The organism is Pseudoalteromonas sp. SWYJZ12 (assembly GCF_015864395.1).
Lineage (GTDB): Bacteria > Pseudomonadota > Gammaproteobacteria > Enterobacterales > Alteromonadaceae > Pseudoalteromonas > Pseudoalteromonas arctica.
In genome coordinates this window covers 115,344-173,014 of sequence record NZ_JADYXH010000005.1, presented here as the reverse complement: position 1 = coordinate 173,014, position 57,671 = coordinate 115,344, and the positions used below count along the sequence as shown (strand labels likewise).

At 39.4% G+C, this 57,671-nt stretch carries 54 protein-coding genes, 1 other RNA gene and 1 pseudogene (2 of these 56 cut by a window edge); 24 read left to right on the top strand and 32 right to left on the bottom strand.

Annotation, left to right across the window (positions count from 1 at the left end):
• Positions 1 to 240 carry the 3' portion of a TonB-dependent receptor domain-containing protein gene (locus I6F42_RS08800; RefSeq protein ID WP_169044164.1) on the top strand. 1,917 nt of this gene lie to the left of the window's left edge, so only the last 240 of its 2,157 coding nucleotides appear in the window; the start codon falls outside the window, past its left edge; the stop codon is at positions 238 to 240.
• Positions 241 to 646: 406 nt separating this feature from the next.
• Here the strand turns inward: I6F42_RS08800 and rlmB are convergent, their stop codons facing one another.
• The 5 genes from rlmB to I6F42_RS08775 form a co-directional block, all read right to left on the bottom strand.
• The gene (rlmB, locus tag I6F42_RS08795; RefSeq protein WP_007378377.1) at positions 647 to 1,390 is read right to left on the bottom strand and encodes a 23S rRNA (guanosine(2251)-2'-O)-methyltransferase RlmB; all 744 of its coding nucleotides are present in this window, start codon (positions 1,388 to 1,390) and stop codon (positions 647 to 649) included.
• A complete protein-coding gene (rnr, locus tag I6F42_RS08790; RefSeq protein WP_197151827.1) occupies positions 1,387 to 3,882 on the bottom strand; it encodes a ribonuclease R in 2,496 nt (831 codons plus the stop codon). The genes rlmB and rnr overlap by 4 nt, the downstream gene beginning before the upstream one ends.
• 199 nt (positions 3,883 to 4,081) lie before the next feature.
• Positions 4,082 to 4,816: an enoyl-CoA hydratase/isomerase family protein gene (locus I6F42_RS08785; RefSeq protein WP_197151826.1), complete on the bottom strand. Its 735-nt coding sequence runs from the start codon at positions 4,814 to 4,816 to the stop codon at positions 4,082 to 4,084.
• Positions 4,817 to 4,914: 98 nt separating this feature from the next.
• Positions 4,915 to 5,529 (bottom strand): DNA-binding response regulator, encoded by a 615-nt coding sequence (locus I6F42_RS08780; protein WP_058154167.1) that lies wholly within the window; start codon positions 5,527 to 5,529, stop codon positions 4,915 to 4,917.
• The gene (locus I6F42_RS08775) at positions 5,529 to 6,629 is read right to left on the bottom strand and encodes a sensor histidine kinase (RefSeq protein WP_197151824.1); all 1,101 of its coding nucleotides are present in this window, start codon (positions 6,627 to 6,629) and stop codon (positions 5,529 to 5,531) included. The genes I6F42_RS08780 and I6F42_RS08775 overlap by 1 nt, the downstream gene beginning before the upstream one ends.
• 327 nt (positions 6,630 to 6,956) lie before the next feature.
• On the opposite strand from I6F42_RS08775, the gene I6F42_RS08770 reads away from it, so the two are divergent.
• From I6F42_RS08770 to queG, 4 genes are all read left to right on the top strand, one after another.
• Positions 6,957 to 7,823 carry a DMT family transporter gene (locus tag I6F42_RS08770; protein ID WP_007579930.1) on the top strand — a complete coding sequence of 289 codons (867 nt, stop codon included), beginning with the start codon at positions 6,957 to 6,959 and terminating at the stop codon, positions 7,821 to 7,823.
• Positions 7,820 to 8,524: a glycerophosphodiester phosphodiesterase family protein gene (locus I6F42_RS08765; protein ID WP_101164449.1), complete on the top strand. Its 705-nt coding sequence runs from the start codon at positions 7,820 to 7,822 to the stop codon at positions 8,522 to 8,524. Before I6F42_RS08770 ends, I6F42_RS08765 begins: the two co-directional genes overlap by 4 nt.
• A 45-nt stretch (positions 8,525 to 8,569) precedes the next feature.
• Positions 8,570 to 9,790, top strand: coding sequence for a methyl-accepting chemotaxis protein (locus tag I6F42_RS08760; RefSeq protein WP_197151822.1), 1,221 nt, complete (start codon positions 8,570 to 8,572; stop codon positions 9,788 to 9,790).
• Positions 9,791 to 9,856: 66 nt separating this feature from the next.
• The gene (gene queG / locus I6F42_RS08755) at positions 9,857 to 10,990 is read left to right on the top strand and encodes a tRNA epoxyqueuosine(34) reductase QueG (protein WP_121955309.1); all 1,134 of its coding nucleotides are present in this window, start codon (positions 9,857 to 9,859) and stop codon (positions 10,988 to 10,990) included.
• Between the two features lie 46 nt (positions 10,991 to 11,036).
• On the opposite strand, the gene I6F42_RS08750 is transcribed toward queG, so the two are convergent.
• The 3 genes from I6F42_RS08750 to I6F42_RS08740 form a co-directional block, all read right to left on the bottom strand.
• Positions 11,037 to 12,164 carry a PleD family two-component system response regulator gene (locus I6F42_RS08750; protein ID WP_007579920.1) on the bottom strand — a complete coding sequence of 376 codons (1,128 nt, stop codon included), beginning with the start codon at positions 12,162 to 12,164 and terminating at the stop codon, positions 11,037 to 11,039.
• A 54-nt stretch (positions 12,165 to 12,218) separates the two neighbouring features.
• Positions 12,219 to 14,213 carry an ATP-binding protein gene (locus I6F42_RS08745; protein ID WP_197151820.1) on the bottom strand — a complete coding sequence of 665 codons (1,995 nt, stop codon included), beginning with the start codon at positions 14,211 to 14,213 and terminating at the stop codon, positions 12,219 to 12,221.
• Positions 14,214 to 14,332: 119 nt separating this feature from the next.
• Complete coding sequence (locus I6F42_RS08740; RefSeq protein WP_197151818.1) at positions 14,333 to 14,821, bottom strand: GNAT family N-acetyltransferase; 489 nt, start codon at positions 14,819 to 14,821, stop codon at positions 14,333 to 14,335.
• Between the two features lie 81 nt (positions 14,822 to 14,902).
• On the opposite strand from I6F42_RS08740, the gene I6F42_RS08735 reads away from it, so the two are divergent.
• The 6 genes from I6F42_RS08735 to I6F42_RS08710 all read left to right on the top strand — a co-directional run bounded on the left by I6F42_RS08735 (position 14,903) and on the right by I6F42_RS08710 (position 20,359).
• Positions 14,903 to 15,478: a glutathione peroxidase gene (locus tag I6F42_RS08735; protein ID WP_024609133.1), complete on the top strand. Its 576-nt coding sequence runs from the start codon at positions 14,903 to 14,905 to the stop codon at positions 15,476 to 15,478.
• Between the two features lie 86 nt (positions 15,479 to 15,564).
• The gene (locus I6F42_RS08730) at positions 15,565 to 15,846 is read left to right on the top strand and encodes a peptidylprolyl isomerase (RefSeq protein WP_002958009.1); all 282 of its coding nucleotides are present in this window, start codon (positions 15,565 to 15,567) and stop codon (positions 15,844 to 15,846) included.
• A 64-nt stretch (positions 15,847 to 15,910) separates the two neighbouring features.
• Entirely contained in the window at positions 15,911 to 16,489 is a 579-nt protein-coding gene (locus I6F42_RS08725; RefSeq protein WP_197151816.1) for a glutathione S-transferase family protein, read from the top strand.
• 17 nt (positions 16,490 to 16,506) lie between these two features.
• The gene (locus I6F42_RS08720) at positions 16,507 to 16,857 is read left to right on the top strand and encodes a DUF2750 domain-containing protein (protein ID WP_007579911.1); all 351 of its coding nucleotides are present in this window, start codon (positions 16,507 to 16,509) and stop codon (positions 16,855 to 16,857) included.
• 99 nt (positions 16,858 to 16,956) lie between these two features.
• The gene (locus I6F42_RS08715; protein WP_024590219.1) at positions 16,957 to 17,637 is read left to right on the top strand and encodes a hypothetical protein; all 681 of its coding nucleotides are present in this window, start codon (positions 16,957 to 16,959) and stop codon (positions 17,635 to 17,637) included.
• Positions 17,638 to 17,785: 148 nt separating this feature from the next.
• Positions 17,786 to 20,359: a M1 family metallopeptidase gene (locus I6F42_RS08710; protein ID WP_197151813.1), complete on the top strand. Its 2,574-nt coding sequence runs from the start codon at positions 17,786 to 17,788 to the stop codon at positions 20,357 to 20,359.
• A 94-nt stretch (positions 20,360 to 20,453) separates the two neighbouring features.
• On the opposite strand, the gene I6F42_RS08705 is transcribed toward I6F42_RS08710, so the two are convergent.
• Positions 20,454 to 20,819: a hypothetical protein gene (locus I6F42_RS08705; protein WP_010554306.1), complete on the bottom strand. Its 366-nt coding sequence runs from the start codon at positions 20,817 to 20,819 to the stop codon at positions 20,454 to 20,456.
• Between the two features lie 75 nt (positions 20,820 to 20,894).
• Positions 20,895 to 21,770: pseudogene (locus I6F42_RS08700) on the bottom strand (hypothetical protein).
• A gap of 157 nt (positions 21,771 to 21,927) precedes the next feature.
• Between I6F42_RS08700 and I6F42_RS08695 the strand changes: the two are divergent.
• The 3 genes from I6F42_RS08695 to yjjG all read left to right on the top strand — a co-directional run bounded on the left by I6F42_RS08695 (position 21,928) and on the right by yjjG (position 24,127).
• Positions 21,928 to 22,827, top strand: a complete 900-nt coding sequence (locus I6F42_RS08695) for a phosphoribulokinase (protein ID WP_197151810.1) — start codon at positions 21,928 to 21,930, stop codon at positions 22,825 to 22,827.
• 66 nt (positions 22,828 to 22,893) lie between these two features.
• Entirely contained in the window at positions 22,894 to 23,439 is a 546-nt protein-coding gene (gene yjjX / locus I6F42_RS08690) for an inosine/xanthosine triphosphatase (RefSeq protein WP_197151807.1), read from the top strand.
• Between the two features lie 13 nt (positions 23,440 to 23,452).
• The gene (yjjG, locus tag I6F42_RS08685) at positions 23,453 to 24,127 is read left to right on the top strand and encodes a pyrimidine 5'-nucleotidase (protein WP_010554302.1); all 675 of its coding nucleotides are present in this window, start codon (positions 23,453 to 23,455) and stop codon (positions 24,125 to 24,127) included.
• A gap of 92 nt (positions 24,128 to 24,219) precedes the next feature.
• Here yjjG and lpxC read toward each other — a convergent pair whose 3' ends face one another.
• The 16 genes from lpxC to mraZ all read right to left on the bottom strand — a co-directional run bounded on the left by lpxC (position 24,220) and on the right by mraZ (position 41,960).
• Positions 24,220 to 25,131 (bottom strand): UDP-3-O-acyl-N-acetylglucosamine deacetylase, encoded by a 912-nt coding sequence (gene lpxC / locus I6F42_RS08680; RefSeq protein ID WP_007582940.1) that lies wholly within the window; start codon positions 25,129 to 25,131, stop codon positions 24,220 to 24,222.
• A gap of 106 nt (positions 25,132 to 25,237) precedes the next feature.
• Positions 25,238 to 26,485, bottom strand: a complete 1,248-nt coding sequence (gene ftsZ, locus I6F42_RS08675; RefSeq protein ID WP_007582938.1) for a cell division protein FtsZ — start codon at positions 26,483 to 26,485, stop codon at positions 25,238 to 25,240.
• Between the two features lie 21 nt (positions 26,486 to 26,506).
• The gene (gene ftsA, locus I6F42_RS08670) at positions 26,507 to 27,739 is read right to left on the bottom strand and encodes a cell division protein FtsA (RefSeq protein WP_007582937.1); all 1,233 of its coding nucleotides are present in this window, start codon (positions 27,737 to 27,739) and stop codon (positions 26,507 to 26,509) included.
• Complete coding sequence (locus I6F42_RS08665) at positions 27,736 to 28,515, bottom strand: cell division protein FtsQ/DivIB (protein ID WP_007582934.1); 780 nt, start codon at positions 28,513 to 28,515, stop codon at positions 27,736 to 27,738. Before I6F42_RS08665 ends, ftsA begins: the two co-directional genes overlap by 4 nt.
• A 1-nt stretch (position 28,516) precedes the next feature.
• Positions 28,517 to 29,437 carry a D-alanine--D-alanine ligase gene (locus tag I6F42_RS08660; protein ID WP_010554298.1) on the bottom strand — a complete coding sequence of 307 codons (921 nt, stop codon included), beginning with the start codon at positions 29,435 to 29,437 and terminating at the stop codon, positions 28,517 to 28,519.
• On the bottom strand, positions 29,434 to 30,885 hold the full coding sequence (gene murC, locus I6F42_RS08655) for a UDP-N-acetylmuramate--L-alanine ligase (protein ID WP_002957994.1): 1,452 nt from the start codon (positions 30,883 to 30,885) through the stop codon (positions 29,434 to 29,436). The genes I6F42_RS08660 and murC overlap by 4 nt, the downstream gene beginning before the upstream one ends.
• Positions 30,886 to 31,962 carry an undecaprenyldiphospho-muramoylpentapeptide beta-N-acetylglucosaminyltransferase gene (gene murG / locus I6F42_RS08650; RefSeq protein ID WP_007582929.1) on the bottom strand — a complete coding sequence of 359 codons (1,077 nt, stop codon included), beginning with the start codon at positions 31,960 to 31,962 and terminating at the stop codon, positions 30,886 to 30,888.
• Positions 31,959 to 33,134, bottom strand: coding sequence for a cell division protein FtsW (ftsW, locus tag I6F42_RS08645; RefSeq protein WP_165724738.1), 1,176 nt, complete (start codon positions 33,132 to 33,134; stop codon positions 31,959 to 31,961). Before ftsW ends, murG begins: the two co-directional genes overlap by 4 nt.
• Positions 33,131 to 34,465, bottom strand: a complete 1,335-nt coding sequence (murD, locus tag I6F42_RS08640) for a UDP-N-acetylmuramoyl-L-alanine--D-glutamate ligase (RefSeq protein WP_197151805.1) — start codon at positions 34,463 to 34,465, stop codon at positions 33,131 to 33,133. The genes ftsW and murD overlap by 4 nt, the downstream gene beginning before the upstream one ends.
• Complete coding sequence (mraY, locus tag I6F42_RS08635) at positions 34,466 to 35,548, bottom strand: phospho-N-acetylmuramoyl-pentapeptide-transferase (RefSeq protein ID WP_007582922.1); 1,083 nt, start codon at positions 35,546 to 35,548, stop codon at positions 34,466 to 34,468. It lies immediately after the preceding gene.
• A complete protein-coding gene (murF, locus tag I6F42_RS08630; protein ID WP_197151803.1) occupies positions 35,548 to 36,930 on the bottom strand; it encodes a UDP-N-acetylmuramoyl-tripeptide--D-alanyl-D-alanine ligase in 1,383 nt (460 codons plus the stop codon). The genes mraY and murF overlap by 1 nt, the downstream gene beginning before the upstream one ends.
• Positions 36,927 to 38,405 carry a UDP-N-acetylmuramoyl-L-alanyl-D-glutamate--2,6-diaminopimelate ligase gene (gene murE, locus I6F42_RS08625; RefSeq protein ID WP_010554294.1) on the bottom strand — a complete coding sequence of 493 codons (1,479 nt, stop codon included), beginning with the start codon at positions 38,403 to 38,405 and terminating at the stop codon, positions 36,927 to 36,929. The genes murF and murE overlap by 4 nt, the downstream gene beginning before the upstream one ends.
• Positions 38,398 to 40,215 (bottom strand): peptidoglycan glycosyltransferase FtsI, encoded by a 1,818-nt coding sequence (locus I6F42_RS08620; protein WP_010554293.1) that lies wholly within the window; start codon positions 40,213 to 40,215, stop codon positions 38,398 to 38,400. The genes murE and I6F42_RS08620 overlap by 8 nt, the downstream gene beginning before the upstream one ends.
• Positions 40,212 to 40,538, bottom strand: a complete 327-nt coding sequence (ftsL, locus tag I6F42_RS08615) for a cell division protein FtsL (RefSeq protein ID WP_007582915.1) — start codon at positions 40,536 to 40,538, stop codon at positions 40,212 to 40,214. The genes I6F42_RS08620 and ftsL overlap by 4 nt, the downstream gene beginning before the upstream one ends.
• On the bottom strand, positions 40,535 to 41,473 hold the full coding sequence (gene rsmH, locus I6F42_RS08610) for a 16S rRNA (cytosine(1402)-N(4))-methyltransferase RsmH (RefSeq protein WP_008167099.1): 939 nt from the start codon (positions 41,471 to 41,473) through the stop codon (positions 40,535 to 40,537). Before rsmH ends, ftsL begins: the two co-directional genes overlap by 4 nt.
• A 28-nt stretch (positions 41,474 to 41,501) precedes the next feature.
• Positions 41,502 to 41,960 (bottom strand): division/cell wall cluster transcriptional repressor MraZ, encoded by a 459-nt coding sequence (gene mraZ / locus I6F42_RS08605; protein WP_007582904.1) that lies wholly within the window; start codon positions 41,958 to 41,960, stop codon positions 41,502 to 41,504.
• Positions 41,961 to 42,456: 496 nt separating this feature from the next.
• On the opposite strand from mraZ, the gene I6F42_RS08600 reads away from it, so the two are divergent.
• Genes I6F42_RS08600 through I6F42_RS08590 form a run of 3 tightly spaced genes read left to right on the top strand, consistent with a single transcriptional unit; the run spans position 42,457 to position 43,501 of the window.
• Positions 42,457 to 42,795: a hypothetical protein gene (locus I6F42_RS08600; RefSeq protein ID WP_010554292.1), complete on the top strand. Its 339-nt coding sequence runs from the start codon at positions 42,457 to 42,459 to the stop codon at positions 42,793 to 42,795.
• 6 nt (positions 42,796 to 42,801) lie between these two features.
• Complete coding sequence (locus I6F42_RS08595) at positions 42,802 to 43,248, top strand: hypothetical protein (protein ID WP_197151801.1); 447 nt, start codon at positions 42,802 to 42,804, stop codon at positions 43,246 to 43,248.
• Positions 43,249 to 43,258: 10 nt separating this feature from the next.
• Positions 43,259 to 43,501, top strand: a complete 243-nt coding sequence (locus I6F42_RS08590; protein WP_007582895.1) for a hypothetical protein — start codon at positions 43,259 to 43,261, stop codon at positions 43,499 to 43,501.
• A gap of 3 nt (positions 43,502 to 43,504) precedes the next feature.
• Here I6F42_RS08590 and I6F42_RS08585 read toward each other — a convergent pair whose 3' ends face one another.
• Positions 43,505 to 44,479 (bottom strand): glutathione S-transferase family protein, encoded by a 975-nt coding sequence (locus I6F42_RS08585; RefSeq protein WP_007582889.1) that lies wholly within the window; start codon positions 44,477 to 44,479, stop codon positions 43,505 to 43,507.
• A gap of 21 nt (positions 44,480 to 44,500) precedes the next feature.
• Positions 44,501 to 45,343: a pirin family protein gene (locus I6F42_RS08580; protein WP_197151799.1), complete on the bottom strand. Its 843-nt coding sequence runs from the start codon at positions 45,341 to 45,343 to the stop codon at positions 44,501 to 44,503.
• A gap of 201 nt (positions 45,344 to 45,544) precedes the next feature.
• On the opposite strand from I6F42_RS08580, the gene I6F42_RS08575 reads away from it, so the two are divergent.
• Positions 45,545 to 48,649, top strand: a complete 3,105-nt coding sequence (locus I6F42_RS08575; RefSeq protein ID WP_010554287.1) for an EAL domain-containing protein — start codon at positions 45,545 to 45,547, stop codon at positions 48,647 to 48,649.
• Positions 48,650 to 48,738: 89 nt separating this feature from the next.
• The gene (locus I6F42_RS08570) at positions 48,739 to 49,626 is read left to right on the top strand and encodes a LysR family transcriptional regulator (RefSeq protein ID WP_010554286.1); all 888 of its coding nucleotides are present in this window, start codon (positions 48,739 to 48,741) and stop codon (positions 49,624 to 49,626) included.
• Between the two features lie 3 nt (positions 49,627 to 49,629).
• Here I6F42_RS08570 and I6F42_RS08565 read toward each other — a convergent pair whose 3' ends face one another.
• Positions 49,630 to 50,583 (bottom strand): YihY/virulence factor BrkB family protein, encoded by a 954-nt coding sequence (locus I6F42_RS08565; protein WP_007582878.1) that lies wholly within the window; start codon positions 50,581 to 50,583, stop codon positions 49,630 to 49,632.
• Between the two features lie 117 nt (positions 50,584 to 50,700).
• Between I6F42_RS08565 and I6F42_RS08560 the strand changes: the two genes are divergently transcribed.
• Positions 50,701 to 51,780, top strand: a complete 1,080-nt coding sequence (locus tag I6F42_RS08560) for a mechanosensitive ion channel family protein (RefSeq protein ID WP_010554284.1) — start codon at positions 50,701 to 50,703, stop codon at positions 51,778 to 51,780.
• A 518-nt stretch (positions 51,781 to 52,298) separates the two neighbouring features.
• Here the strand turns inward: I6F42_RS08560 and I6F42_RS08555 are convergent.
• Entirely contained in the window at positions 52,299 to 53,318 is a 1,020-nt protein-coding gene (locus I6F42_RS08555) for a YafY family protein (RefSeq protein WP_010554283.1), read from the bottom strand.
• Between the two features lie 253 nt (positions 53,319 to 53,571).
• Between I6F42_RS08555 and I6F42_RS08550 the strand changes: the two genes are divergently transcribed.
• The 3 genes from I6F42_RS08550 to I6F42_RS08540 all read left to right on the top strand — a co-directional run bounded on the left by I6F42_RS08550 (position 53,572) and on the right by I6F42_RS08540 (position 55,706).
• Entirely contained in the window at positions 53,572 to 54,438 is an 867-nt protein-coding gene (locus tag I6F42_RS08550) for a hypothetical protein (protein WP_010554282.1), read from the top strand.
• 267 nt (positions 54,439 to 54,705) lie between these two features.
• Positions 54,706 to 55,032 (top strand): hypothetical protein, encoded by a 327-nt coding sequence (locus tag I6F42_RS08545; protein WP_197151796.1) that lies wholly within the window; start codon positions 54,706 to 54,708, stop codon positions 55,030 to 55,032.
• Between the two features lie 155 nt (positions 55,033 to 55,187).
• Positions 55,188 to 55,706: an HD domain-containing protein gene (locus I6F42_RS08540; protein ID WP_010554280.1), complete on the top strand. Its 519-nt coding sequence runs from the start codon at positions 55,188 to 55,190 to the stop codon at positions 55,704 to 55,706.
• A gap of 324 nt (positions 55,707 to 56,030) precedes the next feature.
• Here I6F42_RS08540 and rnpB read toward each other — a convergent pair.
• Positions 56,031 to 56,395: RNase P RNA component class A (gene rnpB, locus I6F42_RS08535), an RNA gene on the bottom strand.
• 42 nt (positions 56,396 to 56,437) lie between these two features.
• On the bottom strand, positions 56,438 to 57,295 hold the full coding sequence (rsmI, locus tag I6F42_RS08530; protein ID WP_010554279.1) for a 16S rRNA (cytidine(1402)-2'-O)-methyltransferase: 858 nt from the start codon (positions 57,293 to 57,295) through the stop codon (positions 56,438 to 56,440).
• A 61-nt stretch (positions 57,296 to 57,356) separates the two neighbouring features.
• Between rsmI and I6F42_RS08525 the strand changes: the two genes are divergently transcribed.
• A protein-coding gene (locus tag I6F42_RS08525) for a penicillin-binding protein activator (protein ID WP_007582872.1) crosses the window boundary here: on the top strand, positions 57,357 to 57,671 show its beginning. 1,563 nt of this gene lie beyond the right edge of the window; the window shows 315 of its 1,878 coding nt (coding positions 1-315); the start codon lies at positions 57,357 to 57,359; its stop codon lies off the right edge, out of view.

Sequence of the window (57,671 nt, the reverse complement as noted above, 5' to 3'; positions counted from 1 at the left end):
AACAGCCAAATACGTTACGTATCTGATGCGCATGCTAACTTAACGCAGTCGGGCTTAAACGCAATTGATAGCCGCGTAGTATGGGATTTAGCTGCTAAATACTTAATCGATGAGAATCAAAAAGTATACCTAAGCGTTGATAACTTGTTTGATAAAACATACGTTGCTAACCGTTCAAACGGTGGCATTCAACCTGGTAAGCCGCGTACTGTACAGATGGGCTACACATACTCATTCTAAATTGAAAGCTGGTTAAACGGTTCACTAACAGCGTTAATAATTTTTTATGTAAGACCACTACACATCTAAATTATTGCCTTGTTATTAAACCGTTTACCTGCGCTTTGTATGAGATAAACGGTTCACTAACAGCGTTGATAATTTTTTATGTAAGAACACTACACATCTAAATTATTGCCTTGTTATTAAACCGTTTACCTGCGCTTTGTATAGGAGAAATGGTTCACTAACAGCGTTAATAATTTTTTATGTAAAAGCACTACACATCTAAATTATTGCCTTGTTATTAAACCGTTTACCAAAGCTTACAAAGTTAAAGCGTAAGTTACAGATACAAAAAAGCCGAGATTGAATTTCAATCTCGGCTTTTTTAATACATAAAACTTATCGTTTTATATATTAGGTATTAGTTATTTGCGTTACGTTGGCGTAATACTTCAAACAAACAAATACCGGTGGCTACCGATACGTTTAAGCTTGAAACAGTACCCGCCATTGGGATTTTAACAAGCATATCGCAATGCTCACGCGTTAAGCGTCGCATGCCCTCGCCTTCTGCGCCCATAACAATAGCCATTGGGCCCGTTAAGCTTGCATCAAATACGTGGTTATCAGTTTCACCAGCAGTGCCTACAACCCATACGCCTGCATCTTTAATTTCGCGAAGCGTACGTGCAAGGTTAGTCACTTGAATTAGCGGTACTGTTTCGGCTGCGCCACAAGCTACTTTACGTGCTGTGCCGTTAAGCTTGGCAGAGCGATCTTTAGGTACAATTATAGCGTGAACACCAGCAGCGTCTGCACTACGTAGACATGCGCCTAAGTTATGCGGATCGGTAATACCATCAAGCACAAGTAAAAACGGTGTGTCTTCACGCGCGATTATCGCATCAAGATCTTTTTCGTTAAACGTTGGCGCTGCTTTTACGTTGGCAATAATACCTTGATGCTGCTCACCCTTTGATTTGCTATCAAGGGCTTTACGCTGCATAAACTGTACTGAAATACCAAATTTACGTGCTTCATCAATAATCGGAGTTGAGCGTTTGTCGTCACGACCTTTAAGGGCGTAAATTTCTACAAAGCGCTCTGGCTCGCTTTCTAAAATTGCTTCAACAGAGTGAAAGCCAAAAATTAATTCATTACTCACGTATTATCTGCTCCTGGGCTAGTACTTTTACGGGCATTTTTGCCAGCTCTTTTAGGCTTTTTAACTGCCTTCTTCTTCGGCTTTTTCTTTACGGCAGTGTCTGCTGCTTTTTTATCTGCGGGTTTAGTTGCAGACTTATTTGCAGGCTTGCCTTTATCTTTATTTGCTGGCTTTTTTTTACCTTTTGGTTTGTCATCGCTGTGTGACTTTTTACCCGGTACTTTGCCTGCTTTTAATTGCGAACGCACACTTGCTGGCGCATGCTCAGATTTACCTGAACCTTTTTTTGGCGCACGACGACGTGAGTATCTGTCTTGTGCAACATCGCCTTTAAGCGTTAAGTTGATACGGCGATCGTCTAAACTAACCGACGCAACTTTTACTGTTACTTTATCGCCAAGGCGATAAACTTTGTGAGAGTGCTCACCTATTAGGGTGTGTTTTGCAGCGTCATGTGCAAAAAATTCGTCGCCTAAATTAGTAACATGAATAAGCCCATCAATTTGTAAATCGTCTAAACGAATAAACAAACCAAAGTTAGTGACCGATGAAATAACACCGTCAAACTCGTCACCTACATGATCTTGCATAAACTCACATTTAAGCCAGTCGGCTACTTCGCGAGTTGCATCATCGGCGCGGCGCTCTGTGGTAGAACACTGCTCACCAAGTTGATCAACTTCGTCGTCGGTATAAGCGTATTCGCCAGACGTTTGCTGACCTTGTGCTTTTATAACTGCTTTAATAGCACGATGTACTACTAAATCTGGGTAACGACGTATTGGCGATGTAAAGTGCGCGTAAGCCGATAACGCTAAACCAAAGTGACCAATGTTATCTGGCTGATATACAGCTTGTTTCATTGAACGCAGTAGCATAGTTTGAATAAGCTCGGCTTCTGGGCGGTCACCTAGTCGCGCTAATACTTGGGTTATTTCTTTTGGTGTTGGCTCGTCGCTTAATGTGCTTTGAATACCTAACTCGCCTAAAAACTTAGTAAAGTTACCTAGTTTTTCGCTGTCTGGTTCGTCATGCACACGATAAAGCGCGCTTGCTTCGTGCTTTTCAAGAATTTTAGCCGCCGATACGTTGGCTAAAATCATACATTCTTCAATCAGTTTGTGCGCATCGTTACGAATAACAGGCACTATTGATTCTATTTTACGCTGAGCGTTAAATACAAAACGTGTTTCTAGGGTTTCAAACTCAATGGCACCACGCTCTTGGCGTGCAGCTTTAAGTGCCATATACATTTGCTGTAAGTCAGTTAAATGTGGCACTACGGCTGAGTATTCTTCGCGTAGTTTTTCGTCGTTTTGTAAAATGGCATTTACTTTGGTGTAAGTTAAACGTGCATGCGAGTTCATTATCGCTTCGTAAAACTTATAGCCCGAAAGTTTACCCGCGCTCGATACGGTCATTTCGGCAACCATACATAAGCGATCTACTTTTGGATTAAGCGAACATAATCCGTTAGAAAGCACTTTTGGTAGCATCGGAATTACTTGCTCAGGGAAATACACTGAGTTACCACGCAAAATTGCTTCTTTGTTAAGCGGCGTGTTCATTCCTACGTAATGCGATACATCGGCAATGGCAACCCATAAGCGCCAGCCACCCGATTTTTTAGGTTCACAGTATACGGCGTCATCAAAGTCGCGAGCGTCTTCGCCATCAATAGTTACAAGTGGTAAGTCACGTAAATCTACGCGGCCTTTTTTGTCAGCGTCTTCAACAAACTCACCTAGGTGAGCAACCTGTGCTTCAACTTCTTCAGGCCATACATGTGGAATATCGTGATTGCGCAGTGCGACTTCAATTTCCATACCTGGGGCTAAATGCTCACCAAGTACATCAATAATTTTACCTACCGCGTTCATGTTGCGGCTTGGATTTTGAGTGATTTTAACCTGTACCATTTGGTTATGGCGGGCACCGTTTTCGTTGCCTGGTAAAATCATTATATCTTGCGTTATGCGCGGGTCTTCAGCTACCACAACGGCAACACCATGCTCTACAAAGTAACGGCCAACAATTGGCGCGCGCTCGTTAGTAAGCACTTTTATAATACGTGCATCGCATTTTGAGCCAGAGCCACGTTTAGTGCCTTTAGCTAGTACAATGTCGCCATGTAACACCATATTCATTTGGTGCTTAGCAATAAACCAATCTTTACTCTCGCCTTCAACTTCTAAAAAGCCAAAACCGTCTCTGTGGCCTATTACTTTGCCTTTGGTTAAACCGGCTTCGTCAATTAGGGCATAGCATTTAAATTTATTAAAATACAGCTGTCCGTCACGCTCCATAGCGCGAAGGCGGCGTTTAAATGCTATTTGGCGTTCGTCATCGTTTACTGCTAGTTCTTCACATAATTGCGCGTAGTTAGCAGGTTTTGAACGCTCTTGAAGGTGAGTAAGTATAAACTCACGACTAGGGACTGGGTTTTCGTACTTTTCTTGTTCTCGACTGAGATTTGGATCTTGGTTTGACATTCACTATCTTGTTAGTTGGTTATGTAGGTATTTTAACCCATATAGTTATAATGAGACAGGTAAAAGCGATTAAACTTTTAAGAAAGCACTTTTACCTTGCTGTTTATCTTGCTGTATAGTTTAAAAATCTAGCGCAATGGGGCTTAACGACCCCTTAACTGCAAAGTATTTTCATCTAGTAGCAATACTAAAACTTATACTATTTTTTTTGTAGATTTTTCCACAGCAGTTTGCTTATATTATCAATAAAGCTTGGGTCTTCTTCTTTCATCGTAAGTAAAATCTGCTTATTCATTTGTGATTTATTTTGAGCGTAAATCCAGCGGTTTTTATTAAACTGCTGGGCAAACTCAAGTGCACCCGCTTGTAGTTCGTCGTTATTTGCAAACACAGCTTCAATCACTTTATTGTCTAGCAACTGCTTTGCACCAACACGCTCTCCTGACATAGCTAAACGATTAAAGAAGGTTTGCGAAATAGCTTTATTAATTATAGGAAACATCGACGGTACAAACGGCACCATTACGTCCACTTCAGGAAAACAAAAGAAGCCTTTATCTGACTTCATAAATCTAAAATCGCACGCACACGCAAGCACCGAACCATTGCCATAGGTATGCCCGTTTAACGCAGCAATAATAGGCATAGGAAAAGTAACTATGCGCTTAAACAAGTCACTTATTTGAATCATAAAGTCAGAAATAGCTGCAGGTAAAATACTTGGATTGGACATCCATTGAAGGTCGATGCCCAATGACCAGTTTTTGTCACTCGAGGACGTTAAAATAACTGATTTAATATTTTGATCTGCTTCAATGTGGTCAAGGTGTAAATTAAACTCGGCCAAAAACGCTGGATTGTGACGGTTTTCAGCGGTATTCATGGTGAGTATAGCGGTGTTATTTTTAGTTGTTAGTTCTATTAGATTTGCCATTAAACCCTCTTTTAACGCTTTTTAAGCTAACTTTAAGCGCTGTTCGTTACTTTTACATAACATAGTAATACTTTGCTTATAATTTATAAACCCACTATTTAAAGCCATCCTTTTTGTTTAGCTATACGTGCAGCATCTATACGGTTAGTGGCGTTTAGCTTAGCAATAGCGTCTGATAAATAATTACGTGTAGTACCTTCGCTTATAAATAACTGCTTGGCTATGTCGCTTGTTTTAAGGCCGTCGCTTGCAAGTTTAAGTGCTTTGCGTTCTTTATCGGTAAGTGGATCTGCGTCGTCTAATGCATTAATAGCAAGCTCTGGGTCTATCACTTTTTGCCCCTGCATTACTTTTTTAAGCGCATTTATTAGCTCTTCACTGGGTGCTTCTTTTAAAATAAAACCTTTAACACCTGCCGTAAGCGCTCGCCTAATATAACCTGCACGAGAAAATGTGGTCATAATAACCATTTTTATAGCAGGGAACTTAGCGGCTATTTTTTCGCTAAGCTCTATACCATTCATGGTCGGCATTTCTATATCAGTTAAAATTATATCGGGATGTAAATCACTATCAAGCGCTTCAATTGCATTGAGTGCATCTTGCCCGTTACTTGCTTGCCCAATAATCTCAATATTAAAATCAAGCCCTAACAATGCTGCTACTGCGTCGCGCACAAGCGCTTGATCTTCCACTAAATACACTCTGATCATTATAAATCCTTAGCTGTAATTGGCAGCACTACTGTTAAAGTAAAATTATCGCCACAGGTAAATGCTGCACTGCCATTTAGTTGCTCTGCTCGCTCTTTAATACCATTTAGGCCATTGCCCGAATTTAATGCGGAGCACGGTGCACGATCAATAACGGTAATGAGTAGATGCTGCGCTGTTTGTTCTATATTTATTTCGCAATTTTTTGTGCTGCTATGGCGTAATAAGTTAGTAACTGCCTCTTTAATTATTAACCCAGCGAACCCTTCAACCTTAGCGGGCAAAGTACTTACACTTACACTAACTTTTACACTAAAACCTTGCTCTATTAACCTTTGTTCTAATTGTGCTATTTGACTGACAAGATTAAGCTGTTTTAAATCACTTACAGCGTTTCTTACATCGCTAAGTAACTGCCTTGCCAAATCGGCCACTTGTGCAATTTCGCTATTTGCTTGAGCGTAACGCTCTCCTTGGTTTAATTTATTAGCAAGCTCAGCTTTTAAAGCAATAGATGACAGTGAGTGGCCTAAAATATCGTGCAAGTCGCGAGCTATTCGTTCTCGCTCAGCAATTGCTGCTAATTGCTCTAATTGCTTAGCGCTTTCTTGTTCGCGCTTTTTGTGTAAACGCTCTTTTTGACCTGCTATACCAAAGGCAAATAAAGCCCCACACAATATTAAAGATCCGGCTAAAAAGTACTTAACGTTATGTACATCAGCGGTATATGCAGCCCCTATAACGCTTACAATAACAGCTAGTGCTGCAAAAAGCCGCTGTTTGTAGCTGTATGATGCCCCTGCTATATAGGCAATAAATCCAAATAACGTTGAAGTGCCTGACGTATAAAATGTGGCACAAAAGCACACCAATAACATCACTATAAATAACTTGGTAACATTAGAGTTTTTGCAGTCCATCGCCTTGATGTAAAGCAGTATAAAAACAATGTAAAATGCGAACGTCATAACAATGTTATTTACGCTTAAATTGGAAATATTAAAAATGGTAGGCAGTAAATAAAAACCGGTGAAAATTAGCGGTGTATAATCCCAAAACTTTTTCCCTGACGTTTTTTCAGCTGTACTTAATGTGTCCATATTGGGGCCTCTGACTTATTCTTTTTATTTATAGCACTGTTTTTATTAATAAATATAAATAACATAAAAATGCTCATGAGTATAAAGTAATCATTTATTGAAACTGTAAAGCCCAGCCCATCAACAAATTCATTAATAGACAGGCTTATTAAAATTAAAGAGTTCATAATTATCCCCTGTTGAGTAAGGTAACTATGCCAGCGTATAAAAATAATAAGAGTGTGAAGTGTCATCAACTTTTATGACATTTGTCATGCGATAAAAAAATTCATCTTAAGAATTTTTAAGCAATGTTAATATGTTCAAAAAGTACAACAAGGAAACTAAATGCAGTCTCAGCAGCAAAGTTTAATTTATTTGCACATAGCGGTATTACTTTTTGGCGGAACCGCTCTATTTGCCAAGCTTATTGGTTTAAATGCTTTAGATATTACCGTTTACAGAACTGCAATTGCAGGAATGGCTATTTTAGCCATGCTGTATTTTCAAAAAAAACAAATTAAACTCAACAAACCTAAAGACTACCTTATTGCGTTATTTTTAGGTGTTGCGGTGGGGATTCACTGGGTTACCTATTTTGCTGGTATGCAAATGGCCGGTATAACTATTGGAATGCTGGCATTTTTTAGCTATCCCGTAATGACGGTGTTTTTAGAACCCTTATTTAATAAAAGCAGGCCAAAAGCAAAAGATATAATAAGTGCGGCGGTGGTTGTTTTAGGTATTTACCTTTTAGTACCAAGTGCAAACTTAGGCGACGATGTGACCCTAGGTGTAATAACAGGTGTTATATCGGCATTGTTTTTTTCAATCAGAAACATTACCCATAAGCGCTACTTTAGCCAATATGGTGGCCCGCAAACGATGTTTTATCAAACCTTAGTGGCAAGCATTATGCTGTGCGCATTTATAGAAGTGCCTGTATATGAGGTTAGTAATCACGACCTAATTTTAATTGCCATAGCGGGTGTTATTTTCACGGCTACACCTCATTCATTATTTGCAGCAAGTTTAAAGCATTTATCAGCGGCAACTGCGGGGTTAATTTCTTGCTTGCAGCCACTTTATGGCACCATACTGGCTATAGTAATTATTCATGAACGTCCTACTGTTATGACGTTAGTTGGTGGAGCACTCATAGTTAGTGCCGCTTGTTTTGAAACGTGGTCAATCACTAAAAAGGCTCGACAATGAAAGTATTTGCACACCGTGGTGCCAGTGGGGATTTTCCTGAAAACACCAAAAGCGCTATTTTAGAAGCGTTAAAAGTAGGTGTTGATGGTATTGAAGTAGATATTCAAAGTTCCTTAGATGATTACATGGTAATACACGACTCATGGCTCGATAGAACCACCAGCGGTAAAGGTAGGGTGAGTAACTTTACGGCACATGAACTCTCTAAACTTGATGCTGGAAATGGTGAAAAAATTCCCACTCTTCAGCAGCTGTTTGATTGGAATAATAATAAATCTTTATTAAATATTGAGCTTAAACATACGTTTGAACTAGAAAGGTTTGTGTCTCAACTAGAACAAAACATTGAAGCTAACAAAATATCGAAAGCGAATATTTTAGTATCATCGTTTGATCATCATCAACTACAGTGGCTTAAAAGCAAGCTACCATGGCTTAAAATAGGCGCCCTTACTTCTTCTATTCCAATTAACTATGCAAAGTTTGCAAGTGATTTAAACGCTTATAGCGTACATGCAGATAAAACCTTTATAAATAAGGCTTTTGCCGATGATGCAAAAAAAAGAGGCTTAAAGATTTATGCTTATACGGTCGATAGAGAACAAGATATAGCGCTAATGCTTGAGTATGGCATAGACGGAATTTTTACAAATTACCCAGCGCGAACCAAAGCTTACTTGTTATCGTTACAAAAAAGCTAACTTACACCTCCCTAACTAAAATAAGAATCGTAGGGCTTAAGCATAATGAGTAGTTTTATGAAAATTTATAACTATATAGAGCAAACATTCTTTTTTACGTTAACGCGTAAAATAGTCGGTAATTTAAGTTTTGTATTATTGTTCCAAGCAATTACGTTATTTTGGCTGCATCAGAGTTTAAGCGAACAACAGCAAAGTACAGGGCTATTTTGGCTGCTTACGCTTGTTATTATATCTGGTTTTATTTTTACTCTTTTTTATATGCGTTTTTTAATTGTTCGTCCTGTTACTGCTATGCGCGATACTTTGATAAAAATAAACCAACAAGATGCAAATTTAGCAGCAAAACTTCCTCACTTTTCGTATGACGAATTTAAAGATTTAAGTACACAATATAATATATTTACTGCCCATTTAAGTGAGTTACTCAGCACAACATATAACAGTGCTCAAGCTAGTGCACACAGTAATATACAAGTCACTGAATCGATGAAAAATACTGAGCAATCAAGCGAGCAACAAATACAGTTAAGCCACAGTATTATTAATGCCAGTATGCAAATAACCCAAAGCTTACAAAACATAGTAAATAATACAGATAGCGTGCATAACGTTAATAATGAACACCTTAACTTTGTAAAACTATCTGCATCAGAGCTCGCTGCTTTAGTAAAGCAGGTTAAACTTATTACTAATATGCTAGGTAGCTTTTCAAATACAATTGCGGGACTGAAAGAGAACAGTGAAAACATTCGTAGTATTTTAAAAATGGTTGAAGAGTTTTCTGATCAAACTAATTTGTTAGCCCTTAACGCCGCAATAGAAGCAGCTAGAGCGGGTGAAGCTGGCAGAGGGTTTGCCGTAGTTGCAGACGAAGTACGCACACTTTCAATAAAGGTAAGTGGCGCAACTAGGCAAATAAGCGACTTTATTACTCAAATGAATGAGCTAGTAAATGAAACAAATAAAGAGTCAGAGCAATTAATGATTCACTCCAATAATGCACAAAGCTCAATTAGTGCAACCTGTGAGGGTTTTACAAAAATGCTTAGTGAGTTTGAGCACAACCAACAGCAACTACAACAAATAGCCAGTGCTGTACATATGCTTGAGGGCACTCAAACTAATACTCACCAATCGGTAGAGCAAATAGTAGCTTTAGGTGAGCAAGCTAAACAGCAAATAGATACGGCATTAGCCGATAGCGAGCAATCTCAACAGTTAAGCTTACAGACCCAACAACAGTTAAAGCGCTTCGTGCGCTAAGAAGCGTTTTCGGGCTCAGAGAAATATGGTAAATTACGCAGCTATTAATTTAAGTGTGTGAAGTGTGTGAGCAACCCTACCCCAGACTATGAAAAATTAGCCCTACAAATAAAAACCTGGGGGCAAGAGCTTGGTTTTAGCGAAGTAGGTATTACTGATATTGACCTATCTAAGCACGAAGCCCAATTGCAACGCTGGCTTGATGCTGGCTACCACGGCTCGATGGATTATATGGCTGCTCACGGTATGAAACGCGCTCGCCCTGCTGAATTAGTACCTGGTACACAGCGTGTTATATCCGTAAAAATGAATTATCTTCCTCCCGATGCTGGCTTTGCAAAAACCTTAAAAAATAAAGAAAAAGCATACATAAGTCGTTATGCACTGGGTCGTGATTACCATAAATTAATGCGTAATCGTTTAAAAAAACTTGGCCAAAAAATAGAGCAAGAAATTGGCGAATATGGCTTTAGGCCCTTTGTAGATTCAGCCCCGGTACTTGAGCGTCAACTTGCCGAAAAAGCCGGTTTAGGGTGGCGTGGTAAGCATTCGTTATTAATTAATCAAGAAGCAGGATCGTGGTTTTTTTTAGGCGAGCTATTTATTGATTTACCTCTACCAATAGATGCAGAGAACACGTTTGAAGGCTGCGGAAAATGTGTTGCTTGTATTACTCTTTGCCCAACAGGTGCAATTGTAGAGCCCTACGTTGTTGATGCACGTAAATGCATATCGTACTTAACGATAGAACACCAAGGCCCCATACCCGAACAATACCGAACTTTATTAGGCAACCGTATCTATGGTTGTGATGATTGCCAGTTGGTATGCCCTTGGAATCGTTATGGACAAATAACGGATGAAAATGACTTTCATCCCCGTACTCAATTAAAAAATAAAGATTTACTTGAGCTATTTGCTTGGGATGAGCCTACATTTTTAAAAAATACCGAAGGCAGCCCTATTCGCCGCATAGGTCACGAACGTTGGTTACGTAATATAGCGGTCGGTTTAGGTAATGCAGAGTTTAGCCCGGCTATTATTCATGCCCTACAAGATAAAAGCCAAATATCCAGCGAGCTTGTTTTAGAACATATTGAATGGGCGCTTGCTCAACAAAACGATAAACAACGATTACAAATTCGTAAAACGGCTAGGTTAATCAGAATCGTAGAAAAAGGCTTACCCAGAGATGCATAATGCAGTTGGAGTAAGCCTTAAAGTAACATTATTTAATTAATTATATTTAGCTCTTTAAAAGCAATGACAGGTCTTGCTCAATTTCAGCAAAAGCTGCTTTTACCTTTTTAACAGACTCCTCTCTGGCCACTGAGTTTTGGATAGTTTCATCTACTTTTTTATAAATAAACACCTCCTGATCTTCATCTAATCCCATTGATGGGATACGTTCTTCGAGCTCTTCTTGTAACTGTTTAAACACTTTTTCGTTGTTTTGACGGTTGTCATTCAATAAGCTAATTAAGCCATGAAACTTACTGTGAACTGTACTTGCTACGGCATTAAGTTTTGCTTGTTGTGATTCAAGCATTTTCTTAGTCATGATGGCGCGTAGTTGCTGCTCGGTAACACTGACAATAAAACATACGTGGTCGCGTATACGCCCGTGTTTATCTGGATCGTGATCGGGCATATTTAAAATAAGTAAGCTAATCAATTCATAGTTAACTAAAATTCGATGCGAAAATTCATGTAAACGCCCTTTGTTTTTAAGCATTTCAAATAGCTCCACCACAATAGGTGAACACACGCCACTTAATGCAAAGTGACTAATTTCATCGTTCTCTCTAAACTCAACATTACTTTGCAAATCAAAAGATTGTAGGCAATCTATAAGCGCTTTACCTAGCTCTTGAGGGTCGTTAATAAAACCTATGTTTTCAACGTAGTTAACTATCTGCCCCATTTCACTGCTGTTAGCCATGGCATTAAATGCAGTTGATGTAGCATCTTCAACTTGCTTTTCAAGGCTTTGTTTTTCAACAAGTACTTGGTTTAAATTTTTAAGCTTTGACTTAAGTTCATCATGGCCAAAGGGTTTTACAATATAGTCTTCTGCACCAACTGAGTAGCCTTCCATGCGTTCTTCAACTGTGCCACGAGCAGACACAAACATAACAATAATGTGTGCTGTATTTGGGTTTGCTTTAAGTGCCTTACATACTTCATAGCCGTTCATTTGCGGCATACTTACGTCGAGCAATATAACCTGAGGCATATAGCCTTCAACCATGTTTAAACACTCAGGACCACTCGTTGCTACTTGTAATTCAAAATCAAGCTCCTCTAAAATTTCCTCAATAATTTCAAGGTTAAAGGGTTCGTCATCAACGGCAAGTATTTTAGTTAAGGCCATAATTTATCATCCATTCAAATTCTCAAAAAAGTTACTTGGCTTGCCAAAAAACAATTAATTACTGTGTTGTATTAATTGATCTTCAGCCAAATGATCATCTAGATTTATTTCTAATGGCACCTGTATAGATATAGTTGCACCACCATTTTCGTTGTTACGTGCAGTGATCTCACCTTGATGTAAAGACACAAACTCTCTACACAATGCAAGGCCCAATCCGGTACCACCGGCACCGCTATTTGTTTTGCTGCTTTGTACAAACTTAGTAAAAATATGTTCCAGCTCATCTTCTGGTATACCGACCCCATTATCGGTAACCTCTATAGTAGCAAGCTTATTATCTGACTCTAAATTTACCCGTATTTTACTTTTGGGTTCGCTAAATTTAAGTGCATTACCTAATACGTTTCGAAGTAACTGATTTATTTGCTCTTCATCACATTGCGCAATTACAGGTAATGGCTGCGCGGTAAATACAACCTCAATTTCTTTTTCCATTGCCGTACCAGATACATCATCAATACTTGTTTTTATAATGTTCGCTAAATTATATGGACGAGGATTAAATGGAAACTTACCCACATCTAGCTTAGATAGGTCGAGTAAATTATTTAGTAACGACAGTAAACGCTCACCACTACTCTCTATTCGCGATAGATATTTAATGAGTTTCTCTTTTGCAAAATCTCCAGTTTCTAGTTTGCTTAAACCAAAACGTGAAAAGCTTAAAATAGAGTGCATAGGTGTTCGAAGTTCATGCGACATGTTTGCTAAAAACTCTGATTTACTTAAGTTTGCAGCCTCAGCGACGTTTTTAGCGTGCTCGAGTTGTGAAGTACGCGCTCTTACTTGCTCTTCAAGGAGATCTTTTGCTTCAAGTAGTAAATCTTCTTTTTGCTTGAGGTGAGTTACATTTTTAAATATTACGGCAAGTGCTATTTCACCATGGTGATCTATTTCATTAAAAGATCCCACTAACGGTATATATCCCCCTGCAGTTTTAGATAAACGTAAGTCGCAGCTAAATTGGCGATTACTGTTTAGTGTCGAAATTTTATCTTTAATACCTAACGTTGAATCATCATCTAAAAAGCTAAATACTGATTTACCTTCAAGTTCGTTAAACGGTAAGTTAAATAGTTTTAAACAAGCATCATTAGCTTCTATCACTCTACCGCATTTCTCAAACAACATAATTGCATCGGGCGTATGCTTATAAATAACCTGAAGTAGGCTGTCTTTTTCAATCAGGGCATCAACTGTATCTTGTAGCCTTTCGACGAGTTCTGCGTTATGGCGTTTTAATAGCTCTGTTTGCCACAGTTTATGTATTGATTGTAATAATGAGCTGTCGTTCAATGGCTTAATAAGTACGTCTTCTACACCTTGACGAATAGCTTCAATCATTGAAACTTGATCGGGACGTGAGGTAAATAATAAGCAACGGCAATGTGGTTGCATTATTTTTAAGTTTGAAAAAATTTCTAAACCGGTTCCGTCATCTAAAACAAAATCACTTATCAGTATATCGATTTGCTTTTCTTTCGTAATTTCTAAAGCTTCTGCAGAGGTGGTTGCTGTATGGGTCTCGATATGAGCACCAATCAAGCTATTTTTCATTTTTTCGAGGCGTTCAGGAACATGATCGACGAGTAAAATAGTAGGTAACTGCAAAATATGATTAGAGCCTAATTCTAGTAAGCTCTCTAAAAGAGAAGTAATTTCTTTATTAGAAAAAAATGGATATATCACGGTTGCGTCAGGCGCAACATGATTTAGCTCACTAAACGCAGTTAGTTGCTCACCACTTTGTGCTTTTGGAGCAAGCAGCATAAAACGCTCTTGCGCTACTTGGCTAACAAGCGGTTTTATAGAATCAACAGGCACACCATGGGCAACAACAACTAAGTCGTAGTCGCCTATATTGGTATACATGTCTAGCATGCTGAAATGAATTAATTCGACTTCACATCCTATTAATTCTAAAAGCACTTTCACACGCATTGCGATGACACTGCTACTATCAACAATTAATATTTTTCGAATCATCAAGCTACACTTCAAATTAATAAACTTAATATGTTAATAGCGTAGACTATTTTTATTTAATTGGCATAAACCCTTCGTCTTATTTTGTAAAAAAATATTACAACATTATGAAAAATAATTTATTCCAGATGTTTTCCAAAAATAGTAAGGCTATACGCCTCATCATCCATTATGGCAACGCTTGGCAACTCACCCCATATTGCAAAATCAAAATGCTTAAACAATTTAACACTCGGTAAGTTATGACTAAAAATAAAGCCGAGTAATACTTTAATATTTAATTGCTTAGCTTGTGTTTGAGCAAATATCATTAGCTTTTTACCAAGCCCTTTACCTTGCGCTTTACTGGTAATGTAAATGCTCATTTCTACTGTGCCGTCATAAGCTGGGCGCCCATAAAACGATTTATAACTTACCCAAGCAAGTACTTGGTTATTTTCGCAGTAAACGTAAATAGGCCTTTTATCGTTGTGGCTATTAAACCAGTCACGCTTTTCGTCAACGCTCACTTCTTGCGTATCTGCAGTTACCATTCGCCCTGCAATAGTTTCGTTGTAAATGGCTACAATTTCATTAAGATCATTAATAGTTGCTAAACGGATTGTCATAGGTCATTAGAGGGTTGATCAATTTGTTCCATATTAGCGTATGATTATCCAATCAAACAATCGTAAAGTTTAGGTAATGTAATGCTTAAAATAATTATAATAGGTTTAACGGCTTTACTTATTAATGCCCCCCTTCAAGCTCAAACACCATCAACCATAAATAAAACCTCTACACAGGACTGCCAAGATTTTACCAATGTAGATATACGAAAGCTTCGCTCAAAAGAATCTATTAACTTGTGCCAATTTAAAAATAAACCTTTGTTAATAGTAAACACGGCAAGTAATTGTGGTTTTACATATCAATTTAAAGGCCTTGAAGCGCTATATCAACAATACAAAGAGCAAGGTTTAGTCGTATTAGGGTTCCCCTCTGATGACTTTTTTCAAGAAGAAGATAATGAAAAAGAAACAGCGAAAGTATGCTTTGTAAATTACGGTGTAACTTTTCCCATGTTTGCCACCAGCAAAGTTCGTGGTAGCGAAGCAAATCCAATTTTTAAATATTTGAATGAGCAAACTAGCTCTCCAAATTGGAACTTTTATAAATACTTAGTGTCTGCTGATCGTAAAACAGTTTTACGGTTTAACAGCAAAGTGGCACCTAATTCAGAGCAAATGATTACTGCAATTGAAACTGCGTTTTCTGATAAATAAGTTTATACTGGTACAATTAGTTGAAACTAACTAGAATGATATTTCAATTCGGTTAAAAAAACACCACACTATACTCGGGAGATTTTATGACAGTAGCAAGCGCACGACATATACTTGTAGACAGTGAAGCACAATGCTTAGACTTAAAAACAAAAATTGAGCAAGGCGAAGACTTTGCTGAACTAGCAAAAGCACATTCTAATTGTCCTTCAGGTCAGGATGGCGGTGCTCTTGGTGAGTTTGGCCCTGGTATGATGGTTCCAGAGTTTGATAAAGTTGTGTTTTCTGCGCCAATTAATCAAGTACAAGGCCCTGTGCAAACTCAATTTGGTTATCATTTACTTGAAGTTACTAGCCGTTCAGAATAAATTTAACTGTACTGTAAGTAACATTTGATAAAAGCCGCTTATGCGGCTTTTTTATGGAGTAATTATGCAATTAATTGGTTCTGTACCTTCACCTTACGTGCGCCGCATTAGAATTTGGGCACAACAAAACAACTGCAAACTAGAGCTTGTAAGTCTCGATATATTTTCTGAGCAAGATCGCCCTACTATGGCCAGTAAAAATCCAGCTCGAAAAATCCCAATACTGGTAGATGGCGACTTAACTCTTAGTGACTCTAATTCTATATTGCGTTATTTACTTGAAAAAACAGGTCAGCCAAAACTAACGTGGCCTCAAGAGCACTTACTTACGACTATAAATGCCTGTAACGATTCGTTAGTAGAAATGGTGTTATGTAAACGTTCTGGATTTGACACCAAAAGCGATAAATTATTTTTTAATCTGCAAAACGAACGTATTGAACAAACATTAAGCTTTTTAAATACCCATTTAAGCGATGAAGAATTTAAAAGCTGTGAATACCTCAACATCAGTTTATACTGCCTGCTTGATTGGATTTGCTTTCGCGAATTAGCTGACTTTAGTCAGCATTCAGCGCTTGTTGCTTTTCATAAGCAATATGACGAGCGCCAAGCAGCAATAGACACCAATCCTCGTCACTAATTTAAAAGGGTAAACACATGAGCGATATCGAAATTGAATCACAACTAGTTAACTTCGTAGAAAAAGTACGTGTTAGCGAAGTAATTTGGGCACTTGGTGCAGAAGATAATGGCTTTGTAGTGTGCGATTCTAACCAATTTGACGAAACTGACGTACTACTGCTTTGGGAAAGTGAAGCAGCAGCTAAAGCACAGTGTAAAGAAGAGTGGAAAGATTACAGCCCAGTAGAAATCAACCTTGATGAATTTTTAGATGCATGGGTTGAAGACTTAAATGAAGATAACGCACTTGTTGGTATCAATTGGAATGACGACCAAGTATGTGCAGAAATTGAACCTACAGGTTTAGCTCGCGCATTGAGTGAATAATACTTTATACGCTTTACTCTAAAAGCGGATAAAACCCGACTAGCATCTACTGCTAGTTGGGTATAAAATAAAACACATCATTATTTTCAAGGTATTACGTTGAAAACCCATCTTGGTCGCCGGCCCTTTTCAGCCATGGAACTGCACACTCTTTATAATGGATATATATACGGTGATTTTAAAGTTGCACGAGAGCAACCAAAACACTGGCATTTTTGGCTCCCTTTAATTGCATATTATAGTGGTGCTTATAGCGATGAGATTGGTTATTTAACGCTTGATGATCTGTCCCTTGAAAAAAACGTCTTATGCTTTAATTTTCATACCCACGGTAAAATAAAACCTCGCTTAGTTCCTGTACATCAAGCACTTATAAATGCTGGATTTAATGAATATATAACGTTCATCAAATCGCAAAACCAACACCGATTAATGTTCGACTTACCCGCTAAAACTGGCAGGTACAGTGAAAAAGTCCGCATTTGGTTTTCAGGCGAAGGTGAGCGAGCCGGTTATCTGCAAAAATGTGATATACCAAACGTAGATCAACTCGGTATGAAAACAGCAATAAGTAGTCTTCGTCTTAACTTTGAGCAACAAGTGCGTATATACGCCCTACAAGCTAACTCTAAAGACGCTTTTAATTACTTGATGGGTTTTAACGAGTATCCACACGATGTGTTTAGCGATACCCACTTATTAAATACCGTTGTCCAACAAATACGTATTATTAACTCACACCTGCATTGGCAGCGTTTTATAACGCGCGAAAGCCACTGACAAACTTTGTTACTATTTCCCCTTAAAGTCACCGTTATAATCAATTACTCTATTTAAAAAAACTGTTAGGATATCTAACCCCCTAATTATATGAGCATAAAAAAGCCTATTTAGGGTAGTTTCTAACAACAACAATCTAGGGATCACTATGTTTCTTAAAAGCCTCTTAACAGTGAGCGTTGCTTTGGCAATGGGTGCTGCAAACGCTAACGAATTCGTTATTGAAAAACTCGCAAAACCAAGTTCACAACAGGTGTCGTTAACACTCGACCCGAGCCAAGATGCATTCACAGGGATGACTGAGATTTCCCTAGAAGTACTAAAACCAACAAAATACATTGAGTTAAATGGCGTAGCTTACGCTGTTAAAATGGCGCAACTGCTTGGTGATGAAAACTGTGATTTAAACAATGAAATGCTTAAAACAGGTAAAGTAAAATTTAGCTGTGATGAGCAAATTCAACCAGGTAAATACACACTTAAAGTTGATTTTTCAGCGCCATATAACCGTCAAAGTGTTGGTTTATACAAAACATTAGACCAAGGCACTCCTTACTTATTTACTCAATTTGAAATGAGTGATGCACGCCGTGCATTTCCTGTTTTTGACGAGCCAAGTTACAAAATTCCATTTCAGTTAACGATTACTGCGCCTACATCACAAAAAGTATATTCAAATACGCCAGAGTTAAAAACAACAGTTAATGGCGATATGACCACACACTTTTTTGATAAAACACCGCCAATCCCTTCATACCTAGTAGCGATGGCTGTTGGCCCGTTTGAAGAATTAGAAATTAAAGGCATGCCAATTCCTGGTCGTGTAATTACCCCTCAAGGTAAAATTCACTTAGCCCAATACGCAAAAGAAAATATGCCAAAAGTACTGGGCGCACTTGAAGCGTATTTTGGTATCCCTTACGTTTACAAAAAATTAGACTCAGTAGCGGTACCAGAGTTTCCATTTGGCGCAATGGAAAACTCAGGCTTAGTGACCTACAGAGAAGATATTTTATTGGTTGATTTAGCTGCCGCAACACGCAGTAAAAAACAACGTAATGTATCAATTATTGCTCACGAACTTGCTCACCAATGGTACGGTAACTTAGTAACCATGAAATGGTGGAACGACTTATGGTTAAACGAAGCGTTTGCTAGCTGGATGGCTGCAAAAATTACTAAGCAGCTTAACCCTGAGTTTGAATCGCACTTAGACCTGCCACAAAACAACGTAATGGCACTTGATGCACGCCTAAGCACCAAGCCTATTCGTAAGCCAATTAAAACCGAAGCTGACATTATGGATGGTTTAGGTCTTGCTTACAGTAAAGGCAGCTCAGTACTTGCTATGGTTGAAAACTGGATTGGCGAAGATGCATTTCAAAAAGGTATTCAAAGCTACTTAAAAGAGTTTTCATATAAAAACGCAGAAGCGGCCGACTTATGGGAAGCACTTGGTAAAGCATCAAATAAAGACGTAGCGAGTGTTTTAAAATCGTTTATTGAACAGTCTTCTTTCCCACTAGTTAAAGTAACTCAACAAGACAGCAAAGTAACTATTTCACAAAGCCGCTTTGTAAATGCAGGCGTTGATGCGCCAGAGCAGTTATGGAATGTTCCGGTTGCAATTAAATATGGTGCTGGCGATAAAGTAAAAACAGCAAATGTATTACTTAATAAACAAAGCCAAACGCTAGACTTAGACTTTGAGCCAGAATGGATTTATCCTGACCAAGGTGCACTAGGCTACTACCGCTGGGTAATGGATGACGCACAATTTAGCGCACTTGTTAAAAAGGCGCCAAGCGTACTGAGTGACCGTGAACGCCTAGCGTTGTTATCGGCTACTGATGCACTACTTGACGCTGGTGTTATATCTGCTGCTAAGTTAATGCAAACACTTGAAGTGTTCGTAAGCGATAGCCACCCTCGCGTAGCAAATACCGCGCTAGGTTACTTAGTATCGCAACAACGTACTTTTAAAGACGATAGCAATAAAGACCTATGGCCTGAATTTATTCGTAATGCAGTAACGCCTGCAGCTAAAAAATATGGTTTAGAAGCTAAAGCGGGAGAAGACGGAGCTATTGCACAACTTCGTGCGGCCGTTGTATCACGCTTAGGTTTTGATGGTGAAGATCAAAACGTAATCAGTAAAGCGAAAGAACAAACACAAGTTTATTTAAATGCTCCACAAAAAGTAGACCCTTACTTAGCCGGTACGTACTTAACTCTTGCTGCTTTTCATGGTGACAAAGCGCTGCTTGATCAATTCATGACAACGTTTAAAACAACGAAAGATCCACAAGTACGCACTAACATGCTTGCTGCAATGGGCTTTTTTGGCAAACCTGAATTACAAAAAGCGGTATTAGCTTATAGCTTAACGGATGAAGTAACTGCATCTGACATGCGTACTATTTTGTCAGGTCAAAGTTATACAGATGAGCGCCAAGCGTTATTTATTGACTGGGTTTACAGTAACTACGATAAAGTAACAGCAAGCTTACCGCCTTTCTTTATTCCTAACTTACCGTACTTTACAACGGCGAGTTGTAATGCAGAAAGCTTAGCTAAAACAAAGACCTTTTTTAACGAAAAAGTAGCTGATGTAGCCGGTTACGCTCGTACATTAAGTAAGCTTGAAGAAAGCACAAACGATTGTATCGCGCTTAAAACACGTGAACTAGAATCGGTTAATAGCTTCTTAAAAAGTAAGTAACCCTTAGGTTTATTAAGCTATAAAAACACAAAAGCCGCTGAATATAAATTCAGCGGCTTTTTACGTTTATATTTACGTTTATATTTTTGCTTTATTAATTACCAATAATCATCGTTAGCTTAGCAATAAAGTCTTTTGCTGCTTGCTCAGAGTTTATTTTAAATGCCACACCGTAGTGAATAGGCTGAGCACTTTTAAAAATACGTGTAGGAAAGCGTGTCATCTCGCTGCTATGAAAGTAGCCTTGCGCACGAGTTACGCCATCAATATCACTAAAGTCATCGCTAAACACCTCAAATGCTGGGCGAATTACTATTTTACCCTTGCCGCTTTCGCTGTGGGTATAAAATGCTTCTTTAGAGTTTACTAACATGTACTCTGCAATATTTTTAATCTTAAAATTACTTCTACACTGTAATTTAATGAGCTGTTCTGCCAGCTCGTCTGCACTATAAGCCACGTGTAATCCCTATTAGTTAATTTGCGTATTAGATTAACGCATACACACAATAAAATCTGAATTTATTTGTCTGCTTTACTGCGTTATATCACATACAAAAGCGAGTTTTTCATTGTTGTAACTCATTCTTGTTATATTTGTTTCGCAGTAGGTGCTTAAATTAAGCCATTGCGATACTTCATCACTTCCATCAAGTTTACGCTGATAAACGCGGTTTTTAATAGCATAAGCGATAGTTGCATCATCTTTCAAAATAAAATCTTGAACTTGAGCAGGTAACCTTAGAAGGTCTTCAACCTGTTTATCTTGTGGATTAAAACTCGCTAAAATATGTTGCTCGTTTTTAGTGTAACTAAATAAAAATGCAGCCGTAGAGTTGTTATAAATAAGCGTTCGGCCAATATTGCTGGCAGCTATTTTCCCCTTCGCCTGTGCAACAGAAGTATATTGAAGAGTATGAGGCTTTCCTAAAATAAACATCACTAAATCATTTTGAACGCCCCAAGCATGGTACCCAACAGGTTCAATCCAATCAAAAATACGACTTGGCGCATCTTCGCTTTTGAGTGGGTATTGCCACAGTTTTTGCTTACCATCTACCTCTACAACAATCGCTGATACTGCATCACCACTTGGCATAACCGTTGGTGAATATTCGCTTACGGGAGAGTTACTGATATTAATAACTTTTTTTGATGTTAAATCATAATAAGCAATATCGGTTTGGCTTTACTCATCTGCAATCACCTCATGAGTAAAGTATAAACCTGTACTTGTTAAGTGCGGTTGGTTGTTATAACTGTTTTTATCACTCACTATACTAACTTGTACCCCGAAAGGTGTATTTAAATCAGCAAGTAATACTTGACTTTTTGGCATGCTAGCCTGCGCCATAATTGGGCTAAGCGCTGCTATAGAAAATATCCCAAGTAATGGTTTAATAAGTTTCATGCTTTCTCTCGTTTTAATTTTAAGCACCTCATGATAACGTTATTTGCTGATGACGTCACTTGAGCTAAGTCAGTCAACTCTTAAGATACCCAAACGGCTTAAAATAATGTTAAGTTTAGTCTGGTTATAAAACCTGGTCCTAAAAAAGAGAATTAACATGTCAGCTAAAAATCCTATTATTGCGATTACGGGTTCATCTGGTGCGGGTACAACCACCACAACCAATGCAATTAAACATATTTTCCGTAGCCTTAATATTCAAGCGGCTTTTGTCGAAGGAGATAGCTTTCATCGTTACACTCGCCCTGAAATGGATAAAAAAGTACGAGAAGCACAACAAGAAGGTAAACATATTAGTTACTTTGGCCGAGAGGCCAATGACTTTGGCGCTTTAAAAACACTGTTCGAAAACTATAGCGAAACAGGCCAAGGTAAGTTACGCCGATACTTACACACCTTTGATGAAGCCGTTCCGTACAATCAATTACCGGGTACATTTACTCCTTGGCAAGACCTTGATAGTAATACTGATATTTTGTTTTATGAAGGGTTACACGGTGGTGTAGTTGATCAAGATGTAGACGTAGCAAAGCATGTCGATTTATTAATAGGCATGGTTCCAATTATTAACCTTGAGTGGATTCAAAAATTAATACGCGACACATCCGAACGAGGCCATTCTCGCGAAGCGGTTATGGGCTCTATTGTGCGCAGTATGGATGACTATATAAATCATATTACCCCGCAGTTTTCTCGTACCCATATTAATTTTCAGCGGGTGCCTACTGTTGATACATCAAACCCATTTAGCGCCAAAGATATTCCATCTCTTGATGAAAGCTTTGTAGTTATTCGCTTTAGGGGTATTGATGATGTTGATTTTCCTTATTATTTACGCATGATCGAAGGCAGTTTTATGTCTCGTATTAATACGCTTGTAGTACCAGGCGGCAAAATGGGCTTGGCTATGGAGCTTGTGCTTACCCCATTAATTAAAGATATTATTTTGAAAAAGCGTGCACTGGAAAACCTAGCACCACTCGATTTACCTATTTGATTACCGACTCTTTTTTGTTAAAGCTAACTCACGTACACTGCTGATTTTGCTCAAGGTGAGATCAGCATGTCACAACAATTAAAAATTATTGTCGGTTCTAAAAATCCTGTAAAAATAAATGCCGCTAAACATATTTTTACTATGTATTTTCCAGAATGTATCATTGACTGTGAAGGTGTGAATGCTCCCTCAGGCGTGCCCGATCAGCCTATTGGCGAAGACGAAACACGTATTGGCGCGCAAAACCGTGTTAATTATTGCAAAAAGCACCACCAAGCTCATTATTACGTTGCAATGGAAGGCGGTGCTGAGCAATTTAGCTATGGTGCAGCAACCTTTGCTTACGTTGTTATTGATAATGCCTTAAATCAAGTTGTAGGGCGTAGCAGCAACCTTCCTCTACCCCAAGTACTTTATAATGCATTACTTAAAGGTGAAGAACTTGGCGATGTAATGGACAAAGCATTTAATACCACCAACGTTAAACAAAAAGGTGGCGCTATTGGTCTACTTACCAACAATCATGCCACGCGCGAAAGTACCTATACACAAGCACTCACTTTAGCTATGGCGCCTTTTTTACACCCTGAGCTATACAGCCAAACAAATTAATTTAGGAAGTTTAATGAAGTACAACTATGTATTGTTTGATGCAGACGAAACCTTATTTAGGTTTGATATTTTAGCGGGCATGACTCGCATGTTTAAAGCTTACAACGTAGATTTTAGCCAAGACGATTATATTCATTATCAAAAAACCAATAAGCAGCTGTGGGTTGATTATCAAAATGGCACTATTAGCGCAGATTACTTACAAGTGACACGCTTTAATGAGTGGGCTTCAAAACTTAATGTGCCAGCAAAAGAGCTAAACGATGCTTTTTTAGATTCTATGGCGCAAATTTGCGAGCCATTACCTGGTGCTATTGAGCTTTTAAATAAACTTAAGCCAAATGCTAGATTAGGTATTATTACTAACGGATTTGCCCGCTTACAAACCGTACGCCTTGAGCATACTGGCTTAAAAGATATGTTTGAATGGTTAGTTATATCTGAACTTGTAGGTATAGCAAAACCGAATAAAGCGATTTTCGAGCACACATTTGAGCTAATGGGTAACCCAGATAAAAGCGAGATACTTATGGTAGGTGATACTGCTGCAAGTGACATACTTGGCGGCAACAATGCAGGTATTGATACTTGCTGGTTACAACACCCTGGTGAGCAATTAGCCGACGGAATAAAGCCAACCTATACCGTAGCTAGTTTAAATCAGTTACAAGCTCTTTTAGAGTTATAATAAAGTATAGAGCTATTAAATTTCACACAAAAAAATGACGCTAATTAGCGTCATTTTTTATAACTGTTTTTCGAGCTGCTCTTTTACTGCTTTTAGGCTGGAGCTAACTCAAGACCGGGTGCAGGCATCGTCACAGGCGTTTCAAATGTTGCCCACTCCCATGCTGACTCTGTAGCCATAATTTTACGAAGTAATTTATTATTTAAATCATGACCCGATTTAAATGCAGTTACTTTACCTAAAAGATTATGGCCTGTCATAAACATGTCACCAACACAGTCTAATATCTTGTGCTTAACAAACTCGTCGCTATAACGTAAACCGTTAGGATTTAAAACTTTGAACTCATCAAGTACCACAGCACTATCCATGCTACCACCTAGCGCTAGGTTGTTTGCATGCATGTATTCAATATCTTTCATAAATCCAAAAGTACGCGCACGGCTAATTTCTTCAATAAAGCTTTGCGTTGTTATATCCAACCCAATACGTTGGCGACTTTCATTGATAGCTGGGTGGTTAAATGCAATCTCAAAGTCGATATGAAAACCATCATATGGTTCAACTTCAGCCCACTTATCACCTTCTTCAATGCGTACTTTTTCTTTAATACGGATAAAGCGTTTAGCAACGTTTTGCTCTTCAATTCCGCCTTTTTGTAACAGATATATGAATGGTAATGCACTACCATCCATAATCGGCACTTCTGAGCTATCTAATTCTACAATTAGATTATCAATTCCCATTGCAGCAACGGCTGCAATAAGATGCTCAGTAGTCGATAAGCGAACACCATCTTTGTTAATTAAACAGGTACACAACTGCGTATCACCAACGGCTTCAGGTGTTGTTTCAAAATCAACAACCGGATCAAGGTCGACACGACGAAATACAATCCCAGTATTTGCGCTCGCAGGTCGGAGAGTTATTGTGACCTTCTCACCTTTATGAAGTCCAATTCCTATGGCTTTGACTACTTCTGCAATCGTACGCTGTTTAATCATAGGTATGCTCACTTTTAAATCAGTTATAGTTATATGGCGGATTTTAACATAAATCCTTTTGCCTTTCAATATTTGTACATATTTCAAACAAAAGTATTATTAAATGTTAATCAGCCTGCTTACGTAAAAAAGCGGGGATATCAAAATAATCACCACCTTCTGATTTATCCGCTTTTTTACTATTTTGTGCTGAAGAGCTTGATGCACTGCTTGAACTAGTTGTAGGCGCTTTTTCTTTGCTTTGCGTTTGCGCTTTAGCAGTGTTTTCTTCAGTGTTTGTATCTTGGCTTGCAAAGCTTGGTACGTACATACTGCTCGTTTGGTTTGATGTGCTTGCAACATCAGAACCTGATGCTTTTTTAAAGCCGTTATCAACAATACCAAACTGTGGACGACGATCGCCGCCTAAGCCAGTTGCAACAACCGTTACACGTAGCTCATCAGTCATTTCTGGGTCGATTACCGCACCAACAACAACCGTTGCGTTTTCTGACGCAAGTGCTTTAACGTGATTACCAACAATTTCAAATTCTTCAATCGCAATGTCCATACCTGCGGTGATATTAACTAAGATACCTTTAGCACCTGTTAAATCAACGTCTTCTAGTAGTGGGCTTGAGATAGCCGCTTCTGCTGCTTCTTGTGCACGATCAGGGCCTGACGCAGACGCCGTTCCCATCATTGCAGTACCCATTGCAGACATTACAGTTCTAACATCGGCGAAATCCACGTTAATTAAACCAGAACGTGTAATTAGCTCTGCTATACCTTGTACCGCACCAAATAATACGTCATTAGCTTTAGCGAAGGCATCTAGAAGTGTAGTCCCTTTTCCTAAAACTTTAAGCAATTTATTGTTCGGAATTGTAATAAGTGAATCTACAATTTCTGACAATTCGTTAATACCTTGTTCAGCGGCTGCTGCACGTTTTTTACCTTCAAAATCAAAAGGACGTGTTACAACTGCAACGGTTAAAATACCGAGTTCTTTAGCAATTTTAGCAACTACCGGTGCTGCACCAGTACCTGTACCACCGCCCATACCGGCTGCAATAAATACCATATCGGCGCCTTCAAGGCTGGCACGAATTGTATCTGCATCTTCTTCAGCCGACTTACGGCCTACTTCAGGGTTTGCGCCCGCACCCAACCCAGAGGTTATTTGCGTGCCTAGCTGAACTGTAATATCGGCAGCAGAGTTACGTAATGCTTGCGCATCCGTATTAGCGGCTATAAAACGCACGCCTTCTATTTGTTGTTTAACCATGTGCTCAACAGCGTTACCGCCACCACCGCCCACGCCGATTACTTTTATTACAGCTTCTTCGCTGTGTTGTTCCATTATATCAAACATGTTTACTCTCCGACTTGAGTCTTAAAACTCGCCTTGGAACCATTTAGTAATGCGGTTCCACCAATTATTGTTATCCTCTGCTTTCGACTTTTGTGCATTCATCGATTGCATGGTACGCCCGTATTGTAACAAACCAACAGCGGTTGCGTACGAAGGATCATCTACATAGTCTGTCAAACCAACCATCCCGATTGGCTTGCCTATTCTTACTGGCATTTGGAAGATGTCTTCTGCCACTTCCATCGCGCCAGTCATTTTAGCAGTTCCGCCTGTAATAACGAGACCTGCCGCAATTTGGTCTTCTAAGCCTGAACGACGAATTTCTTCCATCGCAAGCTCAAATAATTCTCTAAAACGAGGCTCTACCACCTCAGATAATGTATGGCGCGACATTAACCTTGCTGGTCGTCCGCCTACACTTGGTACTTCAATTGTGTCTTCGCTACTTGCCATTTGGCTACTAGCACATGCGTATTGTACTTTGAGTGACTCGGCATGTGATATAGGTGTGCGAAATATTTTTGCAATATCACCAGTAACTTGGTTACCCGCCACTGGAATAACCGCAGAGTGACGAAGTGCGCCATTAATATAAATGGTGATATCCATAGTGCCGCCACCAATATCGAGTACTGCAACACCTAGCTCTTTTTCGTCATCTGTTAGTACAGAATAACATGACGCTAATGCAGTAAAGATAAGTTGATCGACTTCAAGACCACAGCGCTCTACGCATTTCTCGATATTTTTTGCCATATCGTTTGAGCACGTAATAATGTGTGCACGCGCTTCCATACGAACACCACTCATACCAAGTGGGTTTTTAATGCCCTCTTGCATGTCGATACTGTATTCTTGCGGCAATGCATGCAGCATTTTACGTTCTGCCGAAATAGGCACAGAACGCGCAATATGAATTACATTTTCAATGTCTTCGTCAGTGACTTCAGTGTTATTAATTGCCACCACGCCACTTTCATTTTGACACTGTATATGTTTACCAGAAATACCCAAATACACAGAGCTAATACGACAATCAGCCATTAACTCGGCTTCGTCTATTGCTCGGCGAATAGACTCAGACACTAAGTTTAAATCGTTAACGCCGCCTTTATCCATACCATGAGATACTTGGCTGCCCACACCAACAATGCTGAGCTTGTTATCTGCGGTGATTTCACCTACCGTGGCAACCACTTTCGAGGTGCCAACGTCTAACCCTATTACTAGGTTTCTTTCTGCTGACTTAGTCATGCCTTACTCTTATTTTGTAATTGTTCTTCTTGCACTGGCTTAAAGCTGACTGCAAGGCCGGTATCATACCGTAAATCTATTGTATCTACTTGTGCATCTGCACGTTGTTCCATTCGTGGATAAACGTCTATAAAACGTTGTACACGCTTGGCTTTATCTTTACGTCCTAAATTTAAACGTATTCCGTTATCTAACCATAGTTGCCACGAAAAGCGCTCCGACAATGCCAAACTTGTTAACGTTAAGCCGTTAACTTTTAGCATTTCATCAAATTGCTTAAAAGCAATCCACGCTTCTTCTTCGCTGCCTTCTGGGCCGTATAACTGCGGTAAGTCATCATCTAACTTATCGCTGCTGGCTTGAAATGCCTGACCACTTTGGTTGAGCAATAAGTCGCTATTCCAATGTGCTACTACTTCATGTTCAACAACATATACTTGTATAGTATCAGGCCATTGTTTACGCACCGAAGCGGTAGCAACCCAGGGTAAGTCTTGAACTAGCTGCTGCACATGCTTAACATCAAGTTCAAAAAAACTACTTAAATCGGCTTTTTTAATCGCTTTTATAATTGCCGTTTCATCTGTGTATTTAGGCTGCCCTTGCACTGTAAGGTGCTTAATTTGAGCATCTTTGTTTTCAACTAACCAATCCGATACACCTGTTGTAATTTGCACTAAGCCAATTACAACTATCAGAAAAAAGCTCACACCAAAAATCAGAGACCAATTAAGTTTCAGTTTGATTTCCTGAGCTTTTTCTAAAAGGGGATGCATATTAAAGCGTTTGCTCTAAAATGCGAACAACTAATTGTTCAAAAGTTGCCCCATTCGCTTTTGCCGCCATCGGCACTAACGACTTTTCAGTCATGCCTGGCACTGTATTTACTTCAAGCAGATAAAAGTTACCTTGCTCGTCTTGCATCGCATCAACACGGCCCCAACCACTTGCGCCCACTAAATCAAATGCATCTAGCGATATAGCTTGTAAGTACTTAGTATCTTGCTCTGATAAATCTGCAGGGCAATGATACTGCGTTGTATTTGATTGATACTTAGCTTGGTAATCGTAAAAACCATTTGGTGTCGTCATTTCAATGACTGGTTGTACTTCATCGCCAAGCACTGTAACTGTGAATTCACGTCCCGTGATCCACTGCTCTACAAGCACTTGATTATCAAACTTAAATGCATTAGCTAGTGCGTCTTCAAGTTCTTGTGCTGTACTTGCTTGCGCCATACCTATGCTTGAGCCTTCGTGCGATGGCTTAACCATTACCTTTTTAAACTCACCCATAATAGCTGCAGCATCAAAGCCTTTTTTAGCGTCAACTACGGCATAAGGTGCAGTGCTTAAACCCGCTGATTTAAATAAGTGCTTACAACGTACTTTATCCATAGCAAGTGCTGAACCCAGTACATTACTGCCCGTGTAAGGCAGGTTCATAAATTCAAGCGCACCTTGTACAGTTCCGTCTTCGCCACCACGACCATGCAAAGCAATAAAAACGCGCTCTACATTTAATTCTTTTAACTCCCACAAAGAACGACTTTGTGGGTCAAATGCAATTGCATCAATGCCACTATTTTGCAGCGCATTTAAAACAGCCTGACCCGATCGTAAAGACACTTCACGTTCTGCTGAGTTACCACCTAGCAGTACCGCTACTTTACCAAATTGTGTGTTTACCTGAGTCATACTTCACCTTGCTTAAGTTTTTCTATCGACATACCCGTCGCAGCTAATGTTTTAACTAACTGACCTATATTACCAGCGCCTTGGGTTAATACTAAATCATTATTTTGTAAATTTGCGGCCAAAACGCCTGCAAGCTCTGCATTTGTTGCTACATGCAGCGGCTCTTTGCCACGTTGACGAAGGCTACGGCATAAGCTTTTGCTGTCTGCGCCGACAATAGGATCTTCACCAGCGCTATACACATCAAGCAGTAGCAACTGATCTACATCAGCAAGTACTTTTACAAAATCTTCGTATAAGTCGCGTGTACGGGAAAATCTATGAGGTTGATATACCATTACTAAACGCTTATCAGGCCAACCTTCACGTACTGCTGCAATTGTTGCTGCAACTTCTGAAGGATGATGCCCGTAATCATCAACTAACATCACATTGCCACGCTCGTTTTCAAATTCACCATAGTGTTGAAAACGACGACCAATACCTTCAAACTTCTGCAGCGCTTCTAAAATTGCATGATTCGCAATGTTTTGATCTTTTGCCACAGCAATCGCAGCGGTTGCATTAAGTGCGTTGTGTCTACCTGGCATATTCAACGTGGCAGTTAAACACTCACCTTGCTTGTTAGTTACTGTAAATGTGCACGTATTAGCTGATTGGCTAAAGTCGCTCATGCGATAATCAGCATCCTTCGATTCGCCATACGTAATAACTGGGCGACCAAAGCGCGGGATAAGTTCAGCAGCAACTTCAGAATCAATACATACAACAGCTAAACCATAAAACGGCAAGTTATGAATAAAATCTACATACGTGTCTTTCATTTTTTCAAGACTGCCGCCATAAGTATCCATGTGATCTTCTTCAATATTTGTGATCACCGAGACCATTGGCTGTAAGTGTAAAAACGACGCGTCGCTTTCATCAGCTTCTGCAATTAAAAAATCACTTTTACCTACTTTTGCGTTACTACCTGCGCTATTTAGCAAGCCACCTATAATAAAGGTTGGATCAAGCCCTGCTTGTCCATAAATACTCGCAATTAAGCTTGTTGTCGTTGTTTTACCATGCGTACCCGCAATTGCTATACCGTGGCGAAAACGCATTAATTCAGCCAACATTTCTGCGCGGCGAACAACAGGAACTCTTGCGGCTTTAGCTGCAATAATTTCAGGGTTTGTTTCATCAATCGCACTTGAAACAACGACTACATTGGCATCTTTCACGTTATTTTCATGATGGCCTATAAATACTTCTGCACCGGCTTTAATTAAACGATCTGTCATAGCGCTGTGGGCAATGTCAGAACCTGTAATACGGTAGCCTTCAAAAGCGAGTACTTCAGCAATCCCGCCCATACCTGCTCCACCAATACCAATAAAGTGGATGGTTTCTATTCGGCGCATTGCGGGGCGTGTGTGTTTTTCTTGTACTGACGTTTCTTTCACTTATTTTCTCTTATTTGTTACTTGCTCACAGTGCGTTGCTACGCTTGCTGTGGCATCTAAAATGGCTTGTTTTTTTGCATTTGTAGCCATTTCAGTAATTAATGAAGGTTGGGCTAAATACGGGCTTAATAGTTCAACAATTGATTGTTTATTAAACTGCCCTTGTGGCATTAATAATGCGCCATTAGCCATCACTAAATATTGTGCGTTCGCTGTTTGATGGTCATCCACAGCATGTGGAAACGGAACAAAAACGGCCATTTTACCTGCCGCTGCAATTTCGCTAACAGTTAACGCACCAGCACGGCAAACAACAATGTCAGCCCAGCTATACGCTGCGTCCATATCATCAATAAATTCAGCTATTTTTGTATTACTGCCTGTAAAAGCATGCATTTTATAAGCGGCTTCTACGGTAGTTAAATGACCCTTACCTGTTTGATGCCATATACTTATTGGAGCTGTATTATTTAGTACTTTAAATGCTTCTGGTAATGTTTGATTAAGCACTTGCGCACCAAGCGAGCCGCCCACTACTAAAATATTAATAGGGCTTGATACATCGCGTTTGGCTATATTCATAACGCTTTGGCGAACTGGGTTACCTACTAGCTCGGCTTGACCCTGTGCAAAAGCACTTGGAAATGCAGCTAATACTCGTGTAGCCACCTTAGCTAGCAGTTTATTGCTCATACCCGCTACAGCGTTTTGCTCGTGAATAACCAGCGGGATACCTAAACTTTTTGCGGCAATTCCCGTTGGCCCCGTAACATAACCGCCCATTGCAAGTACTACATCAGGACGCTGTTCTTTCAATACCTTACGCGCCTGCAATACTGCATTAATTACCATGAATGGGGCTTTAATAAGACGCTTTAATCCGTTACCACGAACACCTTTAACGTTAATAAAATCAATATCTATATTGTGCTTAGGTACAACGCTCGCTTCCATTCGATCTGGTGTGCCGATCCAGCTAACTTGCCAGCCCTGCTGTTTTAAATAATCGGCCACTGCAATACCGGGAAAAATGTGTCCGCCAGTTCCACCAGCCACTACTACTAATTTTTTACTCATCGCTTACCTCCGCGTGAGGTGGCTTGTTTGGTTGCCATTTTGGTTTCAAAATCTACGCGTAATAAAATACCCGTGGCAATCGTCATAATTAATAAGCTTGAGCCACCATAAGAAATAAACGGCAGGGTTAAACCCTTCGTCGGTAAAATACCCGCGCTCGCACCTACATTCACCATGGTTTGAAATGCAAACCAAATACCAATGGCAAACGAAAAATAACCTTCGTACTCTTTGCCACATTTAAGTGCCTGCTGGCCTATTAATAACGCTCTAAATACTAGGGTCGCAAGTACAGCTAAAATACTTGCAACGCCTATTAAGCCAAGTTCTTCACCTATAACGGCAAAAATAAAATCGTTATGTGCTTCAGGTAAATATTGTAGCTTTTGTACACTGTTACCTAAGCCTTGGCCAAACCAACCCCCCTGGCTATATGCCATTAGCGATTGCACCAACTGATAACCCTTTCCAAAAGGATCATCCCAAGGGTCTAAAAAGCCAACAACACGTGCCATACGATAGGGTTCAACAATAATAAGTAATACAACCAGACCAACGCCCGTTAAAATAAGTACAAAAAACTGCCATAACTTAGCACCAGCTAAAAACAATAAACCAACCGTTGTTACAAACATAACAACCACTGTGCCTAAATCTGGCTGCAGCAGAATAAGCAGTGCATACACTGCAAATACAGCAATTGGCTTTGCAAAGCCTTTAATATTTTCTTGTACTTCTTCACGTTTTCTTACCAAATAACCCGCAATATAACTAAAAAAGTACAACTTAGCGGCCTCAGCCACCTGAAAACCAACAGGTCCAATAGGTATCCATCGTTTAGCGCCGTTTACTTCGCGCCCAATAATCAATACCGCTATTAATAGCACCATGCCTAGTATTAATAGATAAGGGTTTGATCGTTTCCACCACTCCATTGGCACACAAACGCTTATCCAAAAAAGCACAAACGCCATTGCCAAAAACATGCTGTGGCGAATGGTAATATGGTACGGGTCATCAAATAACCGCTCTGCGGTAGGCATTGATGCGCTGGTCACCATGATAAAACCAACACCAATTAGCATTATTACGCAGTACAATAGCGGTACATCGTATAACTGCGCCGAAGGCTTAGGTGTTAATGCGTCTCTTATATCGGCAAAAGCAATCATAACGCCCCTGCCATTACACACTGAACAAAGTCATCACCGCGTTGCATATAGTTGTTATACATATCAATACTGGCACATGCGGGTGCTAATAAAACAATATTGCCTGTACTACTAAGTACTTTGGCCAAAGTAACGGCTTCTTCCATATTGTTAGTTAAATAACTCTTATTGGTAATCGCAGCTAAGTCACTTGCATCTTTACCAAAACAAATTAATGCTTTTACATGCTGTTCTATGTAAGGTTTAAGCGCATTTAAATCAGCGCCTTTGGCATCGCCACCAGCAATAACAATCAGATTTTCACCGTCACTAGCTAAACTATCTATTGCAGCAATGGTCGCTCCAACATTAGTTGCCTTTGAATCGTTAAAATACTTTACACCGTTAAGCTCAGCTACAAATTGGCAGCGATGAGCCAACCCATTAAATTGACCTAACGCATTTTTATATTGCTCTTTGCTTACTTCAAACGGACTTAAGAGCGCCATTACTGCAAGCGTATTTAAATAATTGTGCTTACCCACTACCGCAAGTGTATCAACAGGTAAAAAGGCATCGCCTTTAACCATAAAGTGAGTTTCGCCATTGTGCTGCGCTAAATGGTAATCACCTTGTTGAGCACCAAAGCTAATTAAAGGGGTTGTACCGCGCTCAACTGGATGTGTTTGACTATCGTCTGCATTGACAACAATAAGCTCTGCAAAATTATAAATACTTAGCTTTGAGTCTATATAAGCTTGGTAACTGTCGTAGCGGTCAAGATGATCTTCAGACACATTTAATACCGTTGCACTTACTGGTTTTAAACTCGTTGTGGTATCTAACTGAAAACTCGATAACTCAAGCACATACACATCAAAATCATCATTGAGTAAATCAAGTACCGCTGTGCCAATATTCCCACCCAAAGCAACTTTATAGCCGGCTTCTTTTAACACTTCATAAGCGAGCGTAACCACGGTTGATTTACCGTTAGAGCCCGTTACTGCAACAACAGGTTTTGAATTAATACGTGCAAATAACTCAACGTCGCCAATCACTTCAACACCTGCGTTAATTGCATTTGCAACAGCTGGTATTTTTAAGCTAAGCCCAGGGCTTATAATAATCATATCGCTTGAACAAAGCTCTGCGTCATCCAAATTACCGCAGTGGGTATCTAGAGTTGGCGCGTGCTCTTTTAACCAATCAATCCCCGGCGGGGTTACTCGGCTATCAACGACCTTTGGTGTTAGGCCATGAGATAATAGAAAACGCACAATGCCCAGACCGGTTACACCGAGTCCGAGCACTGTTATTTGTTTGTTTTTTATCTCGTTTAAATACTGCATTTATCGAATCTTTAAAGTAGCTAAGCCAGCAAGCACTAGCACAACAGAAATAATCCAAAAGCGCACAATAACGCGAGGTTCTGGCCAACCTTTTAATTCATAATGATGATGAATTGGCGCCATTCTAAAAATGCGTTGTCCGCGTAATTTATACGACCCCACTTGTAATATCACCGATAGTGCTTCCATTACAAATACACCGCCCATAATAATAAGCAGTAACTCTTGGCGTACTAAAACAGCAATAATACCTAATGCGCCACCAAGTGCTAATGAGCCAACATCGCCCATAAATACTTGTGCTGGGTAAGTGTTAAACCATAAAAAGCCAAGCCCTGCGCCCACAATGGCAGTACATACAACCACAAGCTCACTCGCCAGCGGTAAATGTGGAATATGTAAGTAAGCCGAAAAGTTAATATTACCTGTTAAGTAAGCAATAATTGCCAATGCCGAAGCCACTAAAATAATTGGCACAATCGCCAAGCCATCTAAACCATCGGTCAGGTTTACCGCGTTTGATGTACCTACTATGGCAAAATACGTAAGCACGATATAAAACAAACCTAATTGCGGTAACACGTCTTTAAAAAATGGAACAACAAGTGATGTTTCAGATGCTTGTGCACTGGTAAAATACAAAGCAGTAGCTACAACTAATGCAATGACCGACTGCCAAAAGTACTTCCACTTAGCAATTAAGCCTTTTGGATCTTTACGAATAACTTTACGGTAATCATCAACAAAGCCAACAATACCTAAAGAGCCAATTACAAACAGTGTTGCCCATACGTATTTATTTGATAAATCGGCCCAAAGTAGCGTGCTGGTAAAAATGGCCGCTAAAATAAGTAAGCCACCCATAGTCGGCGTACCCGACTTAGATAAATGCGATTGCGGACCATCGTCGCGAACTGTTTGGCCTATTTGCATACGTTGCAAACCACGAATTAACTTAGGTCCTAAATAAAGAGACATAATTAGCGCAGTTAAAATACCTAAAATGGCACGTAGCGTTAAATACGAAAAAACATGAAAACCACTAAAATACTGTGTTAAATACTCTGCCAGCCAAACTAACATTATGATACTCCATTGATGGCTTGTTGCTGGCCATTAACTAAATCGGTTACTAATAATTCCATGCGAGAACTGCGCGATCCTTTCACTACTATTGTTGTTTTAGTATTCACTTTATTAATACTTTCTTGAATTTTTTGCTGCATCTGTTCGCGGCTCGAAAAGTGGCGATTAGGTAGTTCAAACACATCACTTGCGTATTTACTTAATACACCTAATGTAAATAACTCATCAATACCTTGCTCAAGTGCATACTCGCCAACTTCTTGATGGTACTTACGTGCATCTTCACCTAGCTCACCCATATCTCCGAGTGCTAAAATGCGGTGACCTTGCATATCACTTAACAAGTCAATCGCAGCCTTTACAGACTTAACATTGGCATTATAGGTATCATCAACCACGGTGAGTAAATCAGACACTTCAATTAAATTAACGCGCCCTTTTACATCAGCCATTGTGGCAAGTGCATTGGCTATTTCTTCAAGGGTTACGTTAAATTCACTGGTCAGCGCCGCAGCGATAAGTGCATTGCTAATATTGTGCTTACCCGGAAGTGCCAAAGTAACAGGTACTTGCTTGTTTTTAGTGCAAAGCGTAAAGCTTGCACGCGCATTGGCATCAAGCGTGATGTTCTCTGCCCAAATATCTAGTTTTTCAGTTGTAGAAAAACGTTTAACATTACGCCCTTCAAGTTTATCTAACCAATATTGGCTAAATTCACTATCACAGTTAACAATCGCAACGCCGTTATCTTTAAGGCCATCAAAAATCTCACCTTTAGCTTTTGCGACGCCCATTAAACTACCAAAACCTTCTAAGTGGGCTGCTGCAACATTACATACAACGGCTACATCTGGTTTTGTCATTGCAGTAGTGTAAGCAATTTCACCTAAGTGATTTGCACCTAGTTCAATAACCGCAAAACGATGTTGAGGCTCTAAGCGCAATAACGTAAGTGGGACGCCAATATCGTTATTAAAATTACCTTTAGTAGCTAATACATCACCGTGAACCGACAAAATTGCCGCACACATTTCTTTTACGGTGGTTTTGCCTACACTACCTGTAATTGCAATTGTTTTAGGCGCCACTTGGGCCATAACAGCGGTGCCAATTGCACCTAGTGCAATACGTGTATCGCTTACTATAAATTGTGGAATATCTACATCAACTTTGTGCTGAACAATAACGCCAATAGCGCCTTTTTGTTTAGCCTCAGCTATAAATTTATGCCCATCAAAATTTGGCCCTTTCAGTGCTAAAAACACTTCGCCATCGCACACTGTACGAGTATCAGTATTTATATTAAGCACGTGTTGATTATCACCTTGATAATCGGTTGTTAGCACATTAGCTAACCAATCAAAATCCATTGGGATCATTGTGTTATCCCTCTTACTGCTTTTTTTAGTTGTTCTTGTACATACCGGCGATCGCAAAAGTCGATTCGCTTATCGCCTATAATTTGATAATCTTCGTGGCCTTTACCTGCAATCAAAATAACCTCATCAGCTGTAGCGTTTTCTATAGCAAAACGAATTGCAGTTGCTCTATCAGCCTCTAAATGTGCATTTTGAGGATGGGTTAAACCGCCAGCTACATCTGCAATAATGTCATCAGGGTTTTCTGAGCGAGGGTTATCACTGGTAATAATAACTTTATTAGCGTTTTGCTCTGCAGCTTGCGCCATCAATGCACGCTTACCTTTATCTCTGTCGCCACCGCAACCAAATACACAACTTACACCACCTGGCACATGCAGCTGTAATGCTTGTAATGCAAGTGCAAGTGCATCGGGTGTATGTGCGTAATCAACAACACACGTCGGCATGCCTGCTTGGCTAAATGCTTGCATTCGCCCAGCTACTGGCTGTAACTGCGCACAACCTGAAACTAATTGCTCAAGCGGATAACCAAGCCCTAGTAATGTAGCGATCGCGGCCGTTAAGTTATATAAATTAAATTCGCCAAACAGAGGCGATTTAATCGACATATCACCCCAACTAGTCGATAACTGCGCCGAAATACCTTCACTTGAATATTCAACATCAGAAAAATAAACGTACTGAGCATTCTTAGGGGCTAAGTTTTTGCGGCCATAACAGATTAGGTTATTAAAATCATACTTTTCAAGCCATTGCTCAGCTTGAGAATCATCTTGATTAAGCACTACAACTTGCGGCTCAAAATCACGGAAAAGCATTAGTTTCGCATCACCGTAACTTGCCATATCAACATGGTAATCTAAGTGATCGCGCGAAAGATTAGTAAACACAGCCGCTTTAAACGCGCATTTAGCAACACGCTGCTGCACTAATCCATGAGATGACACTTCCATGGCTACCAGCTTTTTATGCTGCGAATTTAAATCGCTCAAAATATGCTGCAAATCAACCGTTGAAGGTGTGGTATTAATCAGTGGAATTAAGTTATCAGGATGACCATAACCCAAAGTGCCAATAATAGCCGAATCAGTACTGCAAAATTGCGCTAAGTGGGCAATCATTGCTGTGGTTGTCGATTTACCGTTTGTACCTGTCACACCAATTAAATCAAGAGCCTGACTTGGCTGGCTATAAAAGCGACTTGCTAATTCTGGAAGCTTTTTATCAAGCTCCGAAACTAAATATAGTGGCTCAAAACTTGTTTCAAATTCACATAATCTGTCAGCAATAATAGCTGTTGCGCCATTTTCAATTGCTTTATTAATAAATTGACCGCCATCAAGTGCATGGCCTTTAATAGCAACAAATACATCACCTGGCGTTACTTCACGGCTATCAAGGCGTAAATGTTTTACCAGTTGCGAGGGCGCATCTATTTCGATGTATTTTAAAATATCCTTTAAATCACGCATCGTTATCTTTACCTTGTACGTACGCAACCTCTTCCTTGTCAGGCGCTACGTTTAATATTCTTAATGCGTTAGAGATGATTTCTGCAAATGCAGGGCCAGCGGTGGCACCTCCATAGTACACATCACCACCTGGTTCATTAATCATAACTACCACGGCTAAACGAGGATTACTTGCCGGCGCTACACCTGCAAAATAACCTACATATTCATCACCATAACCACCTGCTACGGCTTTTTTAGATGTACCTGTTTTACCAGCTGCACGATACCCATCAACTTTTATGTTGCGAGCAGTACCGTCTTTTTCAAATACACTTTCCATCATGTGCACTACGGCTTCTACGTCTTTTTGTTTAAAAATACGTTCGCCTTCAGGTATATTGTCTTGCTTTAAAATAGTCAGTGGTCGATTAACTCCACCAGCGCCTAACATGGTATAAAAGCGCGCCATTTGCGCAGTACTTACCGAAATCGCATAACCAAATGATAAAGTGGCAATTTCAAAGTCAGACCAACGACGATTTGGATAAAACAAACCGCTGCTTTCACCGACCATGCCTGTTCCAGTATCACTACCAAAGCCTACTTTTTGGTATAAACCAACAAGGTAATCTTTAGGCACTAACTGAGTAACCTTCGCAACTCCCATGTTTGAGGAGTACTTTAGTATTTCGCGCAGTGTTAGTTCGCCGTGATTACGGGTATCTCTCACTAAACTACCACCTAAACGCATCCAACCTGGGTAGGTATCAATCGTGTCATCTGCCTGAATGGCGCCGTAGTCTAGCCCAGCCAAAATGGCTAGAGGCTTAACAGTTGAGCCTGGTTCAAACAAATCTGTAATTGCGCGGTTACGACGTTTATGAGGTGCAGCATCGCTTAAGTTGTTTGGATTAAATGAAGGGCTATTTACCATTGCCAGTACTTCACCGGTTTTAACATCAACTACCATAGCTGAGCCCGATGTGGCTTTATAAGTCAGTACAGCTGATTTTACGGCCTTGTACGCAATGGCTTGAATTCGTTGATCAATACTTAGTTCTATACTTTCTGGCTCTACACGTTCACGCTCGTCAAGTACTTCTACCTCACGCCCTTGTGCGTCTTTACGAATGGTACGGCGGCCTTCCTCGCCCGTTAAAGCGTTTTCGTATAGCTTTTCAATGCCTTCAATGCCCTTACCATCGATATTGGTAAAACCAATAACATGCGCGGTAACTTCACCTGCAGGGTAGTAGCGTTTAGATTCATCTAGTAAATGGATACCAGGGAGGCGTAAATCACCAATATAATTTGCTACAGCAGGAGTAACTTGGCGCTTTAAATACACAAAGCGACGCGAAGGATCGTTTAAAAGTCGAGAATTAATCTTTTTAGGATCAATACGCAGCACATCTGCAAGCTCACGCCAGCGTAAATCGTTTTTATAATAAAGTGCAGTACGCTTATCAAGCTCAACAGTGTTTTCAGTTAAAGATAAGTGATCTTCGCCGCTTTTGCGTGCTTGTTTGATTACTTTAGATACAAGCGATTTATGTAATGCTTTAGGATCAGCATATACACTTACCACAGGCACACTTACCGCTAATTCTTTACCATTACGGTCAAAAATCATTCCGCGTTGCACATGCAGTTTTTCAACACGTACCGTACGTTTATCACTTTCTGAACGTGCTTTATCAGGTTCTATCACTTGTAAATAAGCAGCGCGAGATACGAGTGTTACAAACACCATAAACACAACTGTACACACCAGCATAAAGCGCCATGTGATTAAATTAGTGACTGGTTTTTTGCCTCTATTTCTCATTGTACTATTATTACCTGCTCATCTTGACTCGTAGGTCGTTTCATTTTTAATTGTGATATAGCAACTTCTTCAATGCGTGCATGTTGCGAATAAAATTCTTCTTCAACAAGTAAGTAGCGCCACTCTAAATCGAGTTCATCACGTTCTTGTAATAATTGATCTTGCTTTATAAGTTGCCCACGAGCTAAATGTGTTGTTTGCACAACAGCTAAACTAGAAGCGAATATCACAACCAACAAGGCCGAGGTTAGCTTGTTAGCACCTAGGCCTTTTAATATTTCAAAGAATAAATTGGGTTGACGATAGCTCGCTTTTTTACTCATCCCAACCTCTGTGCAATCCTAAGTACAGAACTACGAGAACGTGGATTACGTTCTACTTCAACAGTACTTGGCTTAATAGCCTTACCCACTGCTTTTAACGTCAGGTTTTTATTTATTTGTGCATCAGTTAAAGGCAGACCTCTGGGTAACACTTCTCCCCTACTCTGTTTTCTAATAAACTGTTTTACAATACGATCCTCTAGTGAGTGAAACGAAATCACCACTAAACGTCCGCCTGGCTTTAGCACTTTAACTGCAGACTGTAGCGCTGTTTGAATCTCTTCAAGCTCGCTATTAATATAAATACGAATCGCCTGAAAAGTACGTGTTGCAGGGTGCTTAAACTTATCTTTTACCGGTACTGCTTCATCAACAAGGTCAGCAAGTTGCTTGGTTGTTGTGATTGGCGTGTGCTCACGAACTTCGAGTACTTTGTGTGCAATACGTTTACCAAACTTTTCTTCGCCCAGTTTTTTAATTACGTGGGTAATATCATCTAACTCGGCTTCTGCTAACCACTGTGCAGCACTGCGACCTGTTGTTGGGTCCATGCGCATATCAAGTGGCCCATCTTTCATGAAACTAAAACCACGCGCAGCGTCATCCAGTTGTGGCGACGAGACACCAATGTCTAATAAAATGCCATCCACTTTACCAATGAGATCGTTCTGCTCTGCTACTTCGTATAAATTTGAAAAACGAGTATGTGCAATCGCAAAACGTGGATCATCAGCAAATTTTTCGGCTGATTGTATCGCTTGTGGATCTTGGTCAATTGCTTGCAAGCGACCTTCATCACCAAGGCGTGCTAAAATTTGTCCAGAGTGGCCGCCACGTCCAAACGTACCATCCATGTATATACCGTCTGGCTTAATTGCGAGGGCATCGATGGTTTCGTCCATTAATACGGATACGTGTTCAAATTGCGCTGTCATTAGCTATTATTTGCCTTTTTTTGTGCTGTTAGAGTGTAAAATTATCTAAATCTTGGTTAGGTTCAAAATCGCCAAGCCTTTCAAGCTCAGTATCTTGCTGCATTTGCTCGTGCCAACGCGCCTCATCCCAAATTTCAAATTTATTCATCAAACCAACTAGCATGATTTTTTTGCCAAGTGATGCATGAGCCCTCAGTGACGGCGCAAGCAAAATTCGACCATTTTTATCAAGTTGATATTCTGTAGCATTCCCGAGCAACATACGCTGCATTCGACGGGCTCGTGGGTTCATATTGGAGATTTTAGCTAAACGGCTTTCTATTTCTAGCCACTCAGCCAGCGGATACAACCATAAACACGGCTCATTTAATGCGACGGTACAAATAACCGTTCCCTGATCTTCAGACAATAGAGATTCTCGGTACTTAGTCGGTACCGCAAAACGCCCCTTATCATCCAAACTCAGTGAACTCGCGCCACGAAACATAAAAAACCTACTTTAAAATTGTTTTATTCAACTTTTGTTTATTTTTATCCAGTGTGATCCACTAAAAACCACTTTTTACCACAGTGCTCCAGTTTAGGGCTTGACAAGCCATTTTGTCAAGTAAGCTGACCAGCTTTAGTAAGTCCCAAAGCTAGAAAAAATAAGGGCTCAAGCGAAGCGTTTGAATTACGTGGGAAAAAGTGGGATTGTGATGAAAAAAATATCTATTCTGTTTTTTATAACTTTCTGTTTACACGCTTTGCTTACTGAATAACCAATGAATATTTACAACTTTTTAAGCATTTTTACTCCCTTTGTAAAATTTACCTAACCGTGTAGTAATAGTTACTGTTTACTTTAAATCACCAAATATGAAAAGTTATACATAAACAATAAAAACCAATAAACTCAACAACTTAAAATAAACAACAGTTTTGGTTTAATCATTGCATCATCTAAATCACTATTTAAATTTTTAACTTATTAAGGATTGATTATGGCTACTGCAACAAATACGAAACCAAACACAACTTCAGATGTTAAGCCTGACGTTAAACTAACAAATACTGAATCACCTCTTACAGAGAAAGCAACATCAGCAGCGCACGATGCGGTAGATGCACTTTCTAGCAAAGCAGCAACAGCTGAAAGCAGTGTTCGTAAAGGCGCTTCGAGTTCAGCAGAAGCACTAAGCGAAAAACAACTTATTGCACGCGAAAAGTTAAGTGAATGTACAGCTAAAACACGTGCTTTTGCTTCTGAAAACCCATTGGCAACCGCGGGTATTGCTTTTGCTGCGGGTATGCTGATTACATCACTATTTCGTCGTAAGTAATTAGTGATGAATAACCCACAAACAAGCGCAGCCAAGGATGGTGAAGCGCAAAACCAAGCTACTGAGCAGCAGAGCCAAAAGGACGATTGGCAAGATCATATAGCAAAGCTTTTAGAGTACTCTAAGCAGCTCAAGGATGATTACCAAACTCAAGGAAAGATCACCCATCAGCTTGCTAAAGCTGAATGGCGGTTATCGCTTAGATCGCTTGCATTGATCACTATATTTTTAGGCTGTTTTGCCAGTGGTTTGGTTTTGTTGTGGGCAGGATTTCTAGGTGCTGTTGGATACGGTGTATATGATCTTTTTGGGTCAGTATGGCTGAGTATTGCAACAGCTACTTTGCTGCAAGTTGCTTGTTTAGCATGGCTTTGGAAAAATACGGTTTACCTAAGCAATAAAATTGGCTTTAGTAAAACACTTAAAAGCTTAAAACAACTGTTTAACTTATAAGGAAATTAATATGTTAGTTAACTACTTAATTAAAGCACCTAATGAAAACGTTGATGCTCTGAGTAAGCAAATGGATACACGCAGTGAGTTAAAACGCCAACATCATGCAGCGTTTCAATATAGACTAAAGCGTTTTGCCGCAACTAAAGTGGGACTAACAAGTGCCTTTTTAGCCGGCGCAGCTGTACAAGCGGGGAAAGGCGAAACCAGCTTGGTAAGAAAATACGGCTGGCTTGTTAGGCTATTTGCTTAAACGTTAAACATTTCTACCGTGATCAGATAAGTAATCAACACTTGGGCCATTTGGCACAACTTGTGTTGGATTGATCATTGTATGGCTAAAATAGTAATGACGTTTAATATGATAAAAATCAACTGTCTGTGCTACTCCCTTAACCTGATATAGCTCTCTAAGGTATCCGCTCAGTGCAGGATAGCTTTCAATTGTGCGTAAATTACATTTAAAGTGGCCAACATACACACTATCAAACCGAATGAGCGTGGTGAATAATCGCCAATCAGCCTCTGTGAGGTTATCCCCTGTTAAATACCGCTGTTTGCTCAGTATCCCCTCTACTGTATCGAGTGCTTTAAATACATCGTTAAACGCCTCTTCATACGCATCTTGAGTTGTAGCAAAGCCCGTACGATAAACACCATTATTTATATTTGGATAAATCAGTGTATTTAATTCGTCAATTTTTGGTTGCAGTGCCTCAGGATAGTAATCATCGTTATTACCTGTTAATTCATTAAACGCACTATTGAACATACGTATAATATCGGCAGACTCATTACTAACAATTTTATTCAGCTTTTTATCCCACAATACGGGAACCGTTACTCGCCCAGAATACTCAGGGTTATTTTTTGTATACACTTGATGTAAGTAATTACTATTAAATAATGCATCGCCAGTACTATGATTTTTCGTATCAAACTCCCAACCACTATTAAGCATGTCAGGGCTAACAACCGACACCGTAATTAAATCTTGCAGCCCTTTTAACGCTCTAAATATAAGCGTTCGATGCGCCCAAGGACACGCAAGTGACACATATAAATGATACCTGTTCGCTTGAGCTTTAAAACCGGCCTCGCCCGTTATTCCAGCGCTACCATCTGCAGTGATCCAGTGACGTAACTGCGCTGTTTCGCGTTCAAACTTACCGTTACTTGAATCGGTGTCGTACCATTTATCTTGCCATTGGCCGTTAACTAATAATCCCATAAAACTCTCCTAAAAATACCGTTAAATTTTGCCAAACTCGCCGTTTTGATAATCACGCACTGCTTGCTGTACTTCTGCTTGCGTCGTCATTACAAACGGCCCCATATGAGCAATCGGTTGATTAAGTGGATCGCCTGCTAAAACCAAAACACCAGCGCCGTGCTCAGAGCTAATATTAATGTCACTGCCTGGTTCCAAAATAAGTAACTTGCCCGCTGGTATTGTTTGATTGTCGCTCATTATTAGTGAGCCGCTATGAATATAAAGCATTACTTTTTGTTGGCTAAGAGGCTCTAAATAGATGTTTTTACCAGCGGGTAATGTAATATCAGCGAGCGCCGCATTAGCCGCTAAACTTTGCAGAGCGCTTGTAAGCGTTTCACTTTCGAACTGCCACGATCCCGCAAGTGCTTTTAACGTCACACCTTGCGTATCTGTAAAACTCGGAGCTGGGTTTTTAGTAGTATCTTGATAACGTGAATCACGCATTTTTTCTGCGCTTGGCATGTTGATCCAAATTTGAAAGCCATGCAGTCCATCTACAGCATCCGCGAGTGGCATTTCACTGTGCATGACGCCGCGCCCTGTACTCATCCATTGCACATCGCCTGCTTTAATTGCTTCTCTGTTACCCATTTGGTCACGATGTTCAAAGCCACCTTTTAGAATATAAGTAAACGTTTCAATACCTCGGTGCGGATGCTCAGGAAAGCCTCCCATATAATCTTTTTTGTCGTCTGACTTAAGTTCATCAATCATTAAAAAGGGATCTAAATATTTACCATCAAACCCTGGTATGCGGCTAATGCTTACGCCGTCGCCATCTTGAGTTGCATAAGCTGTAAGTATTTTTGATATTTTCATTTTTTAATTCACTCTAAAGAATAAGTTTATGGGGTTATTAAATCATTCATTAAACAAAACAACTATGTCTTTAAATCGACCTTAACATTCCAAAAAATAGAACTATAATGATTCATTGGTTACATTTTCAACCTTATAATTACTATGGTTATTTGGAGTGAATTTGGCTACAATTGTTATTGCAAAATACAAAACTAAGGAATGGTTATTTTTACTTATTCTCTCAAACATCAGCTTTATCGTTTACTTATATTGCTAAGTATTCCGGGCACCGCTGTAATTATTTTTACACTGCTGCTTGAACGCGATCACTCTATTGAGCAAAGTGAAAAAAAAGTAGAAAATATTGCTAAGCAATTAATTTTACAGCAAAAGCACTTAGTCGATGATATTGACCGTTTAGCACGTTATTTGGCTAAAGAGGAAAGTAAGAAAGAAAATCTAGCAACGACCTGCCCTAATTATTTTAATCAATTTAGATCTATTTACGCACATGTTGCCAATATCGGGATTATAGATCCAAATGGCATTGTTATATGTACAACAAGCGGGTTAGCCAAAACAATTAATATTGCCGATCGGGCGTATTTCCAAAACGCCTTAAAAAGTAACCAATTGTCGGTAGGTTATTTTCAGCACGACCGAAGCCTGCAAAAAAACACTCTTAATTTTGCGTTACCTATTATTAATAAAAAAAATGTAATTCAGGGGGTTGTAGTTATCGTTGTTGCGCTTGACTGGTGGAACAATGCTTTTAATGACATTGAACTTCCGCCAGGCTCTATTGCTGCAATTGCTGATTCTAACGGAAAAATTTTAGCGCGTTATCCACCTACAACGGCCGCGCTTGGCGATAATATTGCACAGACTTTATTAGCAACTGATTCTTCGATTGATAATGAGGCATCAACAAAAATAAAATCCATTGAAGGTGAAGCCCGAATGCTTCATCACTCTGTTATTTACAGCGATCCAAGTAATAACAGCTTAAATATACATATTGCACTTCCTGTCACACATGCTTTAAAGCAAATAAATAATAATTTTTTTATAGCGATTGGTGTGTTTATTTTATCGCTGCTGATACTGTCTTTAATTGCACGTAAACTACTTAAAACCAGCATTATTGACCCAATTAATAATCTAACAAATGCAACAAACGTATTGGCTAAGGGCGAGATGCCCGCACAAAAAATACAACCCAATAATCCAGAGCTAAATACTCTCTATCAGCGTTTTAAATCAATGGCGCAAACTCGGTTAACAGCTGAAGCTAATTTAAAAAACAAGCATGATGAGCTTACTAGCTTGCTTAATACTCTGCCCGATAGTTACGTTAGAATTAACATCCATGGCGATATTCTCAACATAACAGGACAGTTTAAGCCTCAAGTAAATCCTAACAGCACTGTAGTACCTCATTTATCATCAATACTTTCACACAGCAATGTTCAGCTTTTGTTATCGCAGTTATCTAAACTTGATGTTTCGAGCAATTTAGAATTCACACTCGAAAAATCAGATCCTAAACGCAGCTTTGAAGCACGTATTAGCGCAATGCAAAGTAAAAATGAATACGTTGTTGTGCTACGAGATATAACACAACGAAAAGTAAATGAAGAAGCACTCCACCTTGCCTCACTAGTGTATAACAACAGTAGTGAAGGCATGGCAATCACCGATCCAACGGGCATTATATTTGATGTAAATCCTGCGTTTTGTAAAACGACTTTATATAGTAAAGAAGAAGTTATTGGCCGGTCCTCTTCAATTCTTTCATCAGGAAAACATGATAAGAATTTTTACAATAAAATGTGGTCTGAATTACAGCAAACAGGCCGCTGGCAAGGCGAGGTTATTAACCGTAAAAAGAACGGGCAGCTTTACTCTGAGTGGCTCACAATCGATACTATTTATGATACAAACAACGCACCTATTCGTCGTATCGCGATATTCACAGACCTCACAGAAAAAAAACAAGCTGATGAAACCATTTGGCGACAAGCTCATTTTGATCACCTAACTGACTTACCAAATCGTTTAGAGTTAAAGGAGCGATTAAATCAACGATTTTCAAATGTTGTTACTCCAGATAATCAATTGGTTGTCATGCTTTTAGATATTGATCACTTTAAAGATATTAATGACACATTAGGCCATCACTATGGCGATAACTTATTAAAACTCGTATCTCAGCGTATAGTCCAGTCGGCAAAAAACGCTGAGTTTGTGGCACGAATTGGGGGAGATGAGTTTGTTATTGTATTTAGTCACATTAAAAGTACGCGCCATATTAATCAAATTGCGAGTAATATTTTACTTAGTCTATCGTCAGCTTTGCATCTTGAAAACGAAGAGTTATTTATTAGTGCAAGCATAGGCATTGCTTGCGCTCCTAATGATGGTGAAAATACTGAACAGCTTTTAAAGGCAGCCGATCAGGCTATGTATAAAGCAAAAAGTAATGGTCGTAACTGTTTCGAGTTTTTCTCTGCTGACATGCGCGAATATGCACACGCGCGCATGGTGCTATTAAAAGACTTACGAAGTGCCATAGAACTTGAACAGTTTGAGTTATTTTATCAGCCCATAGTTGCTTTAAATGATTTACATATTCATAAAGCTGAAGCGCTTATTCGTTGGCAACATCCCGAAAAAGGCCTAATTAGCCCTATCGCATTTATCCCACTTGCTGAAGAAACCAGGCAAATAAATGCAATTGGTCAATTTGTATTTGCCCAAGCTTTGCAAACACTTAACGATATAAAAACACTAACCGATGATACTTTTCAAATAAGTGTAAACGTATCGCCAGTGCAATTATCCACGCCAGAGAGTGGCATAGATGAATGGTACGATATGCTAAAAGCAGCAAAACTACCTGCTTCGTCAATTGTCGCAGAAATAACTGAAGGCTTAATGGTTAACCCTGAAGCACTTACGCAAAGACGCCTAAAAGAAATAGTAAAATCAGGTATGCAGCTTGCTCTTGATGACTTTGGTACCGGGTATTCGTCGCTCGCTTACTTACAAGAAATGGACACCGACTATTTAAAAATAGATAAACGTTTTGTTGATAATATTCAAGTAGGCAGCCAAGAACTTGCATTGTGTGAAGCCATCATTGTTATGGCGCATCAGTTGGGCTTAAAAGTAATCGCCGAAGGAATTGAAACTAAATTACAAATGCAGCTACTACTTGAAGCAGGATGCGATTACGGTCAAGGTTATTTATTTTCAAGACCTTTAAATAAAAGCAGTTTTATGGCACTTCTAGCTGATAAAAAAGTAGCTTTGTTAAAATAAATAGACAAAAAATCACTGTTACGCAATAAATAATGCGTCTGCGCGGTCAAGTTAAGCAATCAGATATAAAGTAGTAACAGGATTTAAAAATGGCAAAAGCAACATTAGAGCAATGGCGAATGTTTAAAGCGGTTGTGGATCATGGCGGGTTTGCAGGCGCAAGCGCAGCTGTACATAAAAGTCAGTCAACCGTACACCATGCTGTGCAAAAACTTGAAGCCGCCTTGCAAATTAAGTTGCTTGAAGTAAAAGGCCGTAAAGCATTTTTAACCGATAGCGGTAAGCTGATTTTACGCAGAGCCGAGTTTTTAATTGAAGAAGCGACTAAAATAGAATCGGTAGCAAGTACGCTAAGCGAAGGCGTAGAAAGCACGTTAAAAATAGCTGTTGATGAAGTTTTTCCACACGCTATTTTATACCAAGCACTTGCTAAAACGAGTGAGCTTTACCCTCTTTTAAAAATTGATTTAGTAGAAAGCGTGCTAACAGGTGCAAACGAATTACTGCATAACTCAGTGGTTGATTTAGCTATTTCGTCAATTCCTATTTATGGAATTAGCTGCAGTACATTATGCGATATAGAGTTTATAGCGGTTGCGCATAAAGACCATGTATTACACCAACATACTGAACAACTCAACTTTCGTGATTTAAAGCTACATAGACAAATAGTAGTGCGCGATTCAGCAACCCACACCAGTCACAATGAAGGCTGGCTAGGTGCAGATATGCGCTGGACAGTAAGCCACTTACGTAACTCTATTGATATGGTTAGTCAAAATTTAGGTTACGCTTGGCTGCCAAAAACACAAATTGCACACTTAATTGAAGATCAAACCCTCATCGCACTTAATTTAGACCAAGGTACAACCCGCACTCTTAATTTATATTTAATGTGCAACGACAACGACAGGCTTGGTCCTGCAGCACAAGAATTTAAAGAGCAAATTACTGCACTTACTAATTTAGCTAATTAATACCTATTCGTTTTTTACATCGAGGTGATCTGCTACATAGGCGCCTCGTTGCCCACGCTCTTTAGCCGGCCCTACAGTGCTATCTTTACCTGTTTGCTGCTCAGTAGCTGCATTAATTACAGCACCTAATGTGATTATATAAGCGCTAATATACAACCACATCAGCATAATCACTACACCACCTAGTGAGCCATACGTTTCGTTATAACTAGAAAAACGCGACACATAAAAAGAAAAACCTATAGATGCCAAAATCCAAAGCACAGTAGCAATAGACGACCCCATTGTGATCCAACGCCATTTAGCCGGTTTACGATGTGGGGCATAACGATATAAAAGTACCAATGCAAAATTAAAGGTAAAAGCCAATAATGGCCAAGAAATGAGTTTAATTAATAAATCTATACTTTCTTTTAGTCCCACTAAATTAAGTACAATAGGTAAAATACCAATAATTAATAGCGCAAAAATTGCGACTACAATCGCTCCTACCGAAAATAGAAAGCGCACTAGTTGAGCCTGAAAAAATGAACGTTTTTCATATTCACGATAACTAATATTACATGCAGTAATAAGTGCTTGGCTGCCCTTTGAACTACTCCAAATAGTAAGTATGAGCGTACCAATTGCACTTAAGCTCAAGCTTGCACTTGAGGTTTTAGCAAGGCTAGAAACCTGAGATAAAATCAGTTCACTGGTGCTTGGTGGAAGCAAAGTAACTATTTTACTTAAGTGCTCACTTATATCTGTTGGGGATGAAAAGTACGCATACACTGATACCATCGCCGCAATGGCTGGAAAAATAGCAAGTAACGCATAAAATGCCACACCGGCTGCCACTATAGATAAGTTATCTTCACTCATTTGCTTAAAAATACGTTTAACAATATCCCACCAACCTATAAAAGGGATATGTGCAGGCTGCTCTGCTTGCTGTCCTCGTTTAGCTTCTTTCATTCTAAACCTCAATATTTGTATTACGTTACTACAGCAAAATATTTGCCAAGTTATAAGCGTTTGGTACCAAACTTGCTAATATTTATCTATAAATGACTCTAACACGGAAGATAAGCCATGCTCGGTACCCTAAAAAGCAGTGTAGCGCTAAATAATACAACACCAATAACTGACGTGATCAAAGTTGATACACTTTCGTGGAATTTCTTTTATGAGCAAGGCGTGCAATTACTTCACGTAACAGCGCAAATATTACCCACTCTTTTACTCGGCATAATGCTTTTAGTACTCAGTTACTTAATTTCAGGACCACTTTCTAGATTACTAATCAAACCCATTGACTATATGACTGACAGCAAGCTTGTTCACCTAGTTATAAGGCGCAGCATAAGCACCCTAATAATTTTATTTGGGGTATATTTATTTTTACGTTTAGCAGGGCTTACTCAGTTTGCTGTTGCTATTATGAGTGGGACTGGGTTAATAGGTTTAATACTCGGCTTTGCTTTTAGAGACATAGCAGAGAACTTTATTGCTAGTTTATTACTGAGCGTACAAAGACCTTTTAAAATTGACGATGTAATTGAAGTGGATGGCCGATTAGGTATTGTTAAAAAAGTAACCGCAAGAGCAACCACGCTTGTTGATTACGATGGCAATCATATTCAAATACCCAATGCGACTGTATATAAAAATACCATTAAAAACCTGACTGCCAATCCAAAAATGCGCGGCAAAGTAGAAATTGGTATTGGCTACGATAACGATATACGCAGCGCACAAACCCTCGCCCTCGATATTGCCAATCAACAAAATGCAGTACTTAGCGACCCACCCGCGCAGGTTTTAATAAAAAACTTAGGCTCATCTACTATTAACTTCGTTTTGTATTTTTGGGTTAATAGCGAGCAGCACAGTCCATTAAAAGTAGCCTCCCAGCTTATGCGCGAATTAGTCAATGAGTTCACAAAACAAAACATCAGCATGCCTGATGACGCACGAGAGAGAATTATACTCACCGACCCTAATGAAAGTGCTTCTAGCTTAGAGGAAAAACAACCATCGCAAATACAAAGCGAAAAAAGTGAAACTGTTGAGCAAACTAAAACGCTTGATGATGTAAGTAGTGATACTGACGAAATACGTGAACAAGCAGAGCAATCTCGCGATCCAGAACAAGGGAAAAATATTATTTAATTTCTTTACGTCGCACTAATATGTATTTATACATTAGTGCCTTTAAAACACGCACTTTAGTAATTTCGAAGTATGAGTTGCATGCTTTACAGCCTGGCTACGTGGTTAAGCGTAACTTAGCTATTTTTACTTTTGACCGCTTCGACTGAACTACTCAACTTTTGCACTGTAGCTTCAAGTTCTACTATCTTTTTGTTTTGGGCGTAACTTGAAAACCAGCTAGTAATAATTATTAAAAACACCAGAATGGACAATCTTCTGGTTTTTACTTTCAAAAATGTTTCTAAATTTTTAGCTTCACAAATACAAGACATCGCTTTCTCTCATTACCTTAATTATCTCGAATTAATAAGGTAATGGGAGAAAGCGACAAAATAGGTCGCGTCTTTTTTTTATTTTGAAAGTTCAAATTTCCTGCAGGGAGGGTTTCGAGTTACTGACCGACAATGATTGCTAAGTAACTCGAAGTCACTGATGAAATTATAATGCTCAAAGCGCTAAGATAGTACAAATGGCTATTATTTGACCTCAACTCCATACTGACCCAATGATTTTATCATACGCCTAATAACTCTGGATTTTAGCTGCTTTGGTGCCTTTACAATAATCTGGTCTGATAAACCCATAAGCCAGTTCTCTAATTCCAAGGTATGAGGCAACTGAATAGAAATATCGATCCAATCATCTTGAGTAATCGAATTAGCAAAAGCCTTTTCGTCACTAACTTTCTGGCTAACATTAATGACTGATTCTTGGAATAGCTCTTTGGCATACCCTTTTACTGTGAGTTTCACATCAATTAGCTCTGCATTTACCAATATACCCACTGCACCTGTTTGAATGTATTTTGAAGTATCAAAGTCAGTATCGAACGTTTCATTTAACAGCTTGGCGCTATTAACCCGATGAAAAAGAAGATGCCTAGGTTCTTCATAATCATAAAAGTAGCAAATAAGAACCAACTTAGTGTCTCTTACCACCATCCCTATTGGTGAAATAAGGTGAATAGAATCCGAGTTCCCGTAAGTTATTTCTAATTTACGTTGCTCCAGTATTCCTTGAGTTATTAGGGATTTAATTTCAGTATTAATATTTAATGGTTTAAAAGCCAAAACATGTGGCAAGTTCGCAATTTTCGAAGGCCAAGAGTGCAATGATTTAGATCTCACAAGCGTATCTTTTGATTTTTTAAAAATTGCATTAAGCTGAGAAAATACCTCTTTAGGAAAGTAATCTTCAAGGTGTTGCTCGACTAGCTGAAGTGATAAAGCTTCCTCAGCAGAAATAGAAGGTAAGAAAATATCAGAACGTTTTCTAGAATAAGACCATTTGTACCCGTCAGGCGAGTCTGAACTTACTAGCCCAAATAAGTCTGCTACTTCCACTAAGTCTCGCTCTACAGTTCGTTTTGTGACTGTAAAACCTCTATTTTCAAGGCCTAATTGTAAAATTTTGGCTGTTGTCCACCTAGGAGTAATAGGGATAAGTTGCATCATATTAATAATGCGAGGGAGAGTCTTTCCTTTAGCCGTTGGCATCAACTTTGAGCTCTTATTATAACTTAAAATTATAGATATATTATCATAAATTAAATGATAACAGCAGGTTAGCCTATGGTTGTAGATAGGGCATTTCACTCTTTTTATATATAAAAGAACTTTTATAGCAGAATGCTTTGGGTTAATCTGCGTGCGATAACGATGATCTAGAAGTTATTTAAAAGCCCCGTAACCATGTTTTTAAGCCCCCAAGCTTCTCTAGCATTTAATAAACACTTAGCAAGGAAACTTAATGAAAGCAGACTTTCACATTAGAAGCTATGAAAATAGTACGTTGTACCGCTCATTTGAAAGTGATGAATTATCAATCCCCCCTAGTCAAAAAATAAAATACATCGTTCCAATAAATACCAACGATTCTATAAAAATTAAGCAAATGATATTAGCTTATAAAGTAGCAAATAATGGTGTTACCGATAAACACTCTAAGCCGCACTGGATTTATGTTGATGATATTTTGAAGGTTAACAACAGCGATGAAGAGTTATTTGCCGTTCAGTACGAAGGGCATGAAAATCACAAAGATTATGCCGAATTTCCTACAGAAAAAGTGGCTACTGAGTTATTTGATACTTTGACTCAGAGAAAATGGCAGTCTTTAAATTGTTTGACCCATACATTAATCGATAAAAAAGCATATCAATTAAGTAAAAAGCTATCTCAACACTTATTGGATTTTTATCATGAAAATAAACCATCAGCTATTGACGAATACGACCTTGAACAAGATTTGTTAAAGAATAAAGCAATTAAAACAGACCTTGGCTGGCAGATCAAAATCAATGACTACCAAATCAACTTTCTTTTAAAAGAGTTAAGTGAGGATGATCACCCCATAGAAATTAAAAAACTGCGTGCGCAACATCAAGATGAGTCAATTGTTTACTTGAATTTAGACCGTCGAGACTTTGATATTAAGTTAGGTTTGCAAGCGTCTGTAGATGACGACACGCTTATTTCAGAGCCTCACGATGTCGAGCAATTTGTAGCAACTGCTAATATGTTAATTAATGGAGGCTCCGTAGAGTTATTCGTTTTCGCTCTCAGAAAGCCTGATTCAAATAATGCATGGGTGGGTTCCTTAAACCTACTAAGTTGAGTAACTGAATGACCAATATTTAATATAAACAACATTGCGACTTATTCTGTCGCAAGTATTTTATATTATGAACATGTGTTGTTTCCGTGAGGGAGCAGAAGAAAAAGTGTGAGAAACTTTTTCATCATGGCCTACTAGATGTAGGCCTTTTTTTGATCAAAAAACGCTTAACTATAGAGGAAGGAGTAGTTAGTCGAAAAATGAATGAGACAATGAAATATTTAATTTACTACCCATAATTAACTAGCCAAAACATCCATAAGAGCTATGAGGTACCACATAAATAATTATAACTTTATAAAACGCAGCAAAATTACTCCCCTTAAGTATTTAAAACTAGTAAAGCGACCCAGTGGTGGGTTTCGCAAACACCCTTCGAACTTTTTTAAGCGAAATTGCTTAGATAAATTTGAATCTAAAGGCACTCAAGACCTTGCTGATAAAACAAACATAGAAATCGAGACTCTAAAACAATTTATGGTAGCTAACTTGGCTGTTAACTCTGTGCTAGCCGACAAACTAGAAAAAGCGACTAAAATTAGCGCTGCAACTTGGTTGGAATTACAACGTCAATATGATGAGTACATAAAATAACTCTTACTTGGGTGGCTAAACAAGACTAACCACTTTCGAGATTAAGAAGCTACTTTCATAGTGTTATTTTACGCTGATAAAAAGGTTGATCTGGGTTACTTTTACCGTGGATTCTCAACTATGACTTTAGTTTATATTACTTTAAGGTTGCTAAAATGAGCTCAAACAAGCTTTTAATTAAATCACTGGATCTGGCTTCAAAATATCATGCGCAGCAAAAGCGAAAGTCAGATGAGTCACCCTATATAAATCATTTGATAGAAGTGGCAGTCCTACTAACTGATATCGCTGAAATTGATGAAAACGATGAGCTATGCGCCGCAATACTGCATGACATTTTAGAGGACACTGATATTACAAGAGGGGAGATTTATAAAACCTGTGGTAATCGTGTTCTGGAATTAGTAGAAGCCCTTACTGACGATAAATCGCTATCTTTAGAGGAGCGAAGAGAAGAAACGCTTAAAATGCTTCCGAGTAAGTCAATCTCGGTAAAGCGTATCAAATTAGCTGACCTGTGCTCTAATGCTTGTACAATACCTTCTGGTTGGTCACCTGAACGCAAGGTAGATTACTTTTTCTGGTTAGATCAGGTTGCTGACATCTGCGCAATATCTAGCCTCTCGCTGTATAATGAATACTTGAAAAGAAGAGCTGAGTATTTCTCTAAATAGTGCCCTCAATTTAGCTATTATTTTTATTTAAAATGAAGATTAGCCAGATAAACCTGTCACTTTGGGGTTTAGTTTCACTTTTACAAACGGGTGTTAAACTTTGCTCAGTAATTTACTTTTGTAAGCCCTTAAATTTAACCAGTGCCGCTAAAGCGGTGCCTACAGCATAACCCAAACACAAAATTTGATCAGTTTCAGCCTAAAATCTGAAACCTGTTAACTCAAAAAAGCATTAATTTGACAGCGGAGACTGAGAGTTGAACACTTATTTTATTTACAACCACAAAAAAGCCCGCAGCGTTAACTGCGGGCTTTTTATTGAATGAGTGAGTCAGCCGTATAAGCCGGGTTTTGTCCTTTCCGAAGAAAGTGATAATCATTCGTCTAGGCCATAAATCGCTCTATGGCTCAAGCAACCTACCCGGTTCCAACGTGGGCCACGCCATAAGGAACCCTATTTGGTCTTGCTCCGAGTGGAGTTTACCTTGCAACCGACTATTACTAGCGGCCCGGTGCGCTCTTACCGCACCCTTTCACCCTTACCAATCCGAAAATTGGCGGTCTCCTCTCTGCTGCACTTGTCGTGGGCTCACGCCCCCCAGCCGTTAGCTGGCACTCTGCCCTATGGAGCCCGGACTTTCCTCCCCCTGATCATTTTCGTCACAGGCAGCGATCATCTTGGCTGACTCGGCGCGCAGTATACATGAGGCTAATACCAAGCGCAGTAAAATTTACTCTTTTTCTTCAATAATTGTTTTGTATAAAGCGTTTTTCTTCATACCAAAGTATTCGGCTACAACGCCACAGGCCTTTTTCATTGGCATTTCACTCTCAAGAAGTGCCAGCATTTTGCGCGCTTCAGGCGGAACATCGTCTATTTGCTTTGGTTTACCCGGAAGCATAAGCACTATTTCGCCGCGCTGCTTGGTAGGATCATCAGTTAAAAACTGTTTAAGCTCACTTACACTACCATTAAAAAATGTTTCAAAGGTTTTGGTTAGCTCTTTAGCAAACACAACTTGCTGCTCATCACCAAGGGCTAGTGCTAAATCATCAAGGCTTGCCATAATACGGTGCGTACTTTCGTACATTATGCTGGTAATGCCTGAGTTAACAGCTTCGGTAAAAAAGTCTTGGCGAGCTTTGCTTTTAGCTGGCGTAAAACCAATAAACTGAAAACGGTCGGTTGGTAAACCTGAACAACACACGGCTGTAATTGCAGCACATGCACCTGGAACAGGTGTAACATGAGCGCCTTGTTCGCGGCATAGATTTACAACAGCGTAGCCTGGATCACTAATTAGCGGTGTACCAGCATCAGATACTAAAGCAATATTTAAACCTTGATTAAGTTGATCAATAATTTGTTGTGCTTTTTGTTTTTCGTTGTGGTCGTGTAATGCAAACGTTTTTGCCTTAATACCAAAGTGGCTAAGTAGCTTGCCGGTATGGCGAGTGTCTTCAGCAGCTATTAAGTCAACTTGCGATAATGTCGCAATGGCACGGTGACTTAAGTCGTCATAATTGCCAATTGGGGTGGCAACAATGTAAAGAGTGCCAATTTTCTGTGAATTCTCCTCATTTAACATTGAGGTCTCCTGCGTCAGTCAGTAATATAAGCAAATCGCGTTAACGTATTGGGAAATCATTGTGCGACTTAAACTAGTTAGTCTATTAATTATATTGTCAGGGTTATCGGCGTGTAGCACAACCGAAAAACCAACTAAAAACAGCGATAACGTAAGTAACCGCACTAATGCACTGCAAAATCAGGCAACCAGTGCGCAATCTATCTATCAATTGGCGCAAAACCGCCAAGGTGCCGATAAAATACAGTTATTGTATAGCGCCCGTGATGCAGCAATTAGTGAGCAAAACTGGCCTTTATTAGAGATAATTGGGAATGAGCTTGAATTAACCGCAAGTGTTGATCAAATCCAGAACCGCCTTTATATTGCATTTGCA

Excerpts from the sequence above, each read along its gene's own strand:
- I6F42_RS08585 (WP_007582889.1), bottom strand. The coding sequence starts at position 44,479 with ATGGGATTATTAGTTAACGGCCAATGGCAAGATAAATGGTACGACACC.
- I6F42_RS08580 (WP_197151799.1), bottom strand. The coding sequence starts at position 45,343 with ATGAAAATATCAAAAATACTTACAGCTTATGCAACTCAAGATGGCGAC.
- I6F42_RS08765 (WP_101164449.1), top strand. The coding sequence starts at position 7,820 with ATGAAAGTATTTGCACACCGTGGTGCCAGTGGGGATTTTCCTGAAAAC.
- I6F42_RS08545 (WP_197151796.1), top strand. The coding sequence starts at position 54,706 with ATGAGGTACCACATAAATAATTATAACTTTATAAAACGCAGCAAAATT.
- yjjG (WP_010554302.1), top strand. The coding sequence starts at position 23,453 with ATGAAGTACAACTATGTATTGTTTGATGCAGACGAAACCTTATTTAGG.
- yjjX (WP_197151807.1), top strand. The coding sequence starts at position 22,894 with ATGTCACAACAATTAAAAATTATTGTCGGTTCTAAAAATCCTGTAAAA.
- murF (WP_197151803.1), bottom strand. The coding sequence starts at position 36,930 with ATGATCCCAATGGATTTTGATTGGTTAGCTAATGTGCTAACAACCGAT.
- I6F42_RS08750 (WP_007579920.1), bottom strand. The coding sequence starts at position 12,164 with ATGGCCTTAACTAAAATACTTGCCGTTGATGACGAACCCTTTAACCTT.
- I6F42_RS08695 (WP_197151810.1), top strand. The coding sequence starts at position 21,928 with ATGTCAGCTAAAAATCCTATTATTGCGATTACGGGTTCATCTGGTGCG.
- murG (WP_007582929.1), bottom strand. The coding sequence starts at position 31,962 with ATGAGTAAAAAATTAGTAGTAGTGGCTGGTGGAACTGGCGGACACATT.
- I6F42_RS08775 (WP_197151824.1), bottom strand. The coding sequence starts at position 6,629 with ATGGACACATTAAGTACAGCTGAAAAAACGTCAGGGAAAAAGTTTTGG.
- I6F42_RS08735 (WP_024609133.1), top strand. The coding sequence starts at position 14,903 with ATGCTTAAAATAATTATAATAGGTTTAACGGCTTTACTTATTAATGCC.
- I6F42_RS08565 (WP_007582878.1), bottom strand. The coding sequence starts at position 50,583 with ATGAAAGAAGCTAAACGAGGACAGCAAGCAGAGCAGCCTGCACATATC.
- mraZ (WP_007582904.1), bottom strand. The coding sequence starts at position 41,960 with ATGTTTCGTGGCGCGAGTTCACTGAGTTTGGATGATAAGGGGCGTTTT.
- ftsW (WP_165724738.1), bottom strand. The coding sequence starts at position 33,134 with ATGATTGCTTTTGCCGATATAAGAGACGCATTAACACCTAAGCCTTCG.
- I6F42_RS08660 (WP_010554298.1), bottom strand. The coding sequence starts at position 29,437 with ATGACTCAGGTAAACACACAATTTGGTAAAGTAGCGGTACTGCTAGGT.
- rnr (WP_197151827.1), bottom strand. The coding sequence starts at position 3,882 with ATGTCAAACCAAGATCCAAATCTCAGTCGAGAACAAGAAAAGTACGAA.
- I6F42_RS08595 (WP_197151801.1), top strand. The coding sequence starts at position 42,802 with ATGAATAACCCACAAACAAGCGCAGCCAAGGATGGTGAAGCGCAAAAC.
- I6F42_RS08760 (WP_197151822.1), top strand. The coding sequence starts at position 8,570 with ATGAGTAGTTTTATGAAAATTTATAACTATATAGAGCAAACATTCTTT.
- lpxC (WP_007582940.1), bottom strand. The coding sequence starts at position 25,131 with ATGATTAAACAGCGTACGATTGCAGAAGTAGTCAAAGCCATAGGAATT.
- I6F42_RS08560 (WP_010554284.1), top strand. The coding sequence starts at position 50,701 with ATGCTCGGTACCCTAAAAAGCAGTGTAGCGCTAAATAATACAACACCA.
- rsmH (WP_008167099.1), bottom strand. The coding sequence starts at position 41,473 with ATGACAGCGCAATTTGAACACGTATCCGTATTAATGGACGAAACCATC.
- I6F42_RS08780 (WP_058154167.1), bottom strand. The coding sequence starts at position 5,529 with ATGATCAGAGTGTATTTAGTGGAAGATCAAGCGCTTGTGCGCGACGCA.
- I6F42_RS08575 (WP_010554287.1), top strand. The coding sequence starts at position 45,545 with ATGGTTATTTTTACTTATTCTCTCAAACATCAGCTTTATCGTTTACTT.
- I6F42_RS08725 (WP_197151816.1), top strand. The coding sequence starts at position 15,911 with ATGCAATTAATTGGTTCTGTACCTTCACCTTACGTGCGCCGCATTAGA.
- I6F42_RS08710 (WP_197151813.1), top strand. The coding sequence starts at position 17,786 with ATGTTTCTTAAAAGCCTCTTAACAGTGAGCGTTGCTTTGGCAATGGGT.
- I6F42_RS08600 (WP_010554292.1), top strand. The coding sequence starts at position 42,457 with ATGGCTACTGCAACAAATACGAAACCAAACACAACTTCAGATGTTAAG.
- I6F42_RS08555 (WP_010554283.1), bottom strand. The coding sequence starts at position 53,318 with ATGCCAACGGCTAAAGGAAAGACTCTCCCTCGCATTATTAATATGATG.
- ftsA (WP_007582937.1), bottom strand. The coding sequence starts at position 27,739 with ATGACTAAGTCAGCAGAAAGAAACCTAGTAATAGGGTTAGACGTTGGC.
- ftsZ (WP_007582938.1), bottom strand. The coding sequence starts at position 26,485 with ATGTTTGATATAATGGAACAACACAGCGAAGAAGCTGTAATAAAAGTA.
- I6F42_RS08550 (WP_010554282.1), top strand. The coding sequence starts at position 53,572 with ATGAAAGCAGACTTTCACATTAGAAGCTATGAAAATAGTACGTTGTAC.
- I6F42_RS08740 (WP_197151818.1), bottom strand. The coding sequence starts at position 14,821 with ATGACAATCCGTTTAGCAACTATTAATGATCTTAATGAAATTGTAGCC.
- I6F42_RS08665 (WP_007582934.1), bottom strand. The coding sequence starts at position 28,515 with ATGCATCCCCTTTTAGAAAAAGCTCAGGAAATCAAACTGAAACTTAAT.
- I6F42_RS08720 (WP_007579911.1), top strand. The coding sequence starts at position 16,507 with ATGAGCGATATCGAAATTGAATCACAACTAGTTAACTTCGTAGAAAAA.
- ftsL (WP_007582915.1), bottom strand. The coding sequence starts at position 40,538 with ATGAGTAAAAAAGCGAGCTATCGTCAACCCAATTTATTCTTTGAAATA.
- murE (WP_010554294.1), bottom strand. The coding sequence starts at position 38,405 with ATGCGTGATTTAAAGGATATTTTAAAATACATCGAAATAGATGCGCCC.
- I6F42_RS08540 (WP_010554280.1), top strand. The coding sequence starts at position 55,188 with ATGAGCTCAAACAAGCTTTTAATTAAATCACTGGATCTGGCTTCAAAA.
- rsmI (WP_010554279.1), bottom strand. The coding sequence starts at position 57,295 with ATGTTAAATGAGGAGAATTCACAGAAAATTGGCACTCTTTACATTGTT.
- I6F42_RS08620 (WP_010554293.1), bottom strand. The coding sequence starts at position 40,215 with ATGAGAAATAGAGGCAAAAAACCAGTCACTAATTTAATCACATGGCGC.
- I6F42_RS08745 (WP_197151820.1), bottom strand. The coding sequence starts at position 14,213 with ATGATTCGAAAAATATTAATTGTTGATAGTAGCAGTGTCATCGCAATG.
- mraY (WP_007582922.1), bottom strand. The coding sequence starts at position 35,548 with ATGTTAGTTTGGCTGGCAGAGTATTTAACACAGTATTTTAGTGGTTTT.
- murD (WP_197151805.1), bottom strand. The coding sequence starts at position 34,465 with ATGCAGTATTTAAACGAGATAAAAAACAAACAAATAACAGTGCTCGGA.
- I6F42_RS08590 (WP_007582895.1), top strand. The coding sequence starts at position 43,259 with ATGTTAGTTAACTACTTAATTAAAGCACCTAATGAAAACGTTGATGCT.
- I6F42_RS08785 (WP_197151826.1), bottom strand. The coding sequence starts at position 4,816 with ATGGCAAATCTAATAGAACTAACAACTAAAAATAACACCGCTATACTC.
- I6F42_RS08730 (WP_002958009.1), top strand. The coding sequence starts at position 15,565 with ATGACAGTAGCAAGCGCACGACATATACTTGTAGACAGTGAAGCACAA.
- I6F42_RS08570 (WP_010554286.1), top strand. The coding sequence starts at position 48,739 with ATGGCAAAAGCAACATTAGAGCAATGGCGAATGTTTAAAGCGGTTGTG.
- I6F42_RS08770 (WP_007579930.1), top strand. The coding sequence starts at position 6,957 with ATGCAGTCTCAGCAGCAAAGTTTAATTTATTTGCACATAGCGGTATTA.